The organism is Vibrio sp. 704 (assembly GCF_033339295.1).
In genome coordinates, this window is sequence record NZ_JAWOUH010000027.1 from 1 (window position 1) to 51,013 (window position 51,013).

Annotated in this window: 40 protein-coding genes and 2 pseudogenes; 7 read left to right on the plus strand and 35 right to left on the minus strand. The window is 42.0% G+C overall.

Features of this window, described 5'->3' with window-relative positions; genetic code table 11:
• Nucleotides 1-704: 704 nt before the first annotated feature.
• The 8 genes from R7R24_RS22315 to R7R24_RS22350 form a co-directional block, all read right to left on the minus strand.
• The gene (locus tag R7R24_RS22315; protein ID WP_054579707.1) at nucleotides 705-1,082 is read right to left on the minus strand and encodes a DUF4440 domain-containing protein; all 378 of its coding nucleotides are present in this window, start codon (nucleotides 1,080-1,082) and stop codon (nucleotides 705-707) included.
• A 156-nt stretch (nucleotides 1,083-1,238) separates the two neighbouring features.
• A complete protein-coding gene (locus R7R24_RS22320; protein WP_054579706.1) occupies nucleotides 1,239-1,964 on the minus strand; it encodes a DUF4241 domain-containing protein in 726 nt (241 codons plus the stop codon).
• A gap of 143 nt (nucleotides 1,965-2,107) precedes the next feature.
• Nucleotides 2,108-3,010 carry an Imm49 family immunity protein gene (locus R7R24_RS22325; RefSeq protein WP_081008310.1) on the minus strand — a complete coding sequence of 301 codons (903 nt, stop codon included), beginning with the start codon at nucleotides 3,008-3,010 and terminating at the stop codon, nucleotides 2,108-2,110.
• A gap of 710 nt (nucleotides 3,011-3,720) precedes the next feature.
• Nucleotides 3,721-4,272 carry a class IV adenylate cyclase gene (cyaB, locus tag R7R24_RS22330; RefSeq protein ID WP_054579705.1) on the minus strand — a complete coding sequence of 184 codons (552 nt, stop codon included), beginning with the start codon at nucleotides 4,270-4,272 and terminating at the stop codon, nucleotides 3,721-3,723.
• Nucleotides 4,273-4,467: 195 nt separating this feature from the next.
• Complete coding sequence (locus R7R24_RS22335; protein WP_054579704.1) at nucleotides 4,468-4,944, minus strand: GNAT family N-acetyltransferase; 477 nt, start codon at nucleotides 4,942-4,944, stop codon at nucleotides 4,468-4,470.
• 134 nt (nucleotides 4,945-5,078) lie between these two features.
• Complete coding sequence (locus R7R24_RS22340; RefSeq protein WP_054579703.1) at nucleotides 5,079-5,696, minus strand: hypothetical protein; 618 nt, start codon at nucleotides 5,694-5,696, stop codon at nucleotides 5,079-5,081.
• 153 nt (nucleotides 5,697-5,849) lie between these two features.
• On the minus strand, nucleotides 5,850-6,251 hold the full coding sequence (locus R7R24_RS22345) for an HIT family protein (RefSeq protein WP_054579702.1): 402 nt from the start codon (nucleotides 6,249-6,251) through the stop codon (nucleotides 5,850-5,852).
• Nucleotides 6,252-6,374: 123 nt separating this feature from the next.
• Entirely contained in the window at nucleotides 6,375-6,851 is a 477-nt protein-coding gene (locus R7R24_RS22350) for a DUF2059 domain-containing protein (protein WP_054579701.1), read from the minus strand.
• A gap of 321 nt (nucleotides 6,852-7,172) precedes the next feature.
• On the opposite strand from R7R24_RS22350, the gene R7R24_RS22355 reads away from it, so the two are divergent.
• The 5 genes and pseudogenes from R7R24_RS22355 to R7R24_RS22375 form a co-directional block, all read left to right on the plus strand.
• Nucleotides 7,173-8,519 (plus strand): tyrosine-type recombinase/integrase, encoded by a 1,347-nt coding sequence (locus R7R24_RS22355; protein ID WP_069501029.1) that lies wholly within the window; start codon nucleotides 7,173-7,175, stop codon nucleotides 8,517-8,519.
• A 135-nt stretch (nucleotides 8,520-8,654) separates the two neighbouring features.
• Nucleotides 8,655-9,497 (plus strand): hypothetical protein, encoded by an 843-nt coding sequence (locus R7R24_RS22360; RefSeq protein WP_069501030.1) that lies wholly within the window; start codon nucleotides 8,655-8,657, stop codon nucleotides 9,495-9,497.
• Between the two features lie 14 nt (nucleotides 9,498-9,511).
• Nucleotides 9,512-10,285: a hypothetical protein gene (locus R7R24_RS22365; protein ID WP_046028459.1), complete on the plus strand. Its 774-nt coding sequence runs from the start codon at nucleotides 9,512-9,514 to the stop codon at nucleotides 10,283-10,285.
• Between the two features lie 190 nt (nucleotides 10,286-10,475).
• Nucleotides 10,476-11,362, plus strand: a pseudogene (locus R7R24_RS22370) (tyrosine-type recombinase/integrase).
• A pseudogene (locus R7R24_RS22375) lies at nucleotides 11,359-11,826 on the plus strand (transposase zinc-binding domain-containing protein); the annotation flags it as partial. The pseudogenes R7R24_RS22370 and R7R24_RS22375, both read left to right, overlap by 4 nt.
• A 73-nt stretch (nucleotides 11,827-11,899) precedes the next feature.
• On the opposite strand, the gene R7R24_RS22380 reads toward R7R24_RS22375, so the two are convergent.
• From R7R24_RS22380 to R7R24_RS22420, 9 genes are all read right to left on the minus strand, one after another.
• Nucleotides 11,900-13,438 (minus strand): GTPase, encoded by a 1,539-nt coding sequence (locus R7R24_RS22380; protein ID WP_046028461.1) that lies wholly within the window; start codon nucleotides 13,436-13,438, stop codon nucleotides 11,900-11,902.
• A 3-nt stretch (nucleotides 13,439-13,441) separates the two neighbouring features.
• The gene (locus tag R7R24_RS22385) at nucleotides 13,442-15,133 is read right to left on the minus strand and encodes a dynamin family protein (protein WP_069501032.1); all 1,692 of its coding nucleotides are present in this window, start codon (nucleotides 15,131-15,133) and stop codon (nucleotides 13,442-13,444) included.
• Between the two features lie 12 nt (nucleotides 15,134-15,145).
• Nucleotides 15,146-15,565, minus strand: coding sequence for a hypothetical protein (locus R7R24_RS22390; protein ID WP_046028465.1), 420 nt, complete (start codon nucleotides 15,563-15,565; stop codon nucleotides 15,146-15,148).
• Nucleotides 15,566-15,599: 34 nt separating this feature from the next.
• Nucleotides 15,600-16,412, minus strand: coding sequence for a GTPase (locus R7R24_RS22395; protein ID WP_029851777.1), 813 nt, complete (start codon nucleotides 16,410-16,412; stop codon nucleotides 15,600-15,602).
• Nucleotides 16,399-16,698 (minus strand): YkgJ family cysteine cluster protein, encoded by a 300-nt coding sequence (locus tag R7R24_RS22400; RefSeq protein WP_029851778.1) that lies wholly within the window; start codon nucleotides 16,696-16,698, stop codon nucleotides 16,399-16,401. The genes R7R24_RS22395 and R7R24_RS22400 overlap by 14 nt, the downstream gene beginning before the upstream one ends.
• Nucleotides 16,695-17,093, minus strand: coding sequence for a hypothetical protein (locus R7R24_RS22405; RefSeq protein WP_029851779.1), 399 nt, complete (start codon nucleotides 17,091-17,093; stop codon nucleotides 16,695-16,697). Before R7R24_RS22405 ends, R7R24_RS22400 begins: the two co-directional genes overlap by 4 nt.
• A gap of 681 nt (nucleotides 17,094-17,774) precedes the next feature.
• Nucleotides 17,775-18,029 (minus strand): helix-turn-helix domain-containing protein, encoded by a 255-nt coding sequence (locus tag R7R24_RS22410; RefSeq protein WP_045545245.1) that lies wholly within the window; start codon nucleotides 18,027-18,029, stop codon nucleotides 17,775-17,777.
• Nucleotides 18,030-18,303: 274 nt separating this feature from the next.
• Nucleotides 18,304-18,891, minus strand: a complete 588-nt coding sequence (locus tag R7R24_RS22415; RefSeq protein WP_069501034.1) for a hypothetical protein — start codon at nucleotides 18,889-18,891, stop codon at nucleotides 18,304-18,306.
• A 154-nt stretch (nucleotides 18,892-19,045) separates the two neighbouring features.
• A complete protein-coding gene (locus R7R24_RS22420) occupies nucleotides 19,046-19,336 on the minus strand; it encodes a helix-turn-helix transcriptional regulator (protein WP_045545244.1) in 291 nt (96 codons plus the stop codon).
• 747 nt (nucleotides 19,337-20,083) lie between these two features.
• On the opposite strand from R7R24_RS22420, the gene R7R24_RS22425 reads away from it, so the two are divergent.
• Nucleotides 20,084-20,833 (plus strand): chromosome segregation ATPase, encoded by a 750-nt coding sequence (locus tag R7R24_RS22425; RefSeq protein ID WP_318119626.1) that lies wholly within the window; start codon nucleotides 20,084-20,086, stop codon nucleotides 20,831-20,833.
• Entirely contained in the window at nucleotides 20,823-22,124 is a 1,302-nt protein-coding gene (locus R7R24_RS22430) for a relaxase/mobilization nuclease domain-containing protein (RefSeq protein WP_140147874.1), read from the plus strand. The genes R7R24_RS22425 and R7R24_RS22430 overlap by 11 nt, the downstream gene beginning before the upstream one ends.
• A 155-nt stretch (nucleotides 22,125-22,279) precedes the next feature.
• Here the strand turns inward: R7R24_RS22430 and R7R24_RS22435 are convergent, their stop codons facing one another.
• The 18 genes from R7R24_RS22435 to R7R24_RS22520 all read right to left on the minus strand — a co-directional run bounded on the left by R7R24_RS22435 (nucleotide 22,280) and on the right by R7R24_RS22520 (nucleotide 50,918).
• Nucleotides 22,280-22,432, minus strand: coding sequence for a hypothetical protein (locus R7R24_RS22435; protein ID WP_176721018.1), 153 nt, complete (start codon nucleotides 22,430-22,432; stop codon nucleotides 22,280-22,282).
• Nucleotides 22,433-22,574: 142 nt separating this feature from the next.
• Nucleotides 22,575-23,111, minus strand: a complete 537-nt coding sequence (locus R7R24_RS22440; RefSeq protein ID WP_069501037.1) for a HEPN domain-containing protein — start codon at nucleotides 23,109-23,111, stop codon at nucleotides 22,575-22,577.
• A gap of 388 nt (nucleotides 23,112-23,499) precedes the next feature.
• Nucleotides 23,500-24,924 carry a VWA domain-containing protein gene (locus tag R7R24_RS22445; protein ID WP_318119628.1) on the minus strand — a complete coding sequence of 475 codons (1,425 nt, stop codon included), beginning with the start codon at nucleotides 24,922-24,924 and terminating at the stop codon, nucleotides 23,500-23,502.
• Nucleotides 24,915-26,528 carry an AAA family ATPase gene (locus tag R7R24_RS22450; protein ID WP_180701475.1) on the minus strand — a complete coding sequence of 538 codons (1,614 nt, stop codon included), beginning with the start codon at nucleotides 26,526-26,528 and terminating at the stop codon, nucleotides 24,915-24,917. The genes R7R24_RS22445 and R7R24_RS22450 overlap by 10 nt, the downstream gene beginning before the upstream one ends.
• A 48-nt stretch (nucleotides 26,529-26,576) precedes the next feature.
• Nucleotides 26,577-27,191, minus strand: a complete 615-nt coding sequence (locus R7R24_RS22455) for a hypothetical protein (RefSeq protein WP_239073761.1) — start codon at nucleotides 27,189-27,191, stop codon at nucleotides 26,577-26,579.
• Between the two features lie 14 nt (nucleotides 27,192-27,205).
• Entirely contained in the window at nucleotides 27,206-28,297 is a 1,092-nt protein-coding gene (locus R7R24_RS22460; protein ID WP_069501041.1) for a ComEC/Rec2 family competence protein, read from the minus strand.
• 256 nt (nucleotides 28,298-28,553) lie between these two features.
• Nucleotides 28,554-34,868, minus strand: a complete 6,315-nt coding sequence (locus R7R24_RS22465; RefSeq protein WP_140147251.1) for a DEAD/DEAH box helicase — start codon at nucleotides 34,866-34,868, stop codon at nucleotides 28,554-28,556.
• Nucleotides 34,865-38,173, minus strand: a complete 3,309-nt coding sequence (locus tag R7R24_RS22470; RefSeq protein WP_318119631.1) for an STY4851/ECs_5259 family protein — start codon at nucleotides 38,171-38,173, stop codon at nucleotides 34,865-34,867. The genes R7R24_RS22465 and R7R24_RS22470 overlap by 4 nt, the downstream gene beginning before the upstream one ends.
• 320 nt (nucleotides 38,174-38,493) lie before the next feature.
• A complete protein-coding gene (locus R7R24_RS22475) occupies nucleotides 38,494-38,919 on the minus strand; it encodes a hypothetical protein (protein WP_318119632.1) in 426 nt (141 codons plus the stop codon).
• On the minus strand, nucleotides 38,916-39,149 hold the full coding sequence (locus R7R24_RS22480) for a hypothetical protein (protein WP_318119633.1): 234 nt from the start codon (nucleotides 39,147-39,149) through the stop codon (nucleotides 38,916-38,918). Before R7R24_RS22480 ends, R7R24_RS22475 begins: the two co-directional genes overlap by 4 nt.
• 82 nt (nucleotides 39,150-39,231) lie before the next feature.
• Nucleotides 39,232-40,122 carry a hypothetical protein gene (locus tag R7R24_RS22485; protein ID WP_318119634.1) on the minus strand — a complete coding sequence of 297 codons (891 nt, stop codon included), beginning with the start codon at nucleotides 40,120-40,122 and terminating at the stop codon, nucleotides 39,232-39,234.
• Nucleotides 40,122-41,588, minus strand: coding sequence for an AAA family ATPase (locus R7R24_RS22490; RefSeq protein ID WP_318119635.1), 1,467 nt, complete (start codon nucleotides 41,586-41,588; stop codon nucleotides 40,122-40,124). The genes R7R24_RS22485 and R7R24_RS22490 overlap by 1 nt, the downstream gene beginning before the upstream one ends.
• A gap of 51 nt (nucleotides 41,589-41,639) precedes the next feature.
• Complete coding sequence (locus R7R24_RS22495) at nucleotides 41,640-42,815, minus strand: restriction endonuclease subunit S (protein ID WP_318119636.1); 1,176 nt, start codon at nucleotides 42,813-42,815, stop codon at nucleotides 41,640-41,642.
• The gene (locus tag R7R24_RS22500) at nucleotides 42,812-44,407 is read right to left on the minus strand and encodes a class I SAM-dependent DNA methyltransferase (protein ID WP_318119638.1); all 1,596 of its coding nucleotides are present in this window, start codon (nucleotides 44,405-44,407) and stop codon (nucleotides 42,812-42,814) included. The genes R7R24_RS22495 and R7R24_RS22500 overlap by 4 nt, the downstream gene beginning before the upstream one ends.
• A gap of 124 nt (nucleotides 44,408-44,531) precedes the next feature.
• Nucleotides 44,532-47,975, minus strand: coding sequence for a DEAD/DEAH box helicase family protein (locus R7R24_RS22505; RefSeq protein ID WP_318119640.1), 3,444 nt, complete (start codon nucleotides 47,973-47,975; stop codon nucleotides 44,532-44,534).
• Between the two features lie 61 nt (nucleotides 47,976-48,036).
• Entirely contained in the window at nucleotides 48,037-49,476 is a 1,440-nt protein-coding gene (locus tag R7R24_RS22510; RefSeq protein WP_318119642.1) for a sigma-54 interaction domain-containing protein, read from the minus strand.
• Between the two features lie 297 nt (nucleotides 49,477-49,773).
• Nucleotides 49,774-50,256 carry a hypothetical protein gene (locus R7R24_RS22515; RefSeq protein ID WP_017821432.1) on the minus strand — a complete coding sequence of 161 codons (483 nt, stop codon included), beginning with the start codon at nucleotides 50,254-50,256 and terminating at the stop codon, nucleotides 49,774-49,776.
• Between the two features lie 155 nt (nucleotides 50,257-50,411).
• Entirely contained in the window at nucleotides 50,412-50,918 is a 507-nt protein-coding gene (locus R7R24_RS22520) for a GNAT family N-acetyltransferase (RefSeq protein WP_054579700.1), read from the minus strand.
• Between the last annotated feature and the right edge of the window lie 95 nt (nucleotides 50,919-51,013).

Below are 51,013 nucleotides of genomic sequence, written 5' to 3' on the forward strand. Positions count from 1 at the left end.
AACAATCAATGCTGCAACAAGATTGATTAGCACCACTTTCTTCAGTAAATTGAGCAAAATTCCCTCCTAGAGCATAACGCCGCATTAAGGGGTGAACAACGCATTCCACCCAAACTAAACCATTGTGCCGTAAACACTAAAGCCAATTCAAACCAAAACTGCCGAGCGTTGTGAATCCCTCTTGAATGCTTTGTTAGTTGGCAAGCCTAACGCTTTGATTTGAAGTTAATTGCCGCTTTGCCAACACGAGGTTTACGTGTTTTGAAAAACTTAAATCAGGTGCAGTTTCAAAGCGCTTGTTGCTGAAACCACTTGGAACATACAACGCCGTAGAAAAGCGAACTGACAACACCAAGAAAACCTTTTGAAAAGACAGTGTAGCCGAGCAAACTTTCAGCGAATAAATCGGGTTCTGAAACAATAAGCCCAAACCGAAAAAACAACCGAAGCTCGATTCTCACAAACTCCTAAAGCTAAAATTTGAAATACGAAACCGAGCCGAAAACACACGGACATTAGCCCTAAACATTCTGCTTTAAGTACGCTTTGCCTCGTTGGCAACTAACGCCGCGTTAAGGGGTGAACAACGCCAACCACCTAACCTAAACCATTGTGCCGTAATCACTTAAACCGATTCAAACTAAAAATGCCAAGCGTTGAGAATCCCTCTTGAACGCTTTGTTATATGCCTGTTTTCTCAAGCTTCAATTATGTTCTAGCTCGAATGGCGAACACGGTGTGCCTTGGTGATACTTGAGTTGCCAGCAAGTACCGGTAAATACCCAAATTGAACAACGTTTAGCAAAATCACTAACTTCGCCAAATTCACTTACCAGAGCTGACTCGTACCTCAGAAGTTGAACGGAAGGTTCTAGCTGAATACATTCATACCTCTGTGGATGTATGCGAGTGCTTGAAGGTTCCTCACCTTCCATCATTTCTATGATTGAGTCGAAATCATAACTCGTACCTGATTTACCGACTTCCACAAAACTAGGATGGATTAGGCGCTCAATATCCGTTTTACTTTGACGTATTTCATACTGATGTAACTCGATCTCTTGCTCAATGAGAATATCCATTTGGTCTCCAAAACTTCAAAGGCATATAACGCCTTGTTAAGGTGTGAGGCACGCAATACAAAAGTGACCGCATAACACCTTAACCACTAAACCCAACGCAAATTAAAAATGCCACGCGTGCCAAGTCCCTCTTAAACGCTTTGTTAGGTAATACTTTTACCAAAATCTCCACCAAGGTTTGGACGCTGATTCAACTTCATTTTCAGATATGTCGACAACAAAGAAATCTGTATGAACTGCGACTAAATTATTATTCGAGTCGTAGCCACCAATTACCGGATAGAAACCATCTCCCCACCCTGAATGGAAAAGAATAAGGTTCTTATCACTATTAGGCAGCTGTATGTTTGCAAGCCCCTTACGTATTAGTGTTTTGCTGTCCATTTGATTGAACCAGCAGTCATCTCTACCATTGTCAAAAAGTCCTTCATACCAACTACCTTCCTCGGGCATTGTTGCTTCGATTGCATCTGCATCAGCAAAACAAGCTGTACCTGCATCAACACCATACCCCCAAAACTCACCAGCTTGTAAAATCTGATTAGTTGGTTCGCCATTCTTTGTTGGTTCTAAAAATTTCCGAGAACTCTCTATTTTCGTCTTATCTATAATTAAGCTAGCATACGCCTCTCTTATATGCGTCCCATCGAGATTAGAACTAACATCAGCCAATGTGACTATAACTTCATACTCTCCAGGCGGAACTTGAACAAAGGAGTTTCCAGATTTAGTCATACCAGCGAAAGGGTCACACGTGACAAGCTTCCCTGAAGGGAGGTTCAACTTTCCACACGAGATAGTACTTAACTCAATTTGATCACCCTGATTGGAAATCACTATTGATTTTAATGCAGACCATTCAGCCCCATTTGGATAACTCATAATTTTCCTTGTATTACCTAACGCCCTGTTAAGGTGTGAGCAACGCAATGCCGAGGCTCCCGCATACCACCTTAAACACTAAACGCAACGCATTGTAAAAATGCCACGCGTTGCGAATCACTCTTAAACAGTTTGTTAACTAACTACGATTTGTAAATATCTAAAAAGCTATAGCTCGGCTCGGGCATATTACGGGTATAGAAGGCTTCTGGAACATAATCCGTTTCAAACCCCAAGCAAAACCCGTATTTCTGGTAAGCAAGCTTTGCAAGTGCCAATAAAGGCACAGAAAAATAGCCAGTTAACTCTTCCTTTAATTTTTTTTGACTCCAATACTTGTGGTGCCCTTTGACCGCTTCATACATTACTTCTTGATATTCCGCTTCACCACAACCTGATTTATTTAGGACTTTTATCATCACATTAATCGTTGGTAAATTGATAAGGTTTGCGTGTTCAAAGGCTAAACCCTCAAGATACTCAGGAGTACTTACATCAATAAACTTCTGAATTAACGACTTAACGTCGCCAGATTTTATTCCAAGCATGGCCATCTGGAGTTCAAAGAAGGTATGAGACCGAACATTAGACCACTCAGTGCTTGGGTGATCGGCTGAGTTGGCAAGGTATTCTATATCGCTCACTTGCTCACAGAATAAAGATAGCCAAGCTGAATCTATCAGATGTGCCCCACTGATGGCGATGTGTTGAACTGTCTTCGCTCCTAAAGTCACCTCTGCTTTAGGGAGTACCACAGAAATCGTCTCTTCATCACTGAATAGCTGTGACTGTACTAATTTAATATCAAAGTACTGATGCATATCCATCGCTCTAAGACTGGATTCTATGTCACCAACCTTATGGTATAGACAACTTGTTAGAGAAAGACCTGCAAGGCTCACATCATATAAATCGACTTTGCCACTTTTATAGTAAAAATCAAAGTCATCAAGCAGTCGATTACATTTCATCCCATATGGGTTAGAAAGTCTCTTTAGGTAGTCTGCATGACATGGTATTGGTTTAAAGTGTTCTTTTGATGTCATATAAACATTTCTCTTTAATTTATTAACTGGATCGAAGGAGTTAGTTAACGCCTTGCTAAGGTGTGAGTAACGCAATACAAAAGCTACCGCACGGCGCCTTAAACACATAAGCCACCGCAAAGTAAAAATGCCACGCGTTACGAATCACTCTTAAGCAATTTGTTAGTACATGCGCTACTTCTATTTATGCGCTCCAAGATATTGAAAAGTAGCATGATATGAAAGGCTTTGAACACTGAAGTGAGACGGGCAGCTACAAAACTTTACCCCGATTGAAAGACGAAAGCTGGCTAGAAGAAAAACGCACTGAACTGCCCTACTTTCACTGGCTTTAAATTAAAAAAGGATTCTATCCTCGTCACTCAACAGCCACACCAAAAGTAATCAAGGCTCTCTCAAAAAACACCACGAAAATGAAAAAGCGCCAAAGAAATAGGCTAAGAGTTAGAAGCCGTAAACGGTGAAATCAAAGCGAACACTCCGCATATAGTGCCACCGGAAAGAACGTGAAAGGTACAAACTGAAAGGTGTAAAGACGAGCGCCAAAACAGATAAGCACCAAAACTTATGATCTTTGATGTCAAACCCGTACTAACGCCGCATTAAGGTGTGAGCAACGCTAAAACCAAACCTTAACCATACCACCGTAAACACAAAACCCAACCTGGACTGAAAATGCCAAGCGTTGCGAATCACTCTTAAATGCTTTGTTATGCGTACTTTTCCGCGAACATCTGTTTATAGGATTTATTCTGCAATGCTGAACCTGTCAACCCAAACTTGCTGGCTAGGGCTTCAAGTTCCGACCTATAAGCAATTAGCATTGATTCATCGTCTGTCATGATAGCGAACTCAGCAAAGTCGCCAATTCCATCTAATGAGTCAACCGTGATATGAAACTTGCCAACGAAATAGATACTTCGAGTTTTGGTAGCCTTTAACGTAATTTCGTACCCCATAGTTTCAAGCATACTTTTAGCATTTTCTGCATCAGTGATATTAGTCGCTTCACATCGGTCTGCCTCAGGGCCTTTTACAATCCAAAGCTTAATACCCGAAGGCTTCATAGTACGAATACAGACACTCTTATTCTGCTGATACAATGATTTATCAGGAGTATCAAAATAACAATCGGATTCTAGATTGTCCTCAACCATTATTTCATGGGGTATATTTTTCAAAACATTCATGAAATTAGTCTTCGACTCAAGGCGGTACTTTAGCTCTACCTCATATTTACCCTGAAAATGCTCATCGCTCATCTTGGGATCCTATAACAAAATGCGAATTTTACCATAAGAGTGAGTAGCTAATCATGATCGTACGCATAACGCCCTGTTAAGGTGTGAGCAACGCAATAGCGATGCTTCCGCATGCCACCTTAATCACTAAAACCAACGCATAGTAAAAATGCCACGCGTGCCGAATCACTCTTGAACAATTTGTTATACGATTTCTCACAACGAGCGCTGAAACAGACCTTTTTGGGCTTTGAAACCTAATTTTTCAAACAGAGCTTTAGACCGAAAGTTACCTTCATCAATGTCTGCATACAATTTTTCAATGCCCACAGATTTTGCGTGAGAAAATAATAAACTGAGAGCTTCCAACATATAGCCTTGTCGCCAATATGCTGAATTAAGTAAGCATCCAACCTCACATGAACGACCACAATCACTAAAACTATGTAAACCGCAAGTTCCAATAACTTTGTTGGTCGATTGCTCTAAAACTGCCCATTCCAGCGATTCACCCGACTTTTCTAATTGGACGACGCTTTCTAGCATCTGAAATATCAAATCTTTCGATGGAAAAACCGGATCTGAGGCAAATTCCATTGTTTGAACATCACCATAAATTTCAAACAAGTCATCAGAATCTTCCATTTGAATTGACCTCAATACAACCCTACTTCCGTGTAAATCAGGCTTCATTTTACTCCTTAATCGTATAACGCCGCGTTAAGGTGCGAACAACGCAATACATAACCCTCTGCAAAGCACCGTAATCACTCAACCCAACGCAAATCAAAAGTGCCACGCGTTGTGAGTCGCTCTTAAACGCTTTGTTATACCTGTTGCCAAGTATTAGTCCCACCGGTTTTTTCAAAAACTTGATGATTATCAAAATGTTTTATTAGGTCAGTTTCGAACAATGAAACGGTAGCGTTTGGGTTATGAAGAAATAGAATTTTACCCGTTTTCACTGAAAGTACAGCTATCGCACTGATGTACTTCATTCTATTTGTCAGCAAACCTGGATGCCTTTTTATTTCTTCGAACGATCCATCTCGATGAGCATAATATTCAGCTTTACCTAACATCGCTTTCTGGATACTCGGAATGAATAAGAAATCCATTGTTGCGAAGTCTCGGCAATCACATAAAACAATGACCCTACTAGCTTTTGATTCTCCGTAGTTTTTTAGCTGTTTAGCCGCATCTTTAATACTGTTTACAACACGATCGGAGTTCACTTGATATATGCCCAAACATTCATCTTCAATGTCACGTAATACTTGTTTTTCAGATGGGTTTTCAGTGAGTTCTTTAATCTCCCAATAGCTTAGGTGATTACCAAGATAAACTTCATAATCAGGTGTTTTCCCTTCAGACTCAGGGATTTTTCGAAACTTAATATTCTTAGAATAGAGTGTTGCTTCAAATTGGCTTTCTGACTCTGTCACAATTCCTCCGAAGGTATAACGCCCAATTAAGGTGTGAGGCACGCAATACCGATGCTTCCGCATAACACCTTAACCACCAAAACCAACGCATAGTAAAAATGCCACGCGTGCCGAATCACTCTTGAACAATTTGTTAGCATACTTTTTCAATGCTCATAGACCTTTAAGTGATTCTCTTATTTTATCCATAGTTTGAATTCCAAGTTCACTACTAACCCAACCGTACTGGTCTCCATGAAACCTAGGGAAAATATGCAAATGGTAGTGATCGAGTTCGTTGAAATAAGGTGCCTCTCCATTGTTTTGCATAAAGCCGATACCATCGGGATTGAACTTAGCTTCTATACGTTTATATAAATCTCTTGCAACGTCGGTGATCTCAAAAAACACAGACTCAGGCAGGTCAATGAATGTACGGTATTGAGTCTTAGGACAAATTAAAATATGCCCAAAGTTGATTGGATCATGATCTGCAAAAGCTATAACTTGGTCAGATTCGTACACGATGACCGAGTCAATTTCACGATTACCAATTTGTTCGACTATCGTAGCCATCTGAACTCCTATCAAAGTATGCTAACGCCGCATTAAGTTGTGAGCGACGCTTGGCTATACTTGAGCGAAGCGAAACCGCCAAGCGTTGCGAATCACTCTTAAATGCTTTGTTAAGTGTAATTTTCACTCCGCAAGTAACTTATGTAGTTCTTGCTCCTTAGCTTTCAAGCTAGGCTGAATTTCTTGTAACTTAGAAAGAATAAAGCTTTGCAAATGATGTGATATCTGGCTTCCTTTGGTCGCAAAAGCTTGCCCAGCAGGTGATTCAAAAAATTCTACTAACCCTTTTAGCTCTTCATCTGAATACATTTCTTGATAAGCGCTAGCAATATGATCTTTAATTTTTGGGTCAGAATAAATGCTCATTTGAAGGTTAATGATGTCATTAAATATTATTTGAGCATCATCTTTTTTGCTATCAGGGATGTTCTTGTTAGCTTCGACCTGCTTCTCTAGCATATTTCGCATTGAATCAGACATCTGCTTCACCGATGCATCGACTTCCATCAAATCGTACAGCCTCAACGACAGCTCTTTTGGGCTTGATTCCGCAAATACAGATGTTGAAATTACCAATAATAGAAATAAGATTTTTTTCATAACTCCCTCATTACACTTAACGCCGCATTAAGGTGTGAGCAACGCTACCACCAAACCTAAACCATTGCACGGTAAACACAAAACCCAACCTTAAATTGAAAATGCCAAGCGTTGGGAATCACTCTTAAGAGTTCCCAGACACTAATCACCATGACTCACCACTTCTCAAAAAACAACCTAACCGTTTGATTTAAAATAACATAACACTCTTTCACAGTCACCTTTTCTCACTACATCTCACAGCTCTAGCACCCCCTTGCGTACCCCAAAATCGATTGATAATTTGAAGGGGAACAAATAGATAAACAGGAGGGTAGCAGCATGGCTATCAATAAATTAACAAATACACAAATCAAGAATGCAGCGAAAAGTGACAAAGAATATTCACTATCAGATGGTGGAAACCTCTACCTAAGAATACGTAAAAACGGCTCTAAGAACTGGTTATTTATCTACACAGACTTTAGCACTAAAAAGCGTAAAAAAATGGGGCTTGGCTCATACCCTAATATGACGCTGGACGAAGTACGCAAGGTCGCTAAAGAGCTTCGTAAGCAAATGACGAACGGTATTGACCCAAAACTGTTTCGTGAAAAGCAGAAGTTAGACCATTTGGTTGAAAGCCAACAGACCTTTAAAGCGGTCGCAGAAAAGATGCTTCTGAAAGAAGAAATTCAAGAGACAACTAACCGAGAAAAGCTGATTGTCGAAGAACGTGAGAGAGCTAGAATTAACGGCACGGTATTCGGGCAAGATGAAATCGACCGCATCACCAACAAAGTACGCTCGTCACATCGCAAGCGTCTTTTCTTAAAACGTAACCTATATCCTAAACTAGGCAACCTCCCTATGGCCTATATCACCGCCGCTGGAGTCATTTCGGTCATCGAACCTATGCAAGCTAAAGGACAATTAGAAAATGTTAAGCGTGCATGCTGCATTGCCAATCAAGTGATGAAATTCGCGGTAAACTCAAACATCATTAAATCTAATTGCTTAGCCTATATTAAAGACAACTTTGCCAAATCGAAAGTCACTCACATGCTCAAAGTACCGCCAAACGAACTTGGTGAAGTGATGGCTATCATGTCAAACAACCAAATGAAACCCGTCACCCGTTGCGCGTTCGAAATGCAAATGCACACGATGACTCGCGCAGATGAACTCGCTGCCATGCGCTGGTGTGATATCAACATTAAGAATAAACTTTGGACAATCCCAGCTTTCTACACTAAAAGCAAACGTGAGCATTTGGTGCCGCTGAATGACTACACGTTAGGGATATTAGAGTTCATTCGACCAATATCAGGAGAGCACGTCCACGTATTTCCATCTGACAAGCCGAATACCAAATTCCCGCACATAAGTCCTTACGCCGTGAATTCATCACTCAACCTCACTAGTTTAAAAGGAAGGCTCGTCAGTCATGGGTTTAGGGGCATTGCTAGCACGTATCTCAATGAACACAAACAGTTCCGTGAAGATGCAATTGAAATGTGTCTTGCTCATTTAGATAAGAACACCACTCGAGCTTCATACAACAGTGCGTTGTATCTCGATGAACGATACGAAATTCTTCAATTCTGGAGCGATTATATTGTGGAATCGACAGGCAACTACTATTCGATTGCAGGACAATATCAAGCGGAGAATAAACAGAGCGCATAACCAGCGCTTCAGTATGCATTACCACTGAGCCTGAATGGCTTGACACCACTTAACTCACCGTCACTTATGACACCCTCAACCAGTTTAGGGTGCAGCTTTCTGCATCCTAAATTCAGCCAAGAAGGAATCACGCCTATGCCAAATTCGAACTTACATCAAACTCACTTAAGCCAATTTGAGGTAAAACCCATCAGCGAACATCCTCGCTTTAGTGAAATGCAAGCACTGCGCCGCTTACGTCGAAAAGGACGCCTTGCCCTGCCCCGTCAAAACGGAAACATCGGAGTAAAACAACACCGTCAGCTTCGCGCCCATCATATTTCCACCAATCAGCATGGCATTTATCAAGTCAAAATCACACCGCCGATTTCATTAAAAATATCAGGCCATATTAAGCCCCACTATTTTGTAGCACTGAAAACAGACGAACCGAAACATGCAATAAGCAGAGCGAAAGCAGTGCGCTTACAAGCTAAGTTCTTTTTCCAAAACAACCCCCATGCCCTTCCCGACTCTCTGTCATTGAGTCAGCAATTATTAGTGCAAATACACTTAGTGGCTAAGCATTTTCCTGTGGTTCGTGCTTACAAACACAAACCGACAAAAGGCGACTTCCCAACCTTGCCCCCTCTAGACTTGAGCTATTCAGAAGAGGAACTTCGTTTTCCATACTTCAACTGGTTAAGTGAATTGATGGCAGAGCGTGAGCATTCAGGAATGTCTCAATTCAGACTCAATCAGATTGCAGACTACCTTCATCATTTTTTACGCTTCGTTGACGACAACCACTCCAGCAGCAATGAAAGATTATACATACAGACACAAGACATTCGTCAATATCGTGAGTCACTCCGCCAATCTAACGTATGCCACAAAGAGCAAAAACAGCGTATTGATGCAGTACACTTTTACTTTCGCTGGCTGACCTATCGAGGCTATTGCACTACCCCAAGACTGACACGTCCCCTTTTCTCTTAATTAGGAGTTTAACCATGATGATGACTAACCCTATACGCCTCAGCGTCATTTCTGCACTCGATGAAGGCCTAGCTTACTCCCATTCAGACTACTTTGCGCCGCTTCTGATGCAAGGTATCAGTGCGGTAGACATCGGTCTCATTGAACTAGTCACCACGATATTACGCACTGAACCATATCTCAATGAAACTGACCTGCTCGATCGTGGAGTGAGTCCAAGGCAAATTAAACGTGTGTTGGGTGGTTTTGACAACTTCAAGCAACTGTTGAAGATTGATGATTATTGTTTTAGTGATTTACTACGAGATAACAATTGGGATATTAGCCACGGCATTACGCTCTCGTACTTCCAATACCAGAAATTTTATCAAGATATACGCAGAGACTACATTCAAGGCCATATTGCTGACATGCATCCAAACTTATCGGTATTACTCAATGATGATTACTCAATTCACTCCGTTCCTATCACCCGAAGCCATTATGCCACTGTTCCCGCTACAGACGCCGAAGCAGCAGCGGTGAGTTTTGCTTTACTGTTCAGAGATTACGAATTCATTGAGTATGACGAACCGAAATCGCTCCTGACTTTACAAGCGCATCGCCGAGATAAAGCTGCCGTCATAGAGGTACGTTGCCTCGCTTCGAAATTTTGTCAAAACACGGCAGCAGGGATTTGTGTCGTGGATGACGCTCAAGCCATGACTAAGCTCAGAAATCAGAAGAAGATTCTTGATTTTAAAACCTTGATTGAGAGAAACACGCGTAACACCAGAATACCAACTTAGACACCTTGAACATCTCAAACATGGCATTAGAACTAGAGATACAGCTTTCTTTTAAGAAAGCTGTTTTACTCTCTTTTGGACATTTGTGAGTTGAACGAAGCCGCCCCGCGGCAGAAATGAATAAGCACCAACAATCATACTCTTTAGTAACACCATCATGTCGGTGGTGTGTTACTGGAGAGAAAACACTATGACCCCGTCTGAAAAGGAGCGCTTTGACGCCTTATATCAACAACACCTTACCCAACTCAAGCTTCAAGGTAAGCGAGCAAAAACCATCTCTGCATACTCTCTGGCTGTGCGACGTATCACCGAGAACTTTGATCGGTATCCTGATACCCTGACCATTGAAGGCCTGCAACGATATTTCAGTCAACTGATTGGGCAGGTCTCCTGGAGCACGATTAAACTTGACCGCTGTGGGCTTCAATTCTTATACAAACATACGCTCAACAAACAGTGGGAATGGATCGGCATTTCAAGCCTCCGAAAGTCAAACGTCTTCCGAATATCATTTCTCCTGAGCAAGTCGCTCAGATTATTAACACCACCCGTGAACCCCGTTACCGAGTGTTATTCTTACTTTATACACGATGGGGCTTCGGATTAATGAGGCTCTCAATCTCACATCGCTGATATCGACAATCATAATATGCAAGTCCATATTCGCTATGGAAAAGGCGGCAAAGATCGATTGGTCCCACTCCCTCACAGAACGCTTCATACTTTACGCCGATACTGGTGTTCCCACCGACATCCCCAACTGTTATTCCTAAGCAAAGGTAAGTGTTGCGATGTCGCTTTTCATGATCAAGGAGCACAAAAAGCGCTTAAACAGGTTGTATAGGATGTGGTATTCATAAGCGAATTACACCTCACTCACTTCGACATTGCTTTGCAACCCACCTCTTAGAGCAAGGGCTTGACCTGCGTTCACTGCAAATACTTCTCGGTCATGCGAGTTGAAATACAACGGCTCGTTATACTCAACTCACACAACTCAAGTTACATGATGCTAATCAAGCCCTCAATCAACTGGCTGACCGCCTGCATCTCGACTGGAAGTTGACCGTGTGAGCACTTTTATCGACCTGTTACGCCAACATCGTCACGAGCTTGAACAAGACTATGGGCATCACTTTAACAGCGATATCAAACGATCCATCTCTGCCATGCTACGGTGTAAAACAGAGAAACAAGGACTTTCGCAGTGGTATTGCTCCCACTGCCACCATGACGACCGTCTCACTCTCTCGTGTGGAAATCGTCACAGTCCTCAATGTCAGCATCGTACAACATCCGACTGGCTTGAAAGACAGAAAAGTAAGCCGCTTCCAGTTCATTACTACATGGTAACCTTCACATTACCTTATGAACTGAGAAGCTTAGCTCGATCTGCTCCCCGAGCGCTTTATCAAGCCATGTTCCGTGTGGCTTCATCTACGTTAAAAGACTTTGCTCACAGGCAAAACCAAGGTGAGTTGGGATTTACCATCGTCCTTCATACACACAGCCGAAAGCGAGAGCTACATCCTCACTTAGTACGGCAGAACTCTATGGGCGGTGTTCGTGAGCTTATGAGTAATGTTTTGAGTGAATACCTCTTCTTTCGTCCTAATAACCAATCGAGTTGAGTTTATTCTGAAAGTCCAGCACTTGTTGCAAATCTTGCTGAGTTTGATTTTCTTCTGCTGTAATTTTTGCGATTTCATCATCAAGTGCGCGAATCTGAGCATTGAGGATTTCGGTAATCACCCGCTCAGAAGTATTGCCATACTCACGTTTAACCACTGAACAGATCTCATCAACTGCCTGATATAAACTAACAGCCGCTTGACGCTCTTGAGCGTTTTGCTGATCTTGCGCCTTGCCTTCGCTATACACATCCCATAACGCGGTAAGTAGCTGAACAGCGATTGCACCTTTTCCTGCCCATTTACCCAACGTTTTCTCCCATCGTCCTTTTAAACCCGGGATCTTTAACTTACGACCTTGAAGTAGTAAGCCCTTGATATTGTCAGCGGAGCCCATATTTCCAAGCCCTTTAACCACCTTGTCTAGATACTCAGAATTATTTGAGCTCAAACTTTGTTGTAAGCGGTGAGAAACCTCAACGTTTAGTAGACCCTTAACTTCACCCAAACTATCGTTGATCCACGCTTCTAGCTTGTCTCCAATTGGGTCAATTAAACGCTGCAACTGGCTATCAAGTTGCGCTTGATCTTGTGTACTCTGTATACAGCCACTGATATCAGACTTCATCAACATCAGTTCATGACTGATCATATTTCTTGCTTCTATTACTAACGAGCGTTGGCGACTTACAAGCATTTGCTTATCTTCTCGGCAACGCATCAATATCTCGTTATGTTCTGAGGTGTCTGTCGTGGACAGTTGGTTTACCGCTGGCTGGTACCAAAGTTCATTAACTGCACTCTGAATTGCTGACAGTTGATTGTCTTGGTTGTCTGTTGATTTTAACCAGTCATTAAACACCTCAATGAACTCACTGTAACCAGAGCGTTCAAGCAACTGAGGGTGATTATCTTTTAAACGTCCCGTCAATGCCGTTTTCGCATTCATTGGTAACACTTTAATATGCTGAATGCTTTCATTACTCACGCCATATTCAGAAGCTTTATGACAAAGAATCTGAAGGATCTTCTGATAAGCTGTTGCTTTATCTGAATCGTTCGTAAGCTGATGGTTAAGTACAATGAAAATTTTCTTATTCAGCTTAATCATTTCAAATAATCGATGATAAAGATCCTTTGAATCTTGGTCCCCTTCTCGGATGACAAACAACATCACTTGAGTACGTTTAATCTGCTCAATTGTAGTCTGTTCATGCTCAATGGGAGCGTTGACTCCTGGAGTATCTAACAGTCGATACCCGTTCCAATCATAGTAATCAACCGTGTCGGTGGTCGGAATGTCATTTACGGTTGCTTTCTCTTGACCAATAAGCGCATTGATCAATGTACTTTTGCCTGCGTTATACGCACCATAAAGCATGACTTGCAGAGTGTTATCATCTAGCTTTTCTTTTAACTCGGCATAAACACGTTCAATCTGATTATTCGGATGATAGGCGCCAACTAAACACTTTGATTCATCAAGGTTCTGAGTAATTTCAATAAATGGATTTCTCATAATTTATACCTTCAATGCTTGAGTTTTTGAAGCACAGTTTTCAATCGCAATTACTATGGAATCAGCGTATTGCTGTAAGGGCATGAAAGATGTTTGCACATCACTAAAGACGTGTTCTACCAATTGTGGCAATTGCTGACGTACTGCTGCTGATGTGGTTAGGATGACTTGATCTGGCGAGACCCCAACCGCTTCTTTGTGAGTGGAGATTTCGACAAAGATTCGTTCACCGAGTTTATTGCCGCCAAAAGAGCCAATCGCACCACCAATCAAAGCACCAATAGGTCCACCCACCGCAAACCCAGCAGCTGCCCCGCCTAATCCACCAGCACTCGAAGCGATACTCGACGCTCGCCTACCCGTGACCTGTTTAACGTCAATAGTGATATCATCAAAATCACCTAAACTGCCACTCGACAGGTCGCCTGAAACACGCTGAATATTGTTAACGTAGCCAGATAGCTCCTGCGTCAACGTATTGCTGATTTGCTCTTCAATTAATTGGTTTAGCTCACGACTTATCGCTTCTTTATCGCGGTTGTTCATGTGCTTATCGACGATTAAGGGTACTTCACACAGTACGTTATCAAGAATCTGGCTCGACATCACATTTTGCTTTTGGCGTAAGTTATACGTTGTTTTTGTTAGTAGTTGCTGCAACTCTCGCACTTGCGGTAAAACATTTTCATTCAATGAATGCAGTACTTCACCATCCAAGAAGTTAATCATTTGGCGCTTAGCTTTAACCACCTTATATTGGTTAGCTTCGTTCACTATTACTACCAGGCGTTCAAACAGCGTTTGCAAGCCAGCCTCTTGTAATGCGTTCTCAGAGGTCGCTGTAAGTGTTTTGTACGCATGAACCGATACGGATACCGCTTCTTTCAAATCATCAACACCGCCTAATGCCGTGACTCGGCTATGCACATCTTCTTGCTGCAATTGGCGAACTTGGGCTGATTTATTTTCCACTTTTTGGATAAGGTCTTGCGCCTCATCACACCAATCCTCTACCAATACGTCACTTTTCGTGATGACGGGTTGTAATGGTTTTTTCTTTTCAAGCTCAAGCTTGAGATCTTGCAATTCTTGTACTTGCCCTGGAGAACTTGATGGCGTAAGCCATAAAATAGCGTCTGCGCTGTCGGTATAGAGACGAGTGAGATCACCGTTTTCATCCACTATCGAGTGAAGCCCCGGTGAATCTAATAGCACCAAGTTTGAGCCCAGCTCTACACCTTGGATCTGAGCGGTAGTCTCGGTGACACCTTCGGCAAACGCACCCTCAAAATATTTAACTTTGCCGTCTTTAAAGCAAAAACGCTTAATCTGTTCAGGAGCAAATAGATTCGTTAAGTAATTACAAAACGAGCTTTTACCTGCATTCACTTTGCCAAATACAAGTAAAATAACACGATCAGCAAACTGCTCGCTGAGCGCTCGCATTGGTGACGCCTCTTCTAATTTTGCATCCCAACTTAGCACCCCTTGATAGATGGAAGCCTTTAGTTGTGTCGCCAATTTAAACAATGGATGCTGCTCATTGATCCGCTTGCTACTAAACTGAGCTGCTTGGGTAAGCTCTACAACCAAAGCGGATTTTATTGCAACTAAATCCTGCTCTTTATCCGATATGTATTTGAAGTCTGACTTAAATTTTTCTAACGCAGTAAGAAATGGGTTGCTATTGGTCATTTTTCCATTCTCTTACAAATTGATTAAATCGTTTTCAAGCTGCTTCATTTCTTCTAGCTGCTTACTAATTTGTTCGATTTGTCGTGCCTGTTTAGTCGATTTTTTGCTTTCTTGAAATGCTTGAATTGCCGTAACTTCAAGATTGCTATTTTTTGATGCCGCGACTAATGAATCTGCTGAAATCGACAAGCTATATTTATTAATAAAACGATTGGCGTGCGCTCGATTTTGTTCTGTAATTTTCCGCTCTTTTGCTTCTCGTTCGGCTTGTGCTATTTTTGCTTTTCGTTCAGATTCTGCTCTTTCTCTCTCTCGCTCTAATTCTCGTGATCCCGAGCTAGCACTCGAACTTGAATCATCATCAGATAATGCGGCACCGACAACACCAACGACACCTACCACTGCAGCGCCAATTAACCAAGGAATAGCCATAATTAACTCCTACTATTTACATTACTGTTCTTGGTTAAACCAAGGCTGCTGATAATTGTTTTACGTCACGCTTTAACATACTAAGTTCACTGCTCTGCTGAGAGCGTAGCCCTTTTAACTCTGCATTCAATGCCTCTTTTTGCGCAGAAAAATCCAGCAATAGTTTAGACTTCAAGCGTTTCATTTCTTTCTTGCGTAATTCATCAATCTCAGACACTAAAGTAGCAGTCAGATCAAAGAGCGCATGGATACCACTCTTTTCGCAGAAAACCGCTTTGTCCTCTTGAAGACCTCTGTTATAACGATGCGCTGACACAGAAATGATTTGTAAATCACGTAAATCAAGACTCCCTAGTAATTGTTGGCGAATTTTCTCCTCAACAATAGCTACTTCATCGGCAGACTTTTGATCGATTTGCGTTAAGACTAAAAACATCTTCTTACTGTAATTCTTGTCCTGACGTGCTAATTGTTGGAAAATTTGCATCTCATATTTATCTAGCTCACCCGCTTGAGCTTGGTGAACTAAAAACAAGTAGTCAGCCATTTCAAACGCACCTTTAATGGCAGCTTTGTCATCTTGTTTATGCACATCGGCATCAAGCCCAGGGGTGTCAATCCAAATAACATGATCTTGTTCAAGCTCTTTGTTCTCAATGGTTTCGCGTTTATCTGCTGCTTTGAAAATCGCTTCGCCTACCATAGCATTTAATAATGTACTTTTACCGTGATTATATTTCCCAAACACTGCTATACGTGGTTTAGTCGCATTATTTTTCAAGTACAGCAAACGGTTTACATTCTGCTCATCCGTTGGTAAAAACTGCAATAGTTTATGTTTGTCCATCTTTTAATTTAACTCTGTAATGACTTGGAAGCTCGGCTTCCAATTGCATGTAATTGCAAACTTCAGCATTTTTAAGATAGTAATCTGTTAATGAAAACTGGTTTTCAAAAAGCTGCTGATACCCTTCATCAATTCGGCACACTAAAGGTCGCTCTTGATATATTGTGCAGCCAACATCAGCATTGAAGTACAAGCAAATACCATCACCGTTGTGAAAGATTTTCAACTCAGGCACATGTTGAATTTGTTGGCAACACAAGCCGCAACGGGTGCACGGGTAACTCATAGGTGGATCAATGCTTCACCTTGGGTGAATAGAGATAAGATATTCTTAGACCACTCACGATAAACAATCGCCAAGTTTGGATTAAGTCCAAAGTGCGTAATCATATCATTCAATAGTTGCTGCTCTTGCTTGGCAACTTCTCCATCCGCATAAATAAGCGCCATTAACTCAAGTAACGCAATTTTCTGATGGCTATCACACTCAAAAGTATTGAGCACTGATGCTAGATCAAACCTTACTGCATCATACTCAATATCGTCCATTTGCATTTCCATGCAGTACTTTGCAATCAAGACTTCTTCTTCCATTGAAAAGTCATTGTCAGAATGCGCAACATGATGAGCAAGAGCAAGAAATGCTTCCTTTTCATCTATTGATAAACGGTTCAAAAACATAATCGTTCCTTTAATAGCTTCGAATACTGCTTGTTCTAATATGGATTCGATTGTTATACAACACCTGACACAATAGCTAAACCTAACACTTTAGCATTAGATTTGAATTTTCCATATCCTTGAAATTCATCACATTTCGCACTGAACCACAGAATAAAAACAGACCAATATGGCACTAGATGTATTCTTCTGGCGTGGCTATTTGATAATTATTCAGTAAGAGGTAATGAGTTAATAAGCTTACGAGGTGGGAAATGAAAGACGCATGACTAGGAAAGTTTTAAAGGTTGAATGTGTGGCGTATCAGTCGACAGACTCTAACTCTAGCGAAGTACGATTTTATGTAACATGCTTTAGTCAAATCGAAATGACTTGTGCAGTTTATCTCTAATTACCTCCTCAATGACCGCATAAACTCTCACCAAAGCCACATAAGACTAGCATTCATCAGATGATTTTTCTTTAGGCAAATCCAGCTGCGAACGCGAAATCTTGGTCGAAACTGATAATGGGGCAGAAGTTTGTCGCGGTGACTGGGGGAAGCAACTGAGAAGGATTTCTTCTTAGTTGCCAGTGCGGAATGGGGAAAAATAAGCTGGTCGCACATTCATCGATTTGCTAACCCGATGATGATTGTGAGAGAACAACCTAATTATAAAGCTGGCTTTGTTTTACAGCGTTTTACCAATCATCTGGCTCACGAAGCTTTGCTTCTTGTCGGCTTACAGCTTTATCTTGAATATGTAGCTCTAGGTCGAGAGATGACAGAAGGCGCATCAGACTTTCGATGCTAGAAGAGGCCGGATCGCGTTCAAGCTTTGATACTGTTGTCTGTTTTAACCCAACAATGTCGCCGGCTTTAGTCTGGTTGCGTCCTTGAGTTCTGCGTACATCACGTAGGTATATTCCCAGTTGCATAGGACTTGTTATGAGCATATCTGCCTCCAATGTAAAAGTTATCCTCTATAGGGGATATTATCACTTTATCCCCTATAGGGGTTAGAGGTAATTGTAGTAGCGTTTGTTTTGATGGAGAGATTAATTGAGATGCGTCAAATATTCCTAGGTCCAAAGCGTCATTGGATTTGCTGTCAATTTGTGCTTTTAAACTCTTTCGTCGATGCGTGGACAGCGCTGCCAAAACCCGCTATACGATACACTTGTTACTCTCAAACCTCTGCCAAACAACATCACATAGTGTACCGATGGCTTAAAACGTCGCTTCAAATGGCAATAATCCCGCTAACTGATGCGCATAGTTTTCCCAAAACTGACACTGCTCTCTCGTCATAAATTCATGGTGTGGCGCTACCTTAGACTGAATAACTCTCCCATCGCAAATTCGCATCCGACCACAGGCACAACTGAAATGCTCGTCATAAAAACGAACGTCAAACGTTAACCCCGGGTTTTGGTCTGACAAAGCAAAAACTATCTCCTTAGGATACGTATTTAGTGTGGTGAATATGATTGGTTCTAAATGCGGAGCCCCTTCTTCGCATGCTTCCTGAAACCGAAGCAAATTAATATAGTCCCCCATATCTGCAGGAAAATCATCTTTCCATGGATTAAAGCATCGATAAGGCACACCGCATTCAAATACACCGCAGGCCCCCCAATGACGCATCATCCACGGCTCTTTTATAAAGTAATCCGTGGCGTTTTGTATCGCCGCTGGCATCGGGACAATGTTGTTGAAGTCAATTTGACCAAAGTGGTCAACAATATTATGGTACAGTGCTTTGCACCTTTCTGAATCGCCACTTATGGTCAATTCGCTGGTAATTCGATAAGTCATATATTAATCCCTATTTTTATTATTGTTTTTTAATCAGGTATAGATAAGACGCCTATCACTAGAAAGACGGAGAAACGCCTTTACTGTCTTGAAATGAATAGGCGTTCAATTTCTGAATTAAGCTCTGCGCTTTAGCGCAGAGCTCGATGGCCTCTTACTGAAAGTTCATATATTGCAGGAGCGGATTCGCTTGTTTGAGCGTCTGACGCTGAGCAAGCAGCTCAGCGACCACACGTTTTTTGTCTTCTCCTATTGCACAGGCAATAAGAAACGCATCGACTTCATGCGACATGAAGCCCACAGCCTTTGGACCCAGTTGTACTGCGGGCGGAAATGTGCCATCATTAATTCGGCGATGTAAGGTAGCTTGAGATAAACCAACGCGTTTTAATACGTCAGCCTTTTTTTCTATTTTCAGTTGATTAATTGGGTGTATAAGCGCCATGAGACGCCTCCGTTTATTTTTATTATTATGGCTCAAGGAGCCGTTAAAAATATAATATTCGAGTTTTAAAGTGAAAATCAATCATTTTTTCGTATTTATTTAACCAGAAGTAAATATATATGCCTTATATATTTCACGGAAGGCAGAATATATAAACTTCATATATTAAACATCATATCGATATAGCCTGCTATAGCAATCAAGAATAGATAAGTATTAACACAACCTCTCTATTAATTCATTTCATTCAATAATCACACCTCTCGTTTATTTTTACGCCCCATAAAACTCAGCTTAATCTATGTAATATCCGCCCCGACAACGACTTACTCAGTTCCAGTGAGACAACCTGAAAGCGACTGAAAGCACCAGAGACACAATGATAGTGCAGCGCAAATGCTTTGTCGCAAACGGCATTTGCAATGTCGTAACGCGCACTTTCCCTGTCGCACTCGACAAATTCCGTGTCATATTACGCAGTAAACACAGGATTATTAAAATCGTCATATAATTTCCATTTCACTTATTTAAAATAAACACTTCCAATCTCATTAATTATATCGTTATAATAAAAACACTCAGAACAAAAACAGTAACAAGCTGATATCGCTCGTCCTTATTTGTTCCAAATAAAAACGCACGAAAACTTGCCTCACATGGTGAGGTTGCGCTAACAGCCTTCGGCGTTATCGCTTGAAAACACAAAACACTCTAAATAATTAAAATAATAAATAGAGAATTTAAAAAATGGATATTAATATAAACACAGTCGCAGCAACTGTCATTCGCTGCACATCTAGAAAACATAAACAAATACTATCGGAATTCATTGAAAGTCACAGCTACTCAGCAGATGAGTTGACTACACTACTCGCAGGACTGTTACCCTCGCCGATTGAATCTGGGGTAGCCATCGCTTCACACCAAACCTTTATTTCAGAGCTTTCTCACGCTTTATATCTCCACCAACATCCCAATGACGCCAATAAAAATGAGCTGATGAATGCACGCAAGTTAATTCGTATCGTTCAGGCGAATTTTAAAAAACAACGAAAAAGTGACAAAGAGCTGTATTGCAAAGCAGTGAAAACCAATCTCACTGAAAGCGAATACCAGCAGTTACTTGAGGTCATGCACAGCTATAATTATAAATCAGTGAGTCGGTTCCTGAGAGAGGTCATAACTCAAAAACTCACAGTCAAACCTCAACGCAGTGATGAAATCACAGAGTACTTTAAGCAAACAAAGCGCATCGCCACAGTGATGGAGTCACTCATTGACGAAGGTAACCCTGCGTACGACCACGAAATAGCCCGTCAACTAGGTGATGCTCTGTATGAACTAAAACAGAATTTACAACTCACCCGAAATCTCGCTATCGACGCTCATAATTCTCAAACCGCCGAGCTGTTGGCCATGCAATTTTTGGACAGCCGTACGTTGCGTGAGCTTTACCGCAACAAGCTAGAAGTGGAGAACGCCAGTAATGATATTTGAGGAATTACAATGTAAGAATGATAAACAAACGGTGCATGATGCCACGCAGTTAGTTCAATATAGTGCCAAGCAAAGTGATGATGTAACACTGCTGGTTGAATATTCTTCAAGTCGCTCAAAGGGTGACAAGCTCGGGGGAACATCGCAGTTTATCTGCGCCAACGAAATCGCTTCGGTTCCCCTGAATGCAAAGAACCAAGATGCCCGAGACATTGATTGGAGCCGTGCTATTGCTGAACTGCAAAGCGCTTATCTTGCTAATACTAATACGAAACAGCCCTTTCGCCACTTTGTTGTCTCCCTGGCGGAAGGGGAACAGTTACCCCTAGTCCAATGGCGAAAGACAATTAAAAAGCTCATGACGCACCTAGGGTATGGAAATGCTCGTTATATCGCATTCAAACACTGCGATACCGACAATGAACACGTCCATATTGTAGCGTCTACGACTGATTTACTGACAGGTAAAATCATTTCGAACTGGCAATCACACCTCAAAGCCCAAGAAATTATGAGGGAGCAAGAAGTTACGCTAGGGCTACAAACAGTGCAAAGCTCAGAGGAACTCCACTCAAGTTACGACACTGATGTACAAGGCGAAAAAGAGAAAACGGTGATTCGTATGATGAGAAGAAAAGTGGATGCGGCGATTCGTACTCTCCCTTCTGCTTGCTCGTTGGCTCAGTTTGAAGTGGCACTTCTCAACCAAGGCATTGAAATCGAACTCATTCCCGACAGCGCAAACACTCAATTTAAAGGTATCGCCTACCGATTTCATCAATATCGCCTTGCTGGCTCATCTCTACGCAGTGGTAACAAATACACCTTAGGCAAACTCATTAAAAATGGTGTGATGGATGCCAAGGCTCTATTTATCGACAACTACAATAAGCACGATGAAAACATGGAACAAGCTACGGTTCATTTTAACAAAATTCGTAGTCTGGCAATTAAGCACGCTGAAAAACTAAAAGCGGACATCGAAGCATACGAGCATCAGCAATACCGTTACCTCCTCTTTTCATTTGCTCGAAGCCAAGAAGCGGCAATGGAAGCTGAAGTGGAATACTGGTTTGAGTATGCCAAAATACGCTCAACCCGAGACAGAGCGGTGGTGAGGGCTATATATGAGTGTGAAAAAGCGATTTACCACGCATCTGGAACGATGAGTAAAATGTTCTACCATTTGATCATAACCCTATTAGAATACTCATTAATTAACCGTTGTAAGCTAACAATAGCTCCAAACACAATAAACCATCAAACCCCTATATACTGCCAAAGTGCTTAAAAGAGCTTTATCCAAGTTCACCTGGTTGAAACAATGGAAATACCGCACTTATTATCAAAATTTGGAGGCGAGGTCCACTATTGTGAAGACAAATCAAAAAGGACTATAATTGCATTTAAATCAATGAATTAAGCATAAGACAAGCTTTCAAGTTATTAGGAATTTCGATTCTTCAAGTAACGTTTGAATGATGGCCAAACCATATCAATAACTGTCGCCAAGGTAATCATGCCAGATAACGACCAAAACACTGAGTTCATCTGCTCGTCTGTTAACGCCATAATCATCGCAATGGAGTACGAATTCATCAGATTCGTTAACTTCCTCATCAATATTCGATGACACCACCAGCGATTGCTTCAATGACTCTAATTTGTTCAATGATAGTTTTGGCTGTAGTAGCTCAAATTTTGACGATCGATTTTCGTAATCTGAATACCGTAAACAAATTTACAACAACGCCAACCGTGTATCAGTAACAGTAACTAATTCTCTAAAAAACCGGATACATTTATCCAACTCTTCGCGTTTGACGATATGAGCTTCGGTTCTGTCGATTTGAGCGCGATGAACAGCCTCACCTCGTTTTTTTAGCCACTTATTAAGCTGTGTTCGAGACTCATCCGCGGTTATGTAGTTAGCCCAGATCCAGGCTTCAGTAACATCAATACCAAAAAACTCTTCGAATAGCGCTTTCGTTTTCTTGGAGCCTGGATTGTTGAAGTACTTGAGGTGCTCCTCAAGCCGATTTTCTACTATTCGCCCAAGTTGAGACCCCTTAACGACTCCATACTTCGCATCAACAAGCTCTTTTGCTATGTCTTCTACATAGGTTTCCCAAGCTGTAAGAGTCATAATCAAAGTGGCTCTCTTGAGCACCTCTGGAGGTTGAGAATTGGAGTTGCATCCGTTTAACTGATCGTAACACTCTAATAATTGCTCTGCGTCTGAGATCGCGTACTCAAAATTGGCTTTCGCTTCTGACATCCCTTGTCCTAGTTATCATGACTATATGCATAAAGTGGAATTTACCATATTTAGGATTAAATCAATGATAACTAGGTTCAATAAAGTTGAGTTACTTCAATAAGCTAGTGACTTTTGGCTGCTAATCGCGCTGAAAGAAGATTGGCACCACCAACGAGCGGCTAACGCTTTAAATCAACCCACTCCGAACAGTAATGAATAGGGTCACAAATTTTGCTCATTGATGTGTAGTGAGAATTACCGATTTGTATACCGTGTACCTGTAGCCCCTGCTTCTCTCTTCGGTTGCTAATTTTCCTATTTAATCCCGAGGGAACTGGAAATTCACCATCGCTCACTAGCAAGACATCAGTTTTGTTGAGCAACCCTCGGAGTGGTAAATTTCAATCTACACTAAACTCATGCTTTGTTTGAAGTTAACTAGCTCCTGAATACTGCTAGTATGTGGATTATATATCCACTCCAAATCAAACTGCGTCTTAGACCGTTGGTACATAAAACAATCACCGATGACTAGTGAATTAAATTTGTTCCCTTTTTCTCTCTTCTCTTCAATGCTCTTCATAACGTTTTTTGGTAGTTCACCCATGATGAAATCAGAGATAACCAAAACATCTGCGTTTTCATAAAACTCCCTCTTCATTAGCTCAGTCGCATGACGGAGTGCTGGAGCAACATCTGTTCCTCCATGAAAAGAGGAACTCAAGAACTTAATCAAAGATTCCAGCCCTTTTTTACCCGTCAAATCAAAAGTCACAATAGATGTTGAGAAGTTAATTAGATAACAATTTCGGTCCTGCTTTCTAGCGACAGTAGACAAGTACAAGGCCATAGCTTTGGCTATGTGTTCAGGTGCACCGTACATTGAACCACTCGTATCTATGCATAAAATCATAGGCCCTAAATTCGAATCCTCTTCAACAGATTCATCTACGGGGATACTCTCCTCCTGATCTATTTCTGTAATGCCCTGCATTTCAAAACTCAATAGGCGTGATTCCAGATATTTAAGGTCAAAAAGAACTGATGTTTCAGGATCCGAAAGAAGTGCCAATTCAGAGGGTAGCGCATGCTCAATATCCTTCCCTTGAACCACACCTACAATCTCTTCCTTTGAATTGATATCAACAACTGGTTGTTTGAATGCTACCGACTTCAATACTGTTTCAATTTTAGTTGATGACTCAATTTGCCTTACTTTCCCTAAAAGCTCAGATACCTTTTTGGCACCTTTGTCGTTTTTGAGGTAGTCCGCCCATCTCTTTAGTGCTTCTATACTTCCACTTTTTAATTCAGCATCAGATAAATCAAGGTACATTCCTGGCTCAAGACCTAAACTCTCCAAGCTGTACATCAACTCTTCCAGCAAATTGAGCCATTCACTAATCTGTTTATAAAATTCTTCACGCATTCTGGACAGAGTTTCGAAGTACCACTCTGATACAGATTTATCCAGCTTCTTCTGCCAATCTAACAGCAGCAGACTTCTAGCTGTATCATTAGGCTTTTTCTCTAACAACTCTTTGTGCCAAAAGGAAGAATCAACGTGATATTTAGCCTTCTGACAAAATGAGATATAGTTTTTTAGTAATCCATTAACATCGAGATTATTCATCCATATTTTCAGATTCGCTTGATCATCGGAAAAAGGGTTGTCCACTTCTAATGACCGTTCAACACCTACTTTCCAAGCACTAACTTTGGCTTCTACCTTAGATGACAGCGCATCTAAATTACCCAACAATACACTTCTTTCACTTGTGAGTTCTTTCAGCAGATTATCTGATTGCTTATGGATAAGTTCTACTGGCATAGAGCCTCCAGACGTTCACAGTCTTTAATTCGTATTTTGAGTTTATCTATTTGAGAAAGAACACCTTTCAAGGCGACATCTGTATCTGCGCTTGTAGTAAACGGACTATGCAGCTCCACTTTATATACACGCAGTTTATCTTCTGTCTCTTTAAGAATTTTTTTTAGCTGTCCTCTAAGATTACCAACTGAACCTGAAAGAGATTTAATCAGCCTCTCATTTACATCACTTCTTTTATCTCCTTTGTGGAAAAGAATAGAAGGGGTGAATTCAAAGTCGTTATATCGATTTCCATAATGTCTATTGCTATATGATAGTGTACAAGATCCCTGCTCATCGAATTCACATGTAACTTCTTTTATGTCATTTCCCGATATGTCGACAGGATGAAAAGAAATATTACTTTTAAATTTATTAAAAGGAATATGAACCGTTTTCTGCTTAATTTCCGGATTACCATAAGAATATGAATTATGCTCTCTGAATTTTGCTACTACTTTAAAATATTCCTCATTACCTAATGAAATTACGTCATATACATCGTCCTTATAGAAAAGTTCCTTAGTGATCTCTTTCTCTAAGCTATCTTTACTATTATCAAGAGCAGCCAAATTGATATCACCAGCAATTCCACATGACTCGATAGCGTCCATCACGATCTCTTCGGTACAAACCCTGTTTTCTGGAGAAGTCCATAAACAATGCTTTAGAAGTATTGTATCGGTCAGGTTTGTATAATTACGCTCGTTGAAAAACGCAGATGCTTTCAACAAAATTGCAGCTTTCTGCCAACGTCGATCCGAAACATACAGACCTAACTCTTCATTTTTTTCACTGATCTCATTACGTATATATTTGATAACAAGCAAAGTGTCTTTACTCAGCTCAACGTTATGTATCGCTTCATTCCACTGACTAAGCTCTGAAAGAGATACTCTAAGCTCCTCATCAACATTAGGCTCACTAGTCGAAGGCTTCGCGTTAAGCAACAAATTAAAATTATCTTCAAGTACAATTGGCGGAACCATTAAACGAGTAATAAATCGGTCATAAAGAGCATCTAGCCCTTGGTTTTCTTGAGGCACTTCATTCGAGGCACCAATAACCGAACGAATAGGTGCCTTGATAACTTCACTGCCATTCTTGAAAACATGTTCATTAATTAAGGTGAGCAGAGTGTTTAAAATCGCTGGGCTGGATTTCCAAATTTCATCAAGAAATGCAAACTCTGCGTCAGGAAGATAACCTTCCGTCTTACGGACATACTTATCCTGTTTGAGTTCTTGAATTGACACAGGCCCAAATACTTCTTCAGGTGTTGTAAACCGATTCATCAAATGTTCATAATACTTTGGTGACTCAAATGCACATGCTAACCTTCTGGAAATTAGGCTTTTGGCAGTTCCCGGAGGACCGAATAGGAAAGTATTCTGTCCACTAAGCGTGCTCAATAATGATACAGAAAGAATATGCTCTCTCTCATGTAACCCTTCACCGATCTGCTCCAATAGTTGAGTTATACGTTTTTTTACTTCTGGCTGAGCGGCTACTCTTATATTTTTGCTGTCTTTGCTTGTTTGGTATTCTTTACTTTTCACATTCATACTACTAACCAACTCTTTCCTTGTTAAATTTAAAATCTGAACGATCTATTAAGCACTTAAGTTTATTGCTACAGCCGTTGTTACGAGCCTGTTCCCCGCATTTTTTGCTGCGATTGAAAAACCTATGATTGCCAAGGCAAATACCCACAAAGACTGATAACTTACCTCTGAAAAATACTCGCCCAAGAATTGCTTCGCGACCAGCAGCGCAAAGGCACTGACAAAAGATACAGCAGCTGCATCCCTGTATAATAAGTAAGCTCTGTGAGTTGAAGCCACTTCGTCCTGCTTATTGGATGGACGATAAAACTCTTTGTACCAATAACTGTTCTGCTCGCTATTATTTTGCTTCAAAAGTTCAAACTCGGACACGCGAGCCTTTAGGAGTGCAGTGTCAATACGTCGATCTCTCTCTGATAACTGAATAAAGCGATGCCCTGGTAACACATTGTTCCATCGCCAAAATACCAAGACGTTCTTGAGGTCAGGAGGCATGAGGTGGCTAAGCCACCCCGAAACCGCACCTATTGCTAACATCGCACCACTCGTGTCTTTTAGCATCTCGACATAACTGATATCAAAAGCACTTTGATTTACGAGTGATACCACTGCAAACTGAAGTACCATCAATACTGAGAGCGGGACAATGTTATTGGCTTTCATCGAGATCCCCATCATTATGCCACCTCTTCTTCATAATCGAAGTGATATGGCTCAGGGTTCATACTATTCCACCCATCACGCCCAGGCGCATTATAATGATGACGAATTCCAGAACCTCTCGTCGCTAGTGCGTTAACACCTCGGTGAGTGAAAGCATTCATCACAGCTTTCCGTGGGTGCTTAGGTTCACCATTTTTAGCCGTAGAAGCAATTGCCGTGATGTTTCGTGAAACACCTTGGCTAATAGGCTCCCCGACTAAACGATTTAGAACGGTCGTCCCAATATTGCGCTTACTTCCATGATGGGGGATCTGCATAAATCGAAGGTCTGCTCCACTTGTACACTGATCTATTTGATCTGCCGCGTGTTCCAGAGCCTGAATGCCTGCGTCCCCAGTAAAAACAGAGCGTCTTCCTTCGACGACTAATTGGGTGATCACACTCGAGTTGTTTTTTGCCGATGTTACCCCTTCATCATCAATCTGGTCTTCACCCCAAGTGGCAAAGAAACGACGAATAGATGCAGCCGTTTTTTCAAAAAAGCTTTCTAAAGCATTTGTTGCAGTGGCTTTTTCAGGCATGCCATCAAAGTCAGGAATGAGGGATTCGTAGTATTCGACAGAAGGGCCGAGAACCTTAATACCACCGCCTGTGTCCGTTAAACCAGTAAAAGGTTCACGTACACTTACCCCTTTCGATTCAGCCAAACTAACCAGTGACCATGCTTTTTCGAGGTTTTGCTTAAAACGTTCCCCTAAGCTGCTGTCCGTTACGCGTCCATCTTTGAATTTATCAGCAAGCCCTTGGTTGTGTAGCCAAGGCTGATGAATCCAAAGCTCTTGTACTTCGAGTTCATTAAGGACCATTTCCAAACCGTTAATGTGGTCTTGATCAGCATGAGTATTAATGACCAAGTCCACTTTAGAAGTGCCAAAACAAGTGGTGATGTGATCAATAATCTTTGAACTTGTGCTTTGAAAGCCACCATCAATCACAACCACCGTTTGCTCGTCACGTGGACCGTGTAGATTCCCGTAGCGAAGTGCGATCGCATCACCACTCTTAGACTCTTCACCAACACCTAAAAAATCAATTTCGTAACCCATAACTTTTTCCTTTTTCTATGAAAGTTAAGAGTTACTGATCAACTAGCATGCCAAGATTTAAGTCATTGTTTTTATTGCATATAACCTTTAACCCATAAAAATATAAAGTAAATAATATTACCATTAGTTATTTATTTTACTATTGCTTATTGGTGCATAAAAAACCGCCACCCTATGGATGGCGGTTTCAAGTCGCTAGCTATATTGCCAAATCGAAGCACTTATTTGCGAGTTGCCATTGCCATGAAGTTTCAAACTAAAGCAAGCTTGTCGTTATTAACGTTGGCCAATCTGCACTGTTATTAACGCTTGCCTTTTTTTGCACTTCGAGCATTCTTTTAACTTGATCGAGACAATCTCTTTCAAAGTCGAATCGGTGCAAGCCATGCATTAACTCCAGCCACCAGTACCCAAAGCCTTGGTCTAAAGTTATCTGGACTGTGTTACCTGACTCAAAGCTAATGGTTAATACCCTTCTATGTTGAATTGTCTTTTTGCCCTCAACGATATTTATCTTAGTTGTTCTACCAGTAGCATTCTCTAACCAAGCCTGAAAAATCTGTCTAAAGTCTGCTTTGTAGTCCCAATCGTGACTGATAAATGCTGGCGGTCTTCCGTTCTTTTCATCAAAACAGGTATCTACCAACACCTCACAATCATGATGTCCACAAACCAAGCCCTTTATTGCTTCAGATACCAGCATTACGGCTGACGGGCTTTGCAAGTAACGGTCTGAATAATGCACATTTTTTATAACATCACTCGATAGCAGTTCCTTCACACGGCTATCACTATCACACACCAGTTGCTTAAATCGCCCACCTAATTGAGTCAGCGTTCCATTCAGCTCTTTGAGAGCTTCTATCTGGATAGCCCCAACTTGAGACAAGTTCTCTGGTTCTACTTCGATAGTGTATGGAATTACCGAAAGTTCCGGTTCAACAGTTGAGATGACAGAGATATCGTCAGACATTAGCCATTCAATACCAGGTATTCGCGCACTATCCTCTAGGTTAGCTAAAGAAAAACAGCCGACATCAGTTTGCGCTTGAAATACCATCAGACCAGTATCGTCCTTGGTAAGGTATAGTGACGCGCCTATATTGTTGATGTTCTCCAAGAATAATTTTATGTCGTCTGGATAATCGACGTCTGGAACAACAAATGACACATCAATATTATTACTCAACATTTCGTAAACTCGAGATTTGAGCAAGTTTACTGACGTATCCCAACGTTCTATATTGCTTGATAAAACAAACTTCACTTCGCTAACCTGGCCAGCAACCACGGATGTAAGCTGCTCCTTAATGCTCAAAGGGCAATATTCAGCTTCAGTTAGCAATCGTTGATACTTCGATGGTAAATTTAAATGGTGTGTAAAATTATCGCCCAACCATTTGAGCGCAATCTGTCTGTTTAATTTGTCGGTGTCGTGTCTTGAATCCGACTCTAGTAAACAATCCGGACAAAATGCATCACAAGCCTTGGGGCATTCAAGCTCTCGTAACATTTGACGCAATACTTGAGTAATGTGATGTGATGTGGATGTAGCAAAACCAGCTCCACCACTTACACTATCAAACAACTGTAAAACCATCGCATGCTGACTTTCACCAACAACCGCTGGGCGTACACTGTATTCAACTTCATTGACTGAGATGCCTAAAGTCTTTACCAGTGCTTTTCGTAACGCTACAACAAGTGATGTTGCAATGACCCTACCTTCATCACTATCAGGGATATATTCTCCAGTGTCAGGGTGCTTTAAAACTAACTCGAACACATCAGTTTGTGAATGAACTCCAAGATGAATGCTTTCTAATACTCTTCCTGAGCCATCACAATCCCCGTGCCGATCATTTTCATCTTTGGCAAACTTACTTGGCCGCGGTGGCTTATGTGTACGTTCAAGGTTTAGCGCTTTTGGTAGCTCTCCCGTTGATGTCATAGATTCAGCCCGCCCACAAGCCATGCACAGTGCAAATCCAGTCCCACTCATTCCCGAGCTATAATGAAACACTTTACCTTGATGATCAGTAATCATATAACCTAATTCAGAGACAGGTAAAGGTACAGGAACCCCCTTAGCACTTACCCAAGCAGGTTGCACTGGAACATAGGTTTGATGCGCAATGTTGTTAGTCGGCTCAATATAATAATCAGTCACAAAACCAGTGGGTTGGATAACTTTTTTCCTGTACTCATTATCTATAGGGATAACTTTTCCACACATTACATTACTGCACGTTAATGACTCGAGGTTAACTTGTTTATTCAGATTAGACTCATACCCTGTCTGACCACAGTGAGGACAACGCCATGCAAGATCAAATTTCTGGACATCTCTTGAGCCTTCAACATGAACATTTTGCCAATTCAAAGAAATTCCAGCAGAACGATGAACTCTACCGTCAATGACGATTTCCGAACCTGGTGCATATTCCCGAATAGCTACAGACAAGTTTCGAGAAGGGAGGCCACGGTTAATTGACACGTTGTCTTCACGCTCAAGCTTATTCTTGTTCTTTTTGAATTTTTTCTCACGAATATAATCAGCTACGTTGTCCGTATCTATACTTACAACATCGGTAGGGAAGCCATAACCGGGTAGAAATGCTTTTGTTGCCAAGTCCCTTAGCAGATACTCTCTACATAAGCGAGACTTCTCGTTGTCGAGCTTATGAGCATATGGGCCATTTGGAGCCGTATCATTAAGCTCTGTCTGAATATATTTATATTCCCCAACCCACTTTTCACTGAGTTCTAGAATTTTTTTAGCAGTCTGCTTTACTAAAATGTCAGGCGACACTCCCGACAGAGCAGTCCCCTTAACTAACTTTTTGACACCATCAAGATATGAATTTTCAAGACTCATAACCCAAAGAGCAAAACGTTCCGCAACTGACTTAACCCCAATGTCAGGTAGATAAAACCATTCAAGATTCAGGTTAATCTTCTCTTTATCTGTTGGGCCTATAACATCGACCAGATAGCGTCCTAATAAGTAGGAGTTCACATGACGCTGCACAAGTTTCTTAGAACTAAATTCAACATGCGGTGCAGGGATGGATGTGGTGAATGCCCATTTAGGGTTATTAAAGACTAATGTGTCATGAGGATTATTCTTGCATATCGTATAGCTGAGAGCTCTAGACTCTTTTGAACGGCCAGCACGCCCCGCTCGTTGAAGAAAGTTAGCCGGATGCGGTGGCACATTATTCATTACAACAGCAGTAATACCACCAATATCAACCCCCATTTCCATAGTTGTTGAGCAGTTGAGAACGTTCTTCCTACCACTCTTGAACTTCTCTTCGTAGTCTGCCAAGCGCTCTGCCGATTGCTGCGCCGAATGTTCAGCAGTTGCGTAATAAAAACCACCTTCCACGGTTCTATCGTTGATATCCGTCCATACATTCTGCTCTCTAAGTGAACGAATTTCCTGCGATTCCTCAATATCAGCACGTATTGATTGGAGCGACTCGTCATACCCTCGATCGCTACCTTCAAACTTCCAAATTGGAGGAAGGTTAACGCGAGTACACTGATAGTCTGAATAGTTACCATTCGCTGGAATGTATGGTGTTAAGCCTCTAAAGGTTGTATCCAACACCTTATTTGTAACTGGGCAAATAAACCCTTCAGTTAACAAAGCAAAACTAACTTCTCTCAAATCAAGGCTATATTGTTTGTCTGAAGTTGAATCTCTAAGAATTTGCAATTTGGTTAACGTCTTCCAAGCATCCTGCAACCACCCGTTAATTAACTGCTCTCCTTCCGTTTTTTCTATATCGATACCCGTTGCTACACGCAACAGCGTGATCAATCTTTGTTGAATTTTTCTACCTTTATTTATCTGAGGCCACTTCTTAATGCGGCTCTCTTCTTCTTCTTTTGAATCTGGAGCTATGAGGGTTTTCGGTGCAAAGTGCATCCCGATCCAACGTCCCCACTCCCTATCTATGTTCACGTATGTATTTTCACGAACAAAGAAGTCAAGGCAGACTTTTAGGTAGTCTTTCCAGTCAGACAGAGTCAAACCACCTTTCTCTTTCCATTGCTCCGGAGCTTTACTTAGTTTTTCAACTTCTGGATAAACAAACCTTATCAATCCTTGTGTTTCAAGGTTGTTTTTAAACTTCGGTCTCCTAGCAAGTTCTCTTGTCAATAACATGTTAGCGAGCTTTAAAGAGCCAGTGGTTACGTCAAACACCTCAGGAGACAGTCTCTTATTCTCTGTCAAAATTGAGTTCTGTAAATCCTTATCCATGCTAATTCTATCGGCTAATTCCTTCCAAGAAATCGCTTTTGGAGAATACCTTGACGCTCCTTTCTCGAGTGCTGAAAGGTATTGAATTAGCGCTTCAGCAACTTGTGGTTTCCTCTTCCCTGCAATAAGGATAAATTCTTCGATATCCTCAACCGTTGAATCCTCGATATATGGACGAACGATATCTAACAACTCATCATCGATCGCAAGTTCCTCTTCAACGTGCTTCCTTAACTCCTTGAAAACTAAACCGCGTAGTCGAGAACGTTCCGCTTCCTGCTGCATTTGAACTGACATTTTCGCAGTGCCCTGGCGGCTGTCAGTAAAAGTAATAAGGCGACGACCTCGCCCTGGAGCATCTAATGGTCCGTAGCCAGTGTCTTTATCTTTTTCGATATCGGGGCAATACTCCAAAACGGTTGGTACAGCGGTTGTTGTATAAAATGGAGCTCCTAATAAGCCTCGTCGTAATGCTTTAGCATGTTGTCCTCTACCTGAGAATCCACATTTGCTACACTGCTCTCCGTCATCGAGATATTTAGCTAACCGTATACTGCCCGACTTAACACTCGCTTCTTTGCCATCGTGGTCATAAATAGTTTCAAAAAACATATTTTCTTGGTTTTCAGTAGCTGAGAGAACCAGCATACTATCGCTAGCTTTAAGAGCGCTATATTGGTCTGTTCTTTCCTCATCTATGTGTTTTTCTCCCTCTTCTAAGAGAGAAAACTCATCACTTACCTTACCTGTCCATTGAGTAAGTACCCCGCTCTTATCTACACCTAACAAGTGCGGTTCATTACACTCGCTACAAAATGACAGCTCTAGTACCGGCGCACCACAGTCACATTTCTGTCTTTGCTCACTAAGCACCTGACCAAACTGCCAATCTCGATTGAGATGGGTGCCTGACTTTTCAGAGCAATTGGGGTCAATACAAGCCCAAAGTCCGTTTAAAGTTCGTTGAAAGTAATGAGCTCTCAATTTAAGGAAGGGTTGTGCATTTCTATCGTATGACTCTTTCGTTCCAGTGCATATATCTAACCAACGATACAATTCATTCTCGGTCAAATTGATTGGACTTAAACTACTGGCTAACTCAGAAAAGAGTAGCGGACTAGAGTCGTTGGTCGTAAACGCAGATCTTATCCTTTTCGCTATTTCAGATTCACATAACGCTCGATAGCGACTTGCCGAAACATAAGGGTCTTGGACATCTTTTTTGTTTTCAGGCAACTCTCCGTCAGGGTCAATGCTCTCTAGGACTGAGATATCTTTGTTATTAAATGGGTAATCAGGAAGTTTCGGTACTGCTCGCTTACCACCAATAACATCAACTTGAGCCTCACTTACACCAGCAAGCTCAGCTAAATACGTTCTAAGTTGTGATTCAGCCTCTGATCCAGCGATTGTTGCCGATGTAGCCACAAAACGTACATTTTCCGGTTCTACTTCAAACGCCTGCATTACCCTGCGAAGTTGCAACGCAAGTTCAGCAGCTTGAGAACCCACGTAAGTATGCGCTTCATCTAAAACAATCCACCTTAATTTTCCTTTCGATTGTTCGATAATAGGAGCATCAGCTTGTCTCACCAACATATACTCAAGCATTGTTCCATTCGTGACCAAAATTGGAGCTGGGTTATCGCGCATTAGATTACGTGACAACACTTCTTGTGGCTGCTTGATCTGTATTTGACTCTGGCTAGCGCTTGGGTCATTGGGAGTATTGCCATTAAACAAGCAAAAGCGGATATCACCTTCAAAATGTTGCGTCCAAGCGTTTAGACGCTCTTTCTGTGAATTGATTAATGCATTTAAAGGGTAAAGGAATAGCGCTCTTACGCCTTTTAGTGCTTTCCCCTCGGTTTTTACTTCCCGCACCAAGTCTTCAAGGACAGGAACCATAAAACACTCGGTTTTCCCCGAACCTGTACCACTGGTAATAATTCTAGATTTAGGCTCTGGGTTGAGTAAGTCTCGCCATGCCGCAAGCTGGTGCTTGAATGGAGACCACTTAGCTTTAAATGCATACCTTCCGTTAATATCATCGTCTAATGCTGTTACTAGCTCCTTTGAAAGCAGTCCTTCTGAGACCAGATCGCTCATTTGAACTTTACTTTCTTCCCAGGCAAAGGTTTGCTCAAAAACAGGGCCATGAACAAAGGGCTCAACTGTTTCAAATCGTTCGCTTAGGTGGTTACGCAATGAGGGGTTGCTGATACCGAGAACACTCAATGTTGACTCTTTCGCACGATTGTTTGCTTGTTGTTTTAATGTTGAAAAATAGCCTTTCATTTTCTCTCACCAGCCATAATACAAAGTAATAATTTATACATAGGAACAAACCACTGACGGTCAAACTCAATGAGCTGGCGAAGAAAAAACTCATTCGCAGGCTCATCGCTAATACCAATTTCGGAAAGCGTTGTTTTTTGTAAAACCAGAGCTGATGCATACAATGGAAAGTACAACACCGCCTTTTGAAAACCTTTACCATCGGGGATAGAAAATGTCACAAGGTCTTGGTAATGGTCGAGACACCACTCTTCTATATCGTTTGAAAACATCGTCGGCCAGCGTCGGTCACTAGTGTGTAAGCTTCTAACTTCCGATACTGAATGAGCCGAGAAGTACTGTAGTACGCCTCTGAGATTCTCTTGAGGGATAATTGCTTTATCAAGAACCAAATGTCTGCAATCAGATTCGAAAACAGGGCATATTTGCGATATATCGTCTAGCTTCTGGTTAATTAGCTTCGTGACAATCCTTTCTGGGTAACCGTCATCACGAATTCCTTGAATGAAATTTTGAGAAACGCGCTTCCAAGCAACGATCGGTATTAGTTCCCACATTACGTTGAACTCAGACTGCAACCTACTCATCAAAGGAATAGGGTTGTCAAACCGAAATGCCAGTGCTGCCAATACGTCCTGCCTTTTTACTACTGACTTCCAGATTTCAAACGTTGCTAGCGGCAAATAGCCAAATCTTGTTTCAAGGTCAGTAAGAAATGTCCACCCACTATGGTCAAAATCCACAACCATTTGCCCCAACACTTCGTCTATAGCATTCGGATTGACATGACAAACTGTTGCGGCTTTCTGTAAGCTTCGGACATCGTTTCGGTTCTCAGTATTCTTACTTCCGGGAACAAATCTAGCTCGAAATGCTACTTCAGAATCAGTTGATGGTACGATTAGAGATGGATTTTCAGGAGACGAAGAAAGCTCAAAAATACCAGTAGCTACACCTTGAGACTCTCTTTGGGTCAATGGTTTGGGATGAACCGCTGGATTCGTAAGATCAATTAGCACTGGTTTAATCTTACCAAAATCCTTAATCGTCCCTTCAAACTTGATGCATGAGTTTTCAAATTGAGTCATAGTAGAATAGCGTCCAATCTGAAATTGCACGGTCTTACATGCCCCGCTTATCTCAAGTCTGACTAGGTCATCCAGATTCCCATTTGTAGCCAATAGTTCTCTTACATTATGTCTAATTTCATACAAACTGATTTCTAATGGCTGATCCTGAACCTTATATTCCCATAAGTAGTAAGCCTGTCGAGAACTGTTAGGAGAGCTAAGTTCAATCTTATAGCTACACTGCTTACCCAGCCTAGGAAACAACATAAGCCGACTACCTAGCAAGTCCGCCACTGTCAGTAACTGGGGTAGTTTGTTACTATCCTTGTCGTAAGCTAACACACCAGTTGAAGGGAAAGGCACACTTACCACAACCGGAGCAGCCATTAAATTGGTCGTAACTTCTAATAAAAGCTCGCGAGGAGGCATGCCTACAGCTGATATGATCTCTAGGCATTTACCATACGCTGTTGAACGAGCGACGACATCAACTCCTGCATTCAATACCTTAACGGTAAATCGGTTCATACAATGGAGTTCAATGTTCCCCCTGTCTGCGTTTTCGGAGGAGATTAGCCTGATATCAAATGACTTGGGCAAAATCGCCAGTCTCTTTTGAAAGAGGGTATGACCTTTAGTGGACTTTACTTTTATACTTTGTAAACCAAAAATGCTTGCCTTATGTCCCCCACCCACGGGCTCACCTGCCACTACAACCTGAGAGCAAATGTCCTGCGTAGTAATTTTGGGTAACCCCAGATAAACTGGCTGGCCTTTTTCGGTACTAAACGGAAGTATTTTTCCATCTATTCTGACATCATCATACTGAGTGTTGTTCGCTGAGGTCTTTATCAGGTAACGATCTATTTCAAGCCCATTATCCACAGAGACTTTCAACGTACCGCTAAATGTACCTACGGTATAACCATAGTCTGTCTTGATATTTGCATCTTTAGCTTCTGATTCATCTAGTACCGCATTTGGTGGACATAACACGGTCAACGACTCCGCTCGAGTACTAATGCTACCTGTACCAACGAACATCATTTTTTCATCGATGCAACATAGTACTACCGGTACCTCACCAATCATTATTTCCGAATTAGATATTTCTTCTCTATGAAGTAACTTACCTGCCTGAAGTACAATTAGGTACAGCGTTTGTTTTGGGTCAACTCGATTGAAACGACAAAACGTGGACCTTAAAACGACGCTACACTTGCCAGTATCACTATGAATATGACCAACACCAACTTCTGCAAGTGGCGTACTACCTTCATAAATAAATAGCTCTACACGACTAGTCACCGTATCTTCACGCCTAAAAGGCATATCTACTATTTTGGCGAGTTTGATCTGGGTGACAAACTGGCATTCTGATGTATTAGCGAGCCATTGCTGGCATGTAATCCTCTTATCTGCTTGTTTTTTATTTCGATGTTGTTGTGATGCAGATGAAAGCAAACCAGACAAAAATTCGTTACCAGCATTGCCGTCCAATGGGATCGGAAACACTTCACGCCAACCGCCAGCGTTATCATCCAGATATGCAGCCGGATTGTTCTGTTCATCCAAATCGTAGTCTTCAGTTAGACGTAATAACAACTCGGTCATTCGAGTAATTAAGTTAACTGTGGTCTCTTGTTTAAATGCCTCGGGTAAAGAGTCCATACACTCGGTCACTAACTCTACGGGCGAATATCCAAAGTCTTTTGCATCTTCGTAAGACTTTAATATGCGTTTGAATATTGCCTGAAAGCGGCTACCCTCACTGGCAAGAAGCCCATAAGGAAGACCGCCCTCTTTAAATAAAGAACCAAGATAGCTGTTTCTCTCGTCTTGATATTGGCTAATAGGACGTCCCCAGTACGCTTTTAACCCACGCTCAACGACATTCTGCCTACTATTAGCATCGAGTTCATAGCCTAATGACTCCCAAATCCCAAACCAAGTCCAGCCCCCCATGTAAACGCGACGATACCATTCTGAACAAAAAATTGAGAAAGCAGCGCACCAATTTTTGCTTGATTGGGGTTTACCAATCCGTCTTAGAATACTGCGCAACTGGATATATTCTGATTCTGTAACGTGATATTGGTACAGTGGTTGTCCATTTGGTAACGACAGCTCATTTCTATGTAAAAGTCTCGTCAACCATTCTTCGATAGTGATAGGCAATATCGAATTACTTGTTGTATTGATACGCCCCTCCACAGGAGGAATATTCAAATCCATTTTTTTACCCAGCCTTTGCATTGAAATGGAAGTTTTATGTTTTTATTGTGTATTCACATGATATCAATAAAAACAACGCTCTCTAACGTTCCACGTCACGCATTTGTATGTTACTTGTCACATAACAACCAATAAATCTAAATGCGTGCGGTATCGATAGATAGCTTTTGATTGGAAAGCTAAAACAAGTTACATGCCAAAACTTATCTCGTTGTATTTATTGAAATTCGTGTAAGGCCACGTAGAAATATAGTAAGAAAAGTTACCATTAGTAATTAGTGTTACATTAAGAGAGCCAAATGGAGTATGTTAAGACATCATTAGCGCCTAAACGGAACCACATTACTCTTGTCACTAGAAGGTGGATTTGTTCCTATGATTTGCTGGATGTATTCAAGCAAACGCTCGATTGGAATGAAGAGCTGTTTCTTGTTGTTGACCTTGGTGCTTTTGGTTTGGCAATTGATGTAGTTAGAAATCTCAAACGCCAGTGGCTGGTTTAAGCGATCGAGGTTTCGATCGTCTAAGGTTTGAGTGACCCATTGGGCAGCGTCGGCTATATGGCCGTTAATACTCAGGTCGGTGTTTTTTATCCAGTGTGGCGTAAACTCAATGTCATTGAGCTTGGATAGCAGTGTGGCGTGGTCGTAATGGCTGATTAAGCCGCTCGCTTCAAAAGCTTCCACAAAAGCAAATTGCCACTCTATTTTTAACCGCTCAGCGAGTTCGTCGGGTGTGAAAATCATTCGATTGAGCGAAAAAAATAGATAAAACGGCTGTTGGCTTCACAAACGATTAAGGTTTTCTCTACGGATCTGTAACGGTTTTCAATCAGGTGCACCTGCCAGTTCATAGTCGCAACATCTGAGCTCAGTTTATTGACTCCGGCTTGTTTACCAGTTTCCGTTGACAAACGTGGGAAATCAGCTTTCAGCCATTTGTTGAGTGCATTGGTCGCACTGAGTTGAAGTTGCATAAAGACATCCTAAGCTACTCGAAGCAATATTCACTTGAGCCCGCCAAATGTATCGCATCAAGTAGCAGGCTCCAATTGTTCATTAAGGGTGGGAAGACCAAACATCTCTCACTAGCTTAAAGTCTTCATATTGAAAAGAAGTATTGTAAGACATAGATTTCGCTTGTAGTAAGCTTTTAGACATCGGGAGTATATCCATGAGTTCTTGACGTTGATCTCTATCGTTCGGCTCTTCAAAACCACCATCGTAGATCAACCCTCCTTTACTGGTAAAAAGCCCCCTCGCATGCAAAAATCTAGATCCTTCATCATCAGCACAATACCAATATAAATTGATATTGTCTGGCATTGTTCCTTTGAAGCTTTCTAGAGCTTTTCGCGTAACCTGCCATGATGGTTTTCCATCTTCTTCAGAAAATATATGGAAATCTACTGAAGCTTTTTTACATAGCTTCATTATTTCAAGTAGTGTTTTTCGATAACCAGGTCTGGTGAAACAGATATACGGGTCGTAAATAGTTACCTTTTCTGCACCAAGTAAAAGTGCTTTTGCTGCTTTAGCAAGAGACACCGCAGTTCGAGGAAATTGCGAAGTATAGGAAAAATCATCATCAGCCAGATCAACAAAAGAACTTACGAACACAGGTATAGAATTGAGTGACTGCTCAACCACTCGATGAAATGGCTCGTTCCCATGGCTCATCGTTGCTGCATTAATCCAGCCTGCCCCTTCGAATGCTCGATTAAAAGCTACCGTTTTATTATCCTTGAACGCTCGAAGTCTTTCTGTAGCACGATCTAAAGTATCGCCTTGATGAGTTCTTCTCAATTGGTCTGAAACTTCCCTAAACCAAGCCTTAGGAAAACCAGATAATACTGCGCCGCGATCAAATCCAAGCCTTGCATCCAGCAATGCCAAATCAGCTAAGGAGTTGACTTCTGTAGGCGCTACCGCAAACTCCAAATGCAACATCAGAATAGCTCCTCTCTTCTTTCTTCGAAGAAGCCATTTGGCCACGGTGCATCAAACTCACCCTCGTCAGTTGTTTTGATTGGAATTAAACGAGTTTTACCTTCGGACTGCTCGCAGAAAACTATCTGTACATCACTTTTCTTACAACCAAATGGCTCGTATTCGATCTCTTCATCTGCGGTTTGGCGGCGCCGCTTTAACAACCTCAATAGCAAATGTTCGCTGTGAGTCTCAACCAAGAACATACGGTCAGAATTTATCTTAGTTGCCTCTAGCATCATATCCCCCAAAGCCAACTGCCACTTGGGGTGAATATGCAATTCTGGTTGCTCGCACGACACGATAAGATCTCGCTCAAGTGAGGTAGCAACTACGAATGGGAAGACTTGTGATACGCCAACACCGACACTTGATGGCAGTAAAGGAATATCAGTATGGGAGTCTATTAGAATAACCGATTTTTCACTCAGACTTGCTTCGCCGTAATCTGGAGCCTCAAAGCGGTAATTAGTGCCGAAGAACTGGCTACTAGTAAACTTTTTATTAGTTTCGGTTTTTACCCTTTCACTCGAAAAGGCGAAAGTCTCCCAGCCAGCTGTACCATCATACCAACGCTGAGTGCTCGTATTTTTGTTCAAGACAGTTGCGCGTGTTGGCACAATACGTAGCGGACCAATATGGAGCAACTCCTCAAGTTTTCTAACTAGTATCTTAAGTGGTGCAAACGCAGCCTGTGATAAGGCAGCTTCGGCGAACAACCGTGCTGCCAGTGGGTGGTCTTCAAAAACAACAGACCAATCAAAAGGAGCATTAGATAGGTCAAGCCTCTTGTAAATATTCGGCAACGCATCTTGACTATTAATAGAGACGCCTTCCCACTGACCAGAATCAAAAATATTCTCGGTTTCGAATGATTCATCTACCTCCCAATGTGGAAGTGGCTGATAGTGAGTAATTTGGCAATCCGGTCGACCTGCTTGAGCGGTTGTTTTGAAATACTCAATACCGTGGCTTTTACATACATATCGGCTAATGAACGCACGTTTTTTGGTATGGTCCCAATTAATATCTAACTCGAAAGATAAAACGTCAGTGTCTGAATCAGGTGTGAAGAATAATGTATTCTCTAGTAACCAACGCTCGGACTCTGATAAGTAATCATCCCAAATATCCGTTGTACCATCTCTAAAATCTAGAGTTGCACCTAGGGTGATAACGCCATTTAAGTCTTTACCATGAACAATATTTTGGAAACCACCAAAGTAGAGTGACTCCCCAGCGATTGAACTGTATTGTGCATCAAAATTACGTTTTGCGACCACTTCATACAGATACAGCAGTGCATGTAATACTGTGCTTTTACCAGTACTGTTGGCGCCAAAGAATAACGTGATAGGCGCGAGTGGGATCGTGGCTTTATTCTTAATACCTTTAAATCCACCAACGGTAAGTGATGTTATTTTCATTTTTACCTAACCTTTGATCAAAAAAGAGGCATCCGAAGATACCTCTGTAACTTATAGTTGGCCTGAGAAGGCTTTTTGGGACAATGAGTTAAATTGGATATTGGATTGGTTATGAAAGAAATCACTTTGAGCTAGCATTTTTAAATACTTGTTGAAAAAATCCACAAAGTCCATTTGTTTTCTTTCTGGAGCAATAGGAAACTCTATATTACCTAATGTTCCTTTGCTCAACATACCTTTCATCGAGTTGGTAGAGCTATCTTGAATTTTTTGTTTGGAAACCAACATTAATGCGTATAGGTATTCCGTGGTAATAGAGTCTTTTGGAACGAGTGCATTAATCTGTTGGTTAAAAGAGACTCGTCTATCGGCAATCGCGATGTTACCAATACAACTTAAACTCCCTGCAATACAAGTCATGAGAACCGCTCCAGAGTTGACAGCCCGACCTTTTAATAATCCCGACTCAGAAAGTGACTCTTCAGCTGAGGTCAAAAAGTGAGATGGTGTATTGATGTTATCTGACTTTATCCATTCAATTTCATCACCGTAATTTTCAGGTTCTTTTCTTGAAGGTGTATTACCAGTCACGATTCCTACGACATCACGCAATGGTTTAACCTCCCACCCCTTCGGATTCGTCACCGGATCACCAAACATATCCAAAAACACGCTGCGTAAAAACTCATCGGCAAGGTCAATGGCTTGTTTGCGTTTCTGGCGAATGGCATCGGCTTTATCCAAAATGGCAGCGATGCGTTTTTGTTCTTCTAGTGGTGGAAGTGGGATTTCTATTTGTTTTAAAAATGGAGTTCCTACGCGTTTTTGACCAGCAGCACCAGCCATGGCATTTGTTCCTAAAAACCTAAAAGCATCGCTCCAAAGTAAGTAGAACAAGTATGTAGGATCTAACTTCTCCAAATCGGCTCGCACTACATGAAACTCTGTAGATCCAAAACCTACTTGGTGTTTAATTTGGTAAGGTCTTAGACTCTTACCATTCTCAAAACAAGGCGTGATCTTAGCTAAAAGCACATCACCACGTTCGAAATAGGTGAAGCCCTTTTTGGTATCTTTAAGAACTTTGGGCTCTTCCCCCAAAAGTACCCCCTCTTCAGAAGCCGATGCCATCGCAACAAATGAAACAATCTGGTCTTCATCAATATCTTTAGGACACCTAGGGTTTACTTCCGCTACCTCAGTCAGTTTAACTAAAGGCCAACTCATAGCATCGACTCCAATTCATTTAAGTCTGCCAAAATCTCGTTTTCTACCGCTTTAAGTTTGCCTAAAATCACTTTCGGTTCTTCGTAGGTCTCGGGCTTATAGTGCTTTTTCTGATATCTGTTGATCGACAGGTCATATTTGTTCGACTTGATATCACCTTTCGCAACCAAGAACGCTTTTTGGGTTTTGTCTGTCCATTGTGCGGTTGACTCACCTGCCATAACCGCCGCTTGGTAAGCTTTGTACTGCTTGACCAAATCAGGCAGATCGTTGTCTTTGATTGGGATACGCTTATCATCCAGCGACTTACCATCGGCCTGCACATCGTAGAACCAAACATTATCGGTGCTGCCACCTTTGGTGAAAATTAGAATGGCGGTAGAAACGCCCGCATAAGGCTTAAATACACCACTTGGTAGCGAGATCACCGCTTCCAACTGGTTATCTTCTACTAGGTGTTTACGCAGCGTTTGGTGCGCTTTAGAGCTACCAAATAACACACCATCAGGGACGATGGTGGCAGTGCGGCCGCCCACTTTCAGCATGCGTTGGATCAGTGCCACAAACAGCAGTTCGGTCTTTTTGGTTTTAACCACTTTTAGAATCGCTGGGTCGACATCTTCTTCATCTAAGCTGCCCTTAAACGGCGGGTTCGCTAGAATGATATCAAAACCGTTTTTCGCCTCATCAGGATAACGCTCTATGAAGCTTTGGCTTAGGGTGTCTTGGTAGTGAATGTCTGGCTGTTTTACACCGTGCATCACCAAGTTCATTGCTGCCACGCGCAGCATGGTAGAGTCAAAGTCAAAGCCGTGGAACATGTCGTAATCAATATGAGCACGGTTTTCTAGCAAATCACCTGCGTATAAATGATTAAACACAGGGTTGCCGTGTACATCTAAAACAGGCTTACCTTCAGTGTCAAAGGCTTGCTCTTTCTCTACACCTTCAGGCGACGAATACTTTTCTAGCAGGTATTCGTAGGTCGAAGATAAGAAGCCGCCAGTACCACAGGCCGGGTCACACACTCGGTGCGTTTCTTCTACATCGAGCATTTCAATCATGGCGCGAATAATATGGCGCGGGGTACGGAACTGGCCGTTGATCCCTGCGGTGGTCAGTTTAGACAGCAAGTACTCGTACAAGTCACCTTTTACATCTTTGTTTTCTAGCGGCAGTTCACTCACCAACTCAACCGCTTTCACCAATAGCGATTGTTTTTGGATAATTAGCTGCGCATCTTTCATAAACTCAGCAAACAAGGTGTCGTCACTGGTGAGCTCTTTGAAGAATGGGAACAATTCATCTTTTACCAGTGGGTAAAGCTGCTCTGCGCCAAGATGACGGAAGTTTTCCCAACGGATGTGCTGTTTATCCTTCTCTTTATCTTTACTGATTGGAAAGCGGCGATTAAATGGCTTGCCCGTTCGTGCGCTACGTTTTTCGTCGTTACGCTCGTTCATGTCTAGCATGCGGGCGTACATCAAATAGGTAATTTGCTCAACTACGGTTAACGGGTTGGTGATCCCGCCCGTCCAAAATTCTTCCCATAGTTTGTCAATTTGGCTCTTCAATGCGCCTGATGTAATCATTATCTATTCTCTATATTCTTTTATGGCAATTGACGCTGGCAGTTCGACTATTTACCTCAAAAAGCAGCGACAAATGTAATTGGTAGTAGTGTACTGAGCAGGTTGGTATCTCCAAAGGATTAATTCACCACTTTATAACACTTGCTTGTTTCTCACCCAAATGGACACTAAAGCGGCGAACAAACTGTTCCACCACATCCGCTTGAGCAGGAATTGGGAATACGCCATCTAAGCCAGCATCATCAATTTGATTGAACGGAGCGTCGTATAGCTGTTCAATATCAACGCTACCGTAGCGACACAGGTGATTTTTGAGCATACCAATAAAGCGTTGTTGTCTTGAGTTAAGGTGCGTATGTACTTGCTGCACAAAGGCCGTAAACTCATTTTCAATCGCCTTTGCATCCATGCCAACGATGGTACGTAAAATCTGGTCAAGTCCTGCGGTTGATTCCGGAAAGAACTCTTTCAAAATCGAAAGATCGACACTTGGGTTTTGGGTATGCACAAGCGCGTTGAGCGTCTCTAAATCGGCTTCTGTTACTGATTGTCCGGCACGTATTTTCTGCAACACTTCATTAGATTCAAACAATGGTGTCAGCGTTTTTTCGACCTCTTGTTTATAGATCTGGTAGTCCACCGTCACAATATCGGTTTTCACTTCTTCAGTGCGATATTCAGCCGCATCCTCTTTCACATCTAATACGGGTGTTGGCTTCGGTGGCGGAGTCGCACCTTTGTCACGTAAATGGATTACCGTTCGAAGCTCGCTTCGGCAGGCTTCCAATTCATGATGGTCAGCATCATTCCAGAAGTTCGGCTGCTGCACCTGCTTAATGGTACTGGCCTTACTGCGCACTTCGTTAAGGTGCATGGAAAGTGTGGTGACCTTGTCCATAATCGGCATCGCGGCAATATCGACCTTGGACGGTTGTTTGAGTTTGACGAGCTCAAGTTCTAAGAACTGGAGATCGAGTCGCAACGCTTCGCTCTCACCAGTAATTGGCTTCCATTGCATTAGCGGAGCCATGGTAGAACGCAGTAGCTCTTTGGTGTCAGGAGCCATTTGGTACAAGGTTTTCTCATTACTTAGCTGCGCTTTGATTTGCCAGTTTTCACGCACTTCGATGGTTTTGTCGTTAAGCGACTCTATATCGGCTTTAATCTGTGGAACTACTGCGTCGAAGATATCCATCTCTGCACGTTTGAGAGCCTCATCAGCCAAGTTTAGCCGCGCTTCAAATACCTTTTGCGCAAGAGATTTACCTTTTGCGCCATCGTCTTCGTCTGGGTTCATTTTGAAGTATTCAAAGTTGTTCCAGTGATCGAAGATTAAGAAATGCTTTTTATGTTCACCTAGGCCAAACAAGTTCTCACACAAACGGGTTCCACGACCTACCATTTGCCAAAACTTTACTTTCGATTTGATTGGTTTCGCAAACACAAGATTGATACATTCTGGTACATCAATACCGGTATCGAGCATATCTACAGAAACCGCAATGGTGATTTCGTCTTTGTTGCCTTCGGCACTTTTGAAGTTGTCTATCAGTTCATCCGCTCGTTCGTATTTCGAGTGAATCACTCGACAAAAATTGCCACCAAGATCGGGATACATTTCAGCAAACAGATCGGCGATAAGTTCTGCGTGTTTGATGCTACGAGCAAAGATGATCGATTTACCAGGCAATTGATTGTCAGCATCTTTAAGACCACGTTCCATTAAATTACGGATGATCTGGCGGTTGGTGTCTTTGTTAAAGATCGCTTTATCGATTAGCTTTGAATCAAAATCGAGCTCATTCGGGTCAATGCCTTGATCTTCAAGTTCAGCTATCTGCTCATCAGTAAGCTCATTACCTTTAATGCCATCACGCAAGAACTTGGTGGTATGAGAAACGACTTTGAAAGGCACGAGGTTTTCTTCTTCAATCGCTTGCTCTAATGGGTAGTTGGCCGTTGGCATTTTGTAGTCACAACCAAACAGCTGACTGGTCGAACGGGAGATCATCTCAACTGGCGTTGCCGTCAAGCCCACTTGCAGCGCATCAAAATACTTAAACAGCTCACCATACTTATTGTAGATAGAACGATGTGATTCATCGGCAATAATAAGGTCGAAGTGACCAACATCGAACTCTTCGAAGGTTTGCATCATGCCTGGGTAAGTCGCGATCACGATACGCGCTTTACTCGCGAGATCTTTTTTGCTTTTACCTTTTACGAATAACGGCTCTTTGGTGAACTCATTAAATGCGTTTGCCGCTTGTTTGCGTAGCTCTTTACGGTCACATAAAAACAGCACTCGCTTTGCCCAACCAGCGTCAAGTAAACGCTTGGTCAGCGCAATAGAAACACGAGTCTTACCCGTACCTGTTGCTTGTACTATCAGAGCTTTGCGGTGTTTGTCGCTAAATCGTTCACACACACGAGTGATCGACTCCATTTGATAGAGTCGCCCCGCGACTTCTGTATCGATCGGTGCGCTGTTGAGATCTTTCTTCAGCGCACGTTGCTGGATAAGGTATTGCAGGCTGTCTTTAGAGTAGTAACCAAACAGTTTGCGTGGTACGTAACCCTGAGCATCATCCCATAGCCAAATGTCGTAGCCATTGGTATAGAAAATAACTGGACGTTGGCCAGTTTGTTTTTCTAATGCATCGGCGTAGATTTTGGCTTGCTCTTGCCCTGCTCTCGCATCCACTCGGGTTTTCTTCGCTTCGATAACTGCCAGTGGTTTGCCGTTGTCGTCCCACAGTACGTAGTCACAACGACCTTTGCCTGATTGAGTCGGCTGACCATCCACTTCGTACTCTTTTGATACTTGTTCAGTACTCACCTCTGCCAATGCAACGTCCCAGCCTTCGCTTCTCAGCTCAGAATCGATTAGACGTCTACGAGTTTCCGCTTCGTTAAAGTCAAAGCTGTTTTTCAACTTGAGGGTGTTGCGCTTTAGCTTGTCAGCTTTAGTTTGGTCAACTTCCAACTTGAGCTTACTGGCAGCCTGCTGGGCCAACAACTGGGCTTCTTTTGCCTCTTCAAGTTCTTTTAACGCCTGCGTAAGCTGCTCACTGTTCTGGGCGAGCTTTTGCTGTAGCTGTTTGTTTTTGCGTTTAAAATCCGCTTTAGACTCACCCTCTAACGGAGCATTATCAGGTTGAGTATAGCGAGGGCATTCTTCTTGGGAGCCATCCCCATAGGCGATGAAAAGCCAGCAACCAATCAGGTAGGATTCTTTGAGTAACCAGAGTGCATCATGCTGATTGACATATCCGTCATGGGCGGCTTTATTTCCGCCTTTGCGCACAGCATGAAATTTATCGAGAATATCTTTATGGATGATGGCAGTAAACGAGGCACTCGTCAGCTTGTCGTGAACCGACGCATTCGGCAATACAGGTAAACGTAGCTCTCGGTAAAGATAGCCAACGATTTTTTCGACATAGCAACGGAGCTTAACCATCGAGCTTTGAGGATCAGTCACCGCATAAGCTTCGGCAAATGCACCCAGTTCAGCCAATTCTGGCCAGTCTTTTCTTAGATGTTCAAAGTTCACTGACGTTTTCACTCTTATTGTACTCCTGACCTCAATGAGCAATAGGTATGCCAACCCTGTTTTAGCCAACTTGCTATTCTTCAATACCTAATTTTGTCATCCAACCGCTTAACGTTTGATGACTCTTTAGACCTAGTGCTTCTGCCGCTTTAGATTTATTTCCACGACAATACTCCAAAGCTGAGTTAACCGCATCTTTCTTAATATTATCAATGTATTGCTGTATATCTCCGGGAAGCGAAAATGCGCTCGATCCAGATTGGTTCGTACCAGCACTTAATACTGAAGCTTGGAGATCTTGAGATGAAATAATATTCGATTCAGACCATAAAACCGCTCTATTTAATGTATTCCAAAGCTCCCTTATATTTCCAGGCCATGGGTAGGACTGTGCAAATTTTATTGCATCCTCGGAAATTTTCTTACTTTCGAACAGAGGGTGTTTTTCAGCCTGTTGATTGATATCGCTCATTAGCGTTGAGATGAGCTCTGGAATGTCTTCTGCTCTTACTCTAAGCGGTGGCATTTCAATAACTCCGACGGCGAGTCGGTAGAACAAATCTTCACGAAAGGCTCCTTGCGATGTCATCTGAAACAAATCTTGGTGCGTGGCCGCAATAATGCGCACATCAACAACCTTAGATTTAACGTCACCGACTCTCGTAATTTCTTTTTGTTGCAACGCTCTAAGTAATTTAACTTGGACATTGAGTGGCAGCTCACCCACTTCATCTAGGAACAAGGTGCCGCCATTTGCCTGTTCAAATAGCCCTGCATGATCTTTATCTGCTCCAGTAAACGCCCCTTTGACGTGACCAAAAAGAATTGAATCAACCAAGTTCTCTGGTAAAGCACCGCAGTTAACCGCCCTGAATGGCTTTTCAGAGCGAGGACTTGCATTATGAATTGCTGTAGCCATTAACTCTTTACCTGATCCACTTTCACCAAGCACAAGTGCAGGCAAATCAGATAACGCAAGTCTATGAGCTTTTTTCACTAGACGCTGCATGATTTTCGATTTTGCTGTTATAGCTTCAAAAGCGGGGTTTAATTTAGGACTGTCTGAAGTAAGTGACTGTATGGCTACGGTGGAGGCTTTGGTGTATTCAGTTGCGAAATCGACAGGGATCTCAACCTCTATTAAGTCACCCTTGGGAGATGTTTGAAGTAGCTTACATTTCGCAATGCTCTTACCAAGCAACACAGAAACAACTGTCATTGCTGGCGTTCCAGAAGTGAGGTTGATGAAAACGTGCTCCGCTTTAGAAGACACCTGACCAAGTTGTTTCTGCATCACTTTTGTTATTGATAAGTAGTCAATTGGTGACGCTAATCGAACACGTTGGATAGTCACTGAGGTCTTGGAGCGCCCTGCATAAGCTAGCTTTCTCTCCAACCACTCTTGATAGTCGTGCCATTCATCTTCCCATGTACTGGCAAGGATAATAATGCTATCTAGAGTTTTTCCGCTAAGAGCGATCGTTGCAATTGAAGCAGGCTTATCCTGCTTCATTTGATCAAGATCTGTCCTGCCAAGCCAACTGAGAAGGGTTACCATTTTTACGCCCGTAACTATTTTTACTTATGGCAATAGAGTTTACATCAATAGGTTGTTAGTTGATATTCAACTAAACACAATCGAGCAGTATGTCACAATGAATAAAAATAGATGCACTGCGTGACATGCATCACATTTACGCACTTTATTCTGCTGTCACCCCAATTGTTTCCCCCTCGGAATCTAGTTAGTAAAAATATCTTAACAATCATATATTTACACCTAGATTTAAAGTCCCTCTTAAATGCTTTGTTATGGCGATGAACTCAAAGTTAGCTCTTGTATATCAATTTGGTCTACTTCCCTACCCAATATCCGCTTGTACTCGACTAAACGATTAACTGGGATGACTGGCAACTCGATACCTTGATAATCTTTAAGAACTGATTCTGAAAAGTAGATTTCAAGCTGGTGCCAAGAACCATCTTGACGTGATTGTATCTTCGTATGTTGAGACAAACCGATTTCAATTTTTTGACTTTGGTAAACCAACTGGAAATACTCTAAATCCCAACCATATTCGGCATAATGATCTAACGGCTTTGATATGTATTTTGCTACATGCGATAACACCTTGTCTGCGTCAGAGTTATGAATATAAAGATCTATATCTGCGATTTCCCGACTACCACCATGAATGGTTGCCGCTAACCCACCGACTATTTGATACTCCACATCCTCTGCATCCAAGATTTCTTTGAGCCACTGCAAGGCTACTTTAACTTTATCACTCATCTAGTTCCCTTAGCTGAATTTTGCCCTGCGCCATAACGCCCAGTTAAGGGGTGAAGCACGCAACACTGAAGTTACCGCATCACGCCTTAATCACTAAACCTAACGCATAGCAAAAATGCCACGCGTGCTGAATCCCTCTTGAACTGTTTGTTAAATTACAATAGCTTGAAGAAGTAAACTGTGCTTTCAAGCTCACCTGTCGAGCTACGCGCGAACTGAGGAATTTGTCCAGCTTCGGTGTAACCGATTGAACGATATAATGAAGATGCTACGTCGCCTAAACGTGTATCGAGAACCAGCAATGACAAACCAAGTTCGTAAGCTACGTTTTCCATTAACGACATTAGTTTTTTACTGACACCTTTCCCTCGCGCCCCCGTATGAACCATAAGTTTTTCAACTTCTCCTCGATGTGAGCCATTAGCTTTAGAGCAAAGAGATAGCTGAACTGCACCTATAACATTTTCATTGTCGTAAGCGAGAAATAGTTTTCTGACACCCGATTTGAGATCCGCCTCTATAGACGACCAATATAACTTTAATTCTTGTTCATCGGCGGGTGCTAAGAAGCCAACAGATGCCCCACTTTCGATACAATCAGTTAGTAACAAATGTAGCTGTTCGATTAAACCTGATGTTGTACTTATTTCCTTTATTTCCACGAAACTCTCCTTGTAATTTAACGCCCTGCTAAGGGGTGAGCAACGCAATACCGAAGCCGCCGCATACCACCTTAATCACTAAATTCAACGCATAG

Coding starts and splice junctions, on each gene's coding strand:
- R7R24_RS22315 (WP_054579707.1), bottom strand. CDS start 1,082: ATGGATATTCTCATTGAGCAAGAGATCGAGTTACATCAGTATGAAATA.
- R7R24_RS22320 (WP_054579706.1), bottom strand. CDS start 1,964: ATGAGTTATCCAAATGGGGCTGAATGGTCTGCATTAAAATCAATAGTG.
- R7R24_RS22325 (WP_081008310.1), bottom strand. CDS start 3,010: ATGACATCAAAAGAACACTTTAAACCAATACCATGTCATGCAGACTAC.
- cyaB (WP_054579705.1), bottom strand. CDS start 4,272: ATGAGCGATGAGCATTTTCAGGGTAAATATGAGGTAGAGCTAAAGTAC.
- R7R24_RS22335 (WP_054579704.1), bottom strand. CDS start 4,944: ATGAAGCCTGATTTACACGGAAGTAGGGTTGTATTGAGGTCAATTCAA.
- R7R24_RS22345 (WP_054579702.1), bottom strand. CDS start 6,251: ATGGCTACGATAGTCGAACAAATTGGTAATCGTGAAATTGACTCGGTC.
- R7R24_RS22350 (WP_054579701.1), bottom strand. CDS start 6,851: ATGAAAAAAATCTTATTTCTATTATTGGTAATTTCAACATCTGTATTT.
- R7R24_RS22355 (WP_069501029.1), top strand. CDS start 7,173: ATGGCTATCAATAAATTAACAAATACACAAATCAAGAATGCAGCGAAA.
- R7R24_RS22360 (WP_069501030.1), top strand. CDS start 8,655: ATGCCAAATTCGAACTTACATCAAACTCACTTAAGCCAATTTGAGGTA.
- R7R24_RS22365 (WP_046028459.1), top strand. CDS start 9,512: ATGATGATGACTAACCCTATACGCCTCAGCGTCATTTCTGCACTCGAT.
- R7R24_RS22380 (WP_046028461.1), bottom strand. CDS start 13,438: ATGAGAAATCCATTTATTGAAATTACTCAGAACCTTGATGAATCAAAG.
- R7R24_RS22385 (WP_069501032.1), bottom strand. CDS start 15,133: ATGACCAATAGCAACCCATTTCTTACTGCGTTAGAAAAATTTAAGTCA.
- R7R24_RS22390 (WP_046028465.1), bottom strand. CDS start 15,565: ATGGCTATTCCTTGGTTAATTGGCGCTGCAGTGGTAGGTGTCGTTGGT.
- R7R24_RS22395 (WP_029851777.1), bottom strand. CDS start 16,412: ATGGACAAACATAAACTATTGCAGTTTTTACCAACGGATGAGCAGAAT.
- R7R24_RS22400 (WP_029851778.1), bottom strand. CDS start 16,698: ATGAGTTACCCGTGCACCCGTTGCGGCTTGTGTTGCCAACAAATTCAA.
- R7R24_RS22405 (WP_029851779.1), bottom strand. CDS start 17,093: ATGTTTTTGAACCGTTTATCAATAGATGAAAAGGAAGCATTTCTTGCT.
- R7R24_RS22410 (WP_045545245.1), bottom strand. CDS start 18,029: ATGCTCATAACAAGTCCTATGCAACTGGGAATATACCTACGTGATGTA.
- R7R24_RS22415 (WP_069501034.1), bottom strand. CDS start 18,891: ATGACTTATCGAATTACCAGCGAATTGACCATAAGTGGCGATTCAGAA.
- R7R24_RS22420 (WP_045545244.1), bottom strand. CDS start 19,336: ATGGCGCTTATACACCCAATTAATCAACTGAAAATAGAAAAAAAGGCT.
- R7R24_RS22425 (WP_318119626.1), top strand. CDS start 20,084: ATGGATATTAATATAAACACAGTCGCAGCAACTGTCATTCGCTGCACA.
- R7R24_RS22430 (WP_140147874.1), top strand. CDS start 20,823: ATGATATTTGAGGAATTACAATGTAAGAATGATAAACAAACGGTGCAT.
- R7R24_RS22435 (WP_176721018.1), bottom strand. CDS start 22,432: ATGAATTCGTACTCCATTGCGATGATTATGGCGTTAACAGACGAGCAG.
- R7R24_RS22440 (WP_069501037.1), bottom strand. CDS start 23,111: ATGTCAGAAGCGAAAGCCAATTTTGAGTACGCGATCTCAGACGCAGAG.
- R7R24_RS22445 (WP_318119628.1), bottom strand. CDS start 24,924: ATGCCAGTAGAACTTATCCATAAGCAATCAGATAATCTGCTGAAAGAA.
- R7R24_RS22450 (WP_180701475.1), bottom strand. CDS start 26,528: ATGAATGTGAAAAGTAAAGAATACCAAACAAGCAAAGACAGCAAAAAT.
- R7R24_RS22455 (WP_239073761.1), bottom strand. CDS start 27,191: ATGAAAGCCAATAACATTGTCCCGCTCTCAGTATTGATGGTACTTCAG.
- R7R24_RS22460 (WP_069501041.1), bottom strand. CDS start 28,297: ATGGGTTACGAAATTGATTTTTTAGGTGTTGGTGAAGAGTCTAAGAGT.
- R7R24_RS22465 (WP_140147251.1), bottom strand. CDS start 34,868: ATGAAAGGCTATTTTTCAACATTAAAACAACAAGCAAACAATCGTGCG.
- R7R24_RS22470 (WP_318119631.1), bottom strand. CDS start 38,173: ATGGATTTGAATATTCCTCCTGTGGAGGGGCGTATCAATACAACAAGT.
- R7R24_RS22475 (WP_318119632.1), bottom strand. CDS start 38,919: ATGATTTTCACACCCGACGAACTCGCTGAGCGGTTAAAAATAGAGTGG.
- R7R24_RS22480 (WP_318119633.1), bottom strand. CDS start 39,149: ATGCAACTTCAACTCAGTGCGACCAATGCACTCAACAAATGGCTGAAA.
- R7R24_RS22485 (WP_318119634.1), bottom strand. CDS start 40,122: ATGTTGCATTTGGAGTTTGCGGTAGCGCCTACAGAAGTCAACTCCTTA.
- R7R24_RS22490 (WP_318119635.1), bottom strand. CDS start 41,588: ATGAAAATAACATCACTTACCGTTGGTGGATTTAAAGGTATTAAGAAT.
- R7R24_RS22495 (WP_318119636.1), bottom strand. CDS start 42,815: ATGAGTTGGCCTTTAGTTAAACTGACTGAGGTAGCGGAAGTAAACCCT.
- R7R24_RS22500 (WP_318119638.1), bottom strand. CDS start 44,407: ATGATTACATCAGGCGCATTGAAGAGCCAAATTGACAAACTATGGGAA.
- R7R24_RS22510 (WP_318119642.1), bottom strand. CDS start 49,476: ATGAAGCAGGATAAGCCTGCTTCAATTGCAACGATCGCTCTTAGCGGA.
- R7R24_RS22515 (WP_017821432.1), bottom strand. CDS start 50,256: ATGAGTGATAAAGTTAAAGTAGCCTTGCAGTGGCTCAAAGAAATCTTG.